We start from the raw sequence: 41,743 nt of genomic DNA, 5'->3' as shown, positions 1-41,743 counted from the left end.
GCACAAGATGCCGCTGTTCGTGTGGTCGATCCTGGTGACGGTGTTCCTGCTGCTGCTGTCGCTGCCGGTGCTCGCCGGCGCGATCACGATGCTGCTCACCGACCGCAATTTCGGCACCACCTTCTTCGCGCCCGACGGCGGCGGCGATCCGGTGCTGTTCCAGCATCTGTTCTGGTTCTTCGGTCACCCCGAGGTGTACATCCTGATCCTGCCGGGCTTCGGCATGATCAGCCAGATCGTCTCGACCTTCTCGCGCAAGCCCGTGTTCGGCTATCTCGGCATGGCCTACGCCATGGTCGCGATCGGCGGCATCGGCTTCGTGGTGTGGGCGCACCACATGTACACGGTCGGCATGTCGTCGGCGACGCAGGCCTATTTCGTCGCCGCCACGATGGTGATCGCGGTTCCGACCGGCGTGAAGATCTTCTCCTGGATCGCCACGATGTGGGGCGGCTCGATCGAATTCCGGGCGCCGATGATCTGGGCGGTGGGCTTCATCTTCCTGTTCACGGTCGGTGGCGTCACCGGCGTCGTGCTGGCGAACGCGGGCGTCGACCGCGTGCTGCAGGAGACCTATTACGTCGTCGCCCACTTCCACTACGTGCTGTCGCTCGGCGCGGTGTTCGCGATCTTCGCCGGCTGGTACTACTGGTTCCCGAAGATGTCGGGCTACATGTACAACGAGACGCTGGCGAAGGCGCACTTCTGGGTCACCTTCATCGGCGTGAACCTGGTGTTCTTCCCGCAGCACTTCCTCGGCCTGTCGGGCATGCCGCGCCGCTACGTCGATTATCCCGACGCGTTCGCGGGCTGGAACCTGATCTCGTCGGTCGGCTCCTACATCTCCGGCTTCGGCGTGCTGATCTTCCTCTACTGCGTGATCGATGCCTTCGCCCGCAAGGTGCCGGCGGGTGACAATCCCTGGGGCGCGGGTGCGACCACGCTGGAGTGGACGCTGTCCTCGCCGCCGCCGTTCCACCAGTTCGAAGTTCTGCCCCGCGTGCAGTAAGTAAACTCCCGCGGCGCCCGTGACGGGCGCCGCGGCTCGACAACGAAGCGAGTCAAATTAAGTGTCCGTCCTCGATCAGAACGCCATCGACATCAACCCGCGGATTTCCGAGGCGGAGGTCGGCGACTACGTGGCGTTGCTCAAGCCGCGCGTGATGTCGCTGGTGATCTTCACCGCGCTGGTCGGGATGGCGATGGCGCCCGGGCATTTCCATCCCGTGCTCGCGATCACCTCGCTGCTCTGCATCGCCGTCGGTGCCGGTGCCTCTGGTGCGCTCAACATGGCGCTCGAAGGCGACATCGACGCGAAGATGTCGCGCACCGCCAACCGGCCGATTCCGCGTGGCCGCGTCACCCGGCCCGAGGCGATGGCGTTCGGCATGACGCTCGCTTTCTTCTCGGTGATGACGCTCGGCATTCTCGTCAACTGGGTCGCGGGTGCGCTGCTCGCCTTCACGATCTTCTTCTACGTCGTGATCTACACGATGGGCCTGAAGCGCTGGACCGCGCAGAACATCGTGATCGGCGGTGCCGCGGGTGCGCTGCCGCCGGTGGTGGCCTGGGCCGCGGTGACCGGCACGGTCGACGTCGAGCCGCTGCTGCTGTTCGCGATCATCTTCTTCTGGACGCCTCCGCATTTCTGGGCGCTGGCGCTGTTCCGTTCCGACGACTACGCCCGCGCCGGCATTCCGATGCTGCCCAACGTTGCCGGGCCCGACGCGACCCGCCTCCAGATCCTGCTCTACACCATCGTCCTGATCGCGGTGGCCGCGGCGCCCTGGGCGCTCGGCTATTTCGACGCCATCTACGGCGTCGTCTCGCTGATCCTCGGCGCCGGCATGCTGGTGCTCGCGATCAACGTGTATATGCGCCGCGAGCGCAGCGAGTCGCTGCGCGCGACCCGCAAGCTGTTCGCTTTCTCGATCTTCTATCTGTTCGCGCTGTTTGCGACCCTGCTCGCCGAGGTCGTGTTCCATGCGCTTGCTCCGATGGCATGGGGCGCATGAGGCGAGTATGGCCGACAGACCCGAGCCAGATGGAATCGTCCTCACCGAGGCGCAGAAGAAGAGCCGCCGCCAGCGCTCGATCGCGATCGCACTCGCGCTCGGCGTGCTCGTCGTGCTGTTCTTCGCCGTCACCATGGTCAAGGGACCGGCAGTGCTAGTCAGGCCGATGTAGGGAAGATGGATCAGAAGCCGACCATAGCGAAGGACGATAGCCGGACGGCCACGACGGGTCGCCGCTCCAACGGTCTTGGCCGCGACGCGATGGTCGCCTCGATCTGCGGCCTCGTCGTCGCGCTGATGGTGGGTGCGTCCTATGCGGCGGTGCCGTTCTACAACTGGTTCTGCCGCGCCACCGGCTTCAACGGCACCACCCAGGTCGCGACGTCGGCGCCGGCCACGGGGCCGATCGCGCGGAAGGTCGCGGTGCGCTTCGACGCAAACGTCGCCCCCGGCCTGCCCTGGAAGTTCGAGCCGGAGCAGACCGAGATCGAGGTCAATATCGGCCAGGTCACCACGATCTACTACACCGTGACCAACCAGGCCGCGCGCACCACCGCAGGCCAGGCCGCCTACAACGTCGCGCCGCTGACGGTCGGCTCGTATTTCCAGAAGATCAACTGCTTCTGTTTCACCGAGCAGACCATGGCGCCCGGCGAGAAGCGGGAGATGCCGGTCGTGTTCTATGTCGATCCGTCGATCGTCGACGATCACGAGAACGACGGGCTGAGCACGATCACGCTGTCCTATACGTTCTATCCGGTGCGCGATCCGGTGGTGAAGCCGCTCGCGTCGGGTGAAGACGACAAACGCAAGGGAAATCTCTGATCGCGGAGCTCACGGCTCGAGGGTCGGATCCAGGGGATAAGTGCCGGACAGGCACGGGATTGAGGAGAGAGACGGCAATGGCTACGGCGCAAGGCAAGCATCACGACTACCATCTGGTCGATCCGTCTCCGTGGCCGGCCGTCGGCTCCGTCTCGGCCTTCATCATGGCGCTCGGTGCGATCGGCTGGATGCACCACATGTTCTCGGCTGCGCCCATCGTCTTCGGCGTCGGCACCGTCGGCGTGCTCTACACCATGGCGAGCTGGTGGGGCGACGTGATCAAGGAAGCGCAATACAAGGGTGACCACACCCGCGTTGTGCAGCTCCATCACCGCTACGGCATGATCCTGTTCATCGCCTCCGAGGTGATGTTCTTCGTCGCCTGGTTCTGGGCCTATTTCAACGCCGCTCTGTTCCCGGCGGACGCCGTGCACGCGACCCGCGACGCGGTGTTCGGCTGCGGCCTCGGCACTCAGGCCGGCGCCTGCAGCGTGCCGGGCACCTGGCCTCCGCACGGCATCGAGACTTTCGATCCCTGGCATCTGCCGCTGCTCAATACGCTGATCCTGCTCACCTCCGGCACCACCGTGACCTGGGCCCATCACGCGCTGCTCGAGAACGACCGCCAGGGCCTGAAGTACGGCCTGATCCTCACCATCCTGCTCGGCGCGACCTTCACCTGCGTCCAGGCGTTCGAGTACAGCCATGCGGCCTTCTCGTTCGCCGGCAACGTCTACGGCGCGACCTTCTTCATGGCGACAGGCTTCCACGGCTTCCACGTGCTGGTCGGCACCATCTTCCTGATCGTGTGCCTGGCGCGTGCCTATGCCGGCCATTTCACGCCGAAGCAGCACCTCGGCTTCGAATTCGCCGCCTGGTACTGGCACTTCGTCGACGTGGTCTGGCTGTTCCTGTTCCTCTGCATCTATGTCTGGGGACGTGGCGCGGAGACCATGGCTCACGGCGCGCACTGAGCGGGCCCGGACCGGATCGGACAAGGGCGGCCCTCGGGGCCGCCCTTTTTCATGGGCGGTTCGCTGGCCTCGGCAGCAGCGACGAATGCTGGTGTGCGATCATCCAGGCACCGTTGCGCCTCGTCAGCACGAAACTGTAACGCGCGGGGATAGGCTGCGTTTTGCCATCCGCAGTGCGCGAGAATTCGTAATGGCCGGCAATGATCGCCAAATCGTCCGAAGCCGGCGATATGACGTAAGTCTGCAGCTTCACCCGGAGGCCCGCCCGTGCGGCTTCCGCGAAGTACGTGGTAATCTCTGCCGGCGATGTGGTGAGCTGTTGCCCGAGCGTGCCCCACAGCACCGCGCCCTCGGCATAGAGCGCCGCGATGGCGTCTGCCTCTCCCGCGTTGAACGCTTCCGCCCAACGCTGCACCACGTCATATGCCTCGCTCATCGCGGTCCTCCCTGAACTCGCTCTGTTAGAATAGCGTCCGGTCTGTGCTAGACTCCCGTTATCATGAACGAAAATGCCGGCACATCCGAGTCCCCGACCACCGTCCTGCAGAGCGCGCTGCGAGGGCTTGCCTGCAAATGTCCGCGCTGCGGCCAGGGCAAGCTCTATGCGGGCTTCCTGACTCTGGCGCCTTCCTGCGACCATTGCGGACTGGACTATTCCTTCATCGATGCCGGCGACGGCCCCGCAATCTTCATCATCATGCTGGCCGGCGCGATCGTGGTCGGCTGCGCGCTCGTCGTCGAGGTCAAATACCAGCCGCCGTTCTGGCTGCATGCGGTGCTCTGGCTGCCGCTGATCCTCGCGACCACGCTGCTGCCGCTGCGCGCGATGAAGTCGTTGCTGATCGCGCTGCAATTCCACCACAAGGCGGCCCCGGGCCGGCTGGTCGACCGCGCGAAATGAACGCAACCGAACGCAAGCCCCGCGTGGCCGGCTTCGCGCTGTTCACGCTTGCCCTGACAGCGGCCTTCGTCGCGCTCGGCGTCTGGCAATTGCAGCGGCGCCTCGCCAAGCACGAGCTGATCGCGGCGCTCACGGAACGCCTTGCCGAGACACCGGTCGCGCTGCCGCCGCCGGCGGAATGGGCGGCGCTGAACGCAGCGCGCGATGAATTCCGTCGTGTCAGCTTCACCGCGACCTACCTGCCGCTGCCCGATGCGATGGTCTATTCGTCCGGTTCGGCGGTGCGCAAGGATGCCTCGGGTCCGGGCACCTGGGCCTTCCTGCCGGCGCGCCTTGCAGGCGGCGAAGTGGTCGTGATCGACGCCGGCTTCGTCGAAAACACGATGCAGGATCGCAACGTCGAGGATCGTGCGGTGAAGAAGCTCGTCACCGGCGAGCCGATCGCGCTCACCGGCTATCTGCGCTTCCCCGAAGAGCCGGGCCTGCTGACGCCGGCGCAGAACGTCGAGAAGCGACTGTGGTTCGTGCGCGATCATCAGGCGATTGCCGGGACGCTCGGCTGGGGCGCGGTGGCGCCGTTCTATGTCGACCTTGAGCAGCCGGCGCCCGCGAACGGCATTCCGCGCCCGGGCCCGCTCGACGTGCATCTGAAGGACGATCACCTGCAATACGCCGTCACCTGGTTCGCGCTCGCGGGTGCGGTGCTGATCGCATTCGGCGTCTGGGCGAGGGGACGGCGACAGGGTTGAGGGCAGGGCAGGTTACCCGGGAGAAACCGGTATCGCCCGGGGGTTTACCGCTCGGTCCGCTTTCACGAGGGTGAACGAGATCGCCCTGATGCTGGGCGGTGGTGAGGATTCGGCGTGCGCGATTTTGATCAGATGGGGATCGTCATCGATTGGGTGGACGCCTGCCGGACCGGCGACCTGGCGATGCTGCTCGACCTGTACGCCGACGACGCGCAGCTCGAATGCAGTTGCAACGGGACGAACCATTATCGCGGGCGGAGCGAGCTCGAAACCTATTGGCAGCCGCGGCTGAACGCCTATTCGACGGCGGGCTTCGGCCTCGAGGAGATCAGCCCCGTTCCGAACGGCGTCGATGTCGAATACTCCGTCGCGGGCTCGCTGCGCATTCACGCGACTTTTCGTTTCAGCCCGGAAGGCAAGATCTACAGCACGGTCTGCGAACCCGCACGGCAGAACCCGCCGGACCGCAGCTGCTGTTAGCGACATAACGTTCGCGGGCGCGCGCGTCCGACAAGGCAGTGGTGCGGCCTACCGCCGCTGGCGGCCGCGGCGACATTAGGCTAATTCTAGCCGGGGTTCGCCTTTTCGTGCTTTCCATTTGTTCCCGTTCGCTTATCTGTTCGGGGAGCGAGCAAGAACAATGCAAGACATCGTCAAACCGGCAACCCGCATATTGATCGTCGACGACCATCCGGTCGTGCTGTCCGGCTGTCGATCGCTGTTCGCATCGGATCACTCGGTCCGGATCGACGAAGCCAGCGACGCCAAGTCCGGTCATCGTGCCTTCGTCAGCAAACGTCCCGACGTCACCGTCATCGACATCAGCCTGCCCGACGTGTCCGGATTCGAGTTGATGCGTCGCATCCGCAAGGACGACCCCGACGCCAAGATCATCATGTTCAGCGTGAATGACGATCCGGCCATGGTCGTGCGGGCGGTGGAAATGGGCGCGCAGGGCTATGTGTCCAAGGGCGACGATCCCAAGATCCTGGTGAAGGCGGTGCGCAAGGTCGCTGCCGGCGACAATTTCATCTCTCCGCAGCTCGCCGAAGCCGTGACGTTTTCCGGCGCGGCGATCAAGGCCAATCCGGCCTCGCAGATGACGCCGCGCGAGCTCGAGATTCTTCGCCTGCTCGGACGCGGCAACAAGATCGTCGAGGTCGCCGAGGCGCTCGGCATTTCCTACAAGACCGTCGCCAACACCACCTCCCTGCTGAAGCAGAAGCTCGGCGCCAAGAATCATTCCGATCTGATCCGGATCGCGGTCGAAATCGGGATGAACTGAGCAGGAACATTCGGCAACGTGCGCCGTTTTCGCCCTTGACGGGCTGCTGGCGTGCAATGAAAGCTCGGACGAACGGATTTCGCGGGGTGAGCGACCCGCAATAGGCAAAACCGGTCTGCACCATTCAACGACAGACCTTCCAAGAGGGGCTGCGGCATCACCGCAGCCCTTTTTCGTCGCAAGCGCCTGGCCGGGAAGCGGTTTCCCGATCCTGCAAAACACTCTATGGTGCCGCCCAGGCGCCTGGCCATGGGCCAGGAATATCATGAAATCAAAGGCTTACGGACTGGGCTCAGGCTCGGTCGGCCTTTGGAGGGCAGTTTGACTCGTTATATCTCGACCCGGGGCGAGGCCCCCGAACTCGGCTTCTGCGACGTGATGCTGACCGGGCTTGCCCGCGACGGCGGTCTCTATGTGCCGCTCACCTGGCCGCAGCTCTCGGCGGAGACGATCGCGGGCTTCTTCGGCCGGCCTTATTGGGAGGTCGCGGTCGAGGTGATCCGTCCCTTCGTCGGCGGCGAGATCTCCGATGCCGAGCTCGGCCGCATGGCCAACGAGGCCTACGCGACCTTCCGCCATCCGGCGGTCGTTCCGCTGCGCCAGATGGCGCCGCATCAATTCGTGCTGGAGCTGTTCCACGGTCCGACGCTCGCCTTCAAGGACGTGGCTATGCAGCTCATCTCTCGGCTGATGGATCATGTCCTGGCCAAGCGCGGCCAGCGCACCACCATCGTGGTCGCGACCTCCGGCGACACCGGCGGTGCCGCCGTCGAGGCGTTCGCGGGCCTGGAGAATGTCGACCTCATCGTACTGTTTCCGCACAAGCGCATCTCCGAGGTGCAGCAGCGGATGATGACGACGACGGGTGCGGCCAACGTCCATGCGCTCGCCATCGAAGGCACGTTCGACGATTGCCAGGCGCTCGTGAAGGGGATGTTCAACAACCATCGCTTCCGCGATGCGACGTCGCTCTCCGGCGTCAATTCCATCAACTGGGCGCGTATCGTCGCGCAGGTGGTCTACTATTTCACGTCGGCTGCGGCCGTCGGCGCGCCGGCGCGTGCGGTGGATTTCGTCGTGCCGACCGGCAATTTCGGCGACATCTTCGCCGGCTACGTCGCCAAGCGCATGGGCCTGCCGGTGCGGACGCTGCGCATCGCCGCCAACGTCAACGACATCCTCGCGCGCACGCTGAAGACCGGGATCTACGAGGTGCGCGAGGTGCACGCCACGGCCTCGCCGTCGATGGACATCCAGATTTCCTCGAATTTCGAACGGCTGCTGTTCGAGGCGGGCCGGCGCGATGCTACCGGCGTGCGCCGGCTGATGGATTCGCTGAAGCAGTCGGGGCGCTTCGTGCTGCCCGATGCGACGCTGGCGGCGATCCGGGAAGAGTTCGACGCCGGACGCGCCGACGAGACCGAGACCGCGGCCGCGATCCGTGCGGGCTGGCGCGAGGCGGGCGAACTCGTCGATCCGCACACGGCGGTGGCCCTGGCGGTCGCCGATCGCGACACCACGGATACGACGGTGCCCAGCATCGTGCTGTCCACCGCCCATCCGGCGAAATTCCCCGATGCGGTCGAGGCGGCCTGTGGCCAGCGACCGCAACTTCCGGCCTGGCTCGACGGGCTGATGACCAAATCCGAACACATGAAGGTGATGAAGAACGATCAGGCCGAGATCGAGCGGTTCGTGCAGTCGGTCAGCCGCGCCGCGAAACAGGGAGTTGCCGGATGAGCGTCGAGATCTCCAAGCTTGCCTCCGGCCTGACCGTCGTCACGGACAAGATGCCTCACGTCGAGACTGCGGCGCTCGGCGTCTGGGCCGGCGTCGGCGGCCGTGACGAGAAACCGAACGAGCACGGCATCTCGCACCTGCTCGAGCATATGGCGTTCAAGGGAACGACGCGGCGCTCCTCGCGCGAGATCGTCGAGGAGATCGAGGCGGTCGGCGGTGATCTCAACGCCGGCACCTCGACCGAGACGACGTCCTATTACGCGCGTGTGCTGAAGGCCGACGTGCCGCTCGCGCTCGACGTGCTCTCCGACATCCTGGCCAATCCCGCCTTCGAGCCGGAGGAGCTGGAGCGCGAGAAGAACGTCATCGTGCAGGAGATCGGGGCCGCGCAGGACACGCCGGACGACGTCGTGTTCGAGCACCTCAACGAGCTCTGCTATCCCGACCAGCCGATGGGACGCTCGCTGCTGGGAACGGCGAAGACCCTGCGCAGCTTCAATCGCGATTCGCTGCGCGACTATCTGTCGACCCATTATCGCGGGCCCGACATGGTGGTGGCCGCCGCGGGCGCGGTCGATCACAAGCAGGTGGTTGCCGAGGTCGAGAAGCGCTTTGCGAGCTTCGAGGGAACGCCGGGCCCGAAGCCGCAGGCGGCCATGTTCGGCAAGGGCGGCACCAAGGTGGTGCACCGCGAACTCGAGCAGGCGCATCTGACGCTGGCGCTGGAAGGCGTGCCGCAGAGCGACGCGTCGCTGTTTTCGCTCCAGGTCTTCACCAACATCCTCGGCGGCGGGATGTCGTCGCGACTGTTCCAGGAGGTGCGCGAGAAGCGCGGCCTCTGCTATTCGATCTACAGCTTCCACGCGCCCTATACCGACACCGGTTTCTTCGGCCTCTACACCGGCACCGACCCTGCGGACGCGCCGGAGATGATGGAAGTCGTCGTCGATATCATGAATGATTCGGTGGAGACGCTGACCGAGGCGGAGATCGCGCGCGCCAAGGCGCAGATGAAGGCAGGCCTGCTGATGGCGCTGGAGAGCTGCTCGTCCCGGGCCGAGCAGCTGGCCCGCCACGTGCTGGCCTATGGGCGGCCGCAGACGGTCGAGGAACTGGTGGCACGGATCGACGCCGTCAGCGTCGAATCGACCCGCGACGCGGCGCGTGCGCTGCTTTCGCGGAGCCGACCTGCAGTGGTTGCATTGGGCAGCGGCAGGGGTCTGGACACGGCGGTGTCTTTTGCGGAAGGATTGACGAAGGCGCGCGCCAAGGCGCGGCTGCATTAGGAGCCGCGCAAGGGCCGCCCGCCCCCGGGAAGCATCACCATGGCCCTCTTTCGCCTGCCATCCAGTGGACCCGCCGCCCTCGCGCCGCGAGGCAATGGGCTTTTGCTGCGCGCACCGCAGATGTCGGACTTTCTCCAATGGGCCCATCTGCGCGAGACCAGCCGCGACTACCTCACGCCCTGGGAGCCGATCTGGCCGTCGGACGATCTCACGCGATCCGGCTTCCGGCGCCGCCTGCGCCGCTATTCCGAGGACATCGCCGCGGATCGCTCCTATCCCTTCCTGATCTTTCGGGAACTGGACGGCGCCATGGTCGGCGGCATCACGCTGGCCAATGTCCGGCGGGGCATCGTTCAGGCCGGGACCATCGGCTATTGGGTCGGCCGACCCCACGCCCATCGCGGCTACATGACGGCGGCGCTCCGGGTGCTGCTGCCGTCGCTGTTCGGTGAGCTCAATCTGCACCGGGTCGAGGCCGCCTGCATCCCCACCAACGCACCCTCGATCCGGGTGCTCGAGAAATGCGGCTTCTCCCGCGAGGGGCTGGCGCGCCGCTATCTCTGCATCAACGGGATCTGGCAGGATCACCTCCTGTTCGGTCTCCTGCATGAGGATTTCCGCGGCTGAGCCGGGCGTCCCGGAGGCCGGATCCGCGCTTTCCCGCCTTCTGGTTTCCTGCCTTGGGATCGCCGATTTTGACGATATAACGCGCACCAGCCGGCAAATGGGCCGGGACGGTGTCATGGAGTACAGGCGTTGATGAAGAAGCTTCGGTCATTGCGGAAGACGCTGTGGCGAGGTCCGGTGATCGCGCTGGCGCTGTCGGTTTCGTGCGCCGCAGTCTCGCCGGTCGCAGCTCAGTCGCTGACGGATCGCTTCAAGAGCCTGTTCGGCGGCAAGTCCGACGATTCGACCCAGGCCAAGCCGGCGCCCGCGCCGGGGCAGCCGGCGGCCGACGACGATGTCGATTGTCCCCAGGTGACGGTGCGCGCCGGGGCCTCCACCTTCGCGGTCGCCGCGCAAGGCAAGCAGGCCGTCGGCAACGACGTACGCTACCAGGCCTCCATCACCAAGATGGCGCGTGAATGTACCCGCACCGGCGGTGGCGAGATCACTGCGCGCATCGGTATCCAAGGGCGCGTCATCGCGGGCCCCGCGGGCGCGCCGACCTCGGTCGAGGTCCCCTTGCGCGTCGCCGTGGTGCAGGGTGGCGTCGGCGAGAAGGTGATCGCGTCGAAGGCCTACCGGACCACGGTCGAGATGCCCGAGGGCGGCAGCGTGCCCTTCACCTTCGTTGCCGAGGATTTGACCTATCCGATGCCGTCGGCCTCAGCCGCCGATTCCTACGTTTTCTACGTCGGCTTCGATCCGCAGGCGCTCGCGCCCGAGCCGAAGGCGCGGGGCAAGAGGAAGTAGCAGGTCGCCGCAGTTTCAGCTGTCATTGCCCGCGAAGGCGGGCAATCCATTGTTCTGACACAGCGAGGCTGGACCCGACAGTCCGCAGCGTACTGGATGCCCGGCCTTCACGGGGCATGACACCCAGCTACAAACAAAAAAGCCGGCGCTCATCGCGCCGGCTTTTTGATTGATGAGGCGTCTGCCCTCAGTTCAGCTTCTGCCGAACCTCGGTGATGCCCTTGGCGAGCAGGTCGTCGGCAACCTGGCCCTTGACCGACTGCGACAGGATCGTGGAGGCAGCCTGGACGGCGGCTTCCGCGGCTGCGGCGCGGACATCGGCGAGTGCCTGGGCCTCGGCGAGCGCGATCTTGCCCTCCGCGGTCTTGGTGCGGCGAGCGACGAAGTCTTCCATCTTCGCCTTGGCGTCGGCTGCGATGCGCTCGGCTTCGGCCTTGGCGTTGGCGACGATGTCGGCGGCCTCACGCTCGGCCTGGGCACTGCGCGCCTTGTAGTCGGCGAGCACCTTGGCCGCCTCCTGCTTGAGGCGCGTCGCATCGTCGAGCTCGGCCTTGATGCGGTCGGCGCGATGATCGAGCGCGTCCATCGCTTTCTTGAAGACCCCGAGATAGCCGAACACGACCATCAGGATCACGAAGGCGACGGCGACCCAAGTTTCAGGATCGAAGAACATATCGACTAACCCTTCAAGGACGCATCGACGGCGGCATTGACCGACGCCGGATCCGGAACGACGCCGGTGAGCTGCTGCACGATGGAGCCGGCCGCATCGGCCGCGATGCCGCGGACGTTGCTCATGGCAGTCGTGCGGGTCGAGGCGATGGTCTTCTCCGCCTCGGCGAGCTTCGCCGCCAGCTGCTCTTCGAGGGTCTTGCGCTCGGCTTCCGCCTGCGCATTCGCCTTGTCGCGGGACTCGTTGCCGATCGCCTGCGCACGCGAGCGCGCCGAGGCGAGCTCGCTTTCATAGGCCTTCAGCGCTGCGTCGGACTGGTCCTTCAGCTTCTGCGCTTCGGCGAGGTCGCCCTCGATCTTGTTCTGACGCGCTTCGATCGCACCGCCGACGCGCGGCAGGGCGAGCTTGGACACGATCACGTAAAGCACGACGAAGAAAATCGCGAGCGACACTAGCTGCGAAGCGAAGGTGCTGCTCTCGAACGGCGGAAAACCACCACCGTGACCGCCTTCGGCCTCGGTATGGGCGCCCGCCGCCGGACCTTTCGCCCCGCCATGACTCTCAGCCATGGAGTTCTCCTGTTGCTGTCACGCGCGCCGTCCCAACAAATTGGAACGGCGCGAAAAACGTCGTCCTCAGAGCGGAACGAACAGCAGCAGCAGCGCGATCAGCAGCGAGAAAATGCCGAGCGCTTCGGTCACGGCGAAGCCGAAGATCAGGTTGCCGAACTGGCCCTGAGCTGCCGACGGATTGCGAACGGCTGCGGCGAGGTAGTTGCCGAAGATCACGCCCACGCCGACGCCCGCGCCGCCCATGCCGATGCATGCGATGCCCGCGCCGATAAGTTTTGCTGCTGCCGGATCCATTTTAGACTCCTTGGAAGAAAGATTGGGTTGTGGGTGGAAATTCCCCGGACCGCTCAGTGTCCCGGATGAATGGCGTCGTTGAGGTAGATGCAGGTCAGGATCGCAAACACATAGGCTTGCAGGAACGCGACCAGGATCTCGAGAGCGTACAGCGCGATGGTGAGCGCCAGCGGCAGCACGCCGCCGACCCAGCCGATGGCGCCGAGCGAGAAGCCGAGCATGGCGACGAAGCCCGCGAACACCTTCAGCGCGATGTGGCCGGCCAGCATGTTGGCGAACAGACGGACGCTGTGGGAGACCGGCCGCAGGAAGAACGACAGGATCTCGATGAACATCACCAGCGGCAGGATGTAGCCGGGGACGCCGTGGGGCACGAAGATCGAGAAGAATTTCAGTCCGTTCTTGGCGACGCCGTAGATCAGGACGGTGAAGAAGACCAGGAGCGCAAGCGCCGCGGTCACGATCAGGTGGCTGGAGATCGTGAACGTATAGGGAATGATGCCGACCAGGTTCGAAACGCAGAGGAACATGAACAGCGAGAAGATCAGCGGGAAGAACTTCATGCCTTCCGAGCCGGCCGTCGAGCGGATGGTCGAGGCCACGAACTCGTAGGAGATCTCGGCGACCGACTGGAGGCGCCCGGGGACGAGCTGCGTCCCGCTGGCGAGCATCAGGAGCGAGATGATCGCGACCGCCACCAGCATGTACAGCGACGAATTGGTGAAGGCGATCGTCTGATTGCCGATATGGCCGATCGTAAAGAGAGGCTCGATGTTGAACTGGTGGATCGGATCGATTTTCATCGGCGCGGCATCTCTTATCTGCCGGACGAGCCGGCTGGTCTCGGTCTGCCGGCCGGGCCGGCCCGCACCGGCGACGCCGGCGCGAAATTCCTCTCCTCTCGTCGGATCGGCTACGAACCGCCGCGCCTGTTCTGACCCGCGCCCGCCGTTCTCACCACATTCACGACGCCGGCCACGAAGCCCAGCAGGGTGAACGCGATAAATCCGAAAGGCGACGTCGACAGCAAGCGGTCGAAACCCCAGCCAATCCCCGCTCCGACGACGACACCGGCGATCAACTCGGAGGATAACCGGAAACCAAGCGCCATCGCCGAGGCTCTGGCCGCTCCGTCTCCACCGTCACCTGCGGGTTGCTCGGTCTTGATCCTGCGGCCGCGAAATTCGGACAACCGCTGATTAAGACTTCCGAGCCGTTCGGAAAGCGCAGCTTCCTCGGGCGATCTATCGCGATCTCCATTCTCGCCGTGTCGCGTGTCTTGAGCCATGCCACGAAGACCCGAAACGTCGCGGTTGAATGGAAATTGCGCCCGCCACCCTTAAAAGCCGCGCGGACCATACTGACCGCTCATAATCAAGTCAAGCCAAGTCACGATTGCGTCGTGTTCTGTTATGTCATTGATTTGTATTGAGATATCGTTGCGCGCAGAGATGCTCTACACAGCGTGACGCCGCACCGCAGCAGGTCGTCCCGCGATCTGCCGATGTGGCCGCCATTTCGCCGTGCTGCCGGGATCAAAGCACCCGTCGCGGCCGTTGATGCCGCGGACACGTTTTGGGCGGCGGATTCGATGCGCGGGCGATGCGTCTTCATCCGTCAGGGTGTAGAATCGCAGATGTGCCATCCATGCGGCGTCGTGGCGGAGAGCGCGATGAGACCAGCAACGTCATCCACAACATCATGGTCGGCCGCGGCGGCGATGGCCGCGGTGATGGCCATCGGCGGCGGTGCCGCTGCCGCCCAGTCCCTGCCCGACGGCGAAAACGGCCGTTACAGCATGACCCCGATCGCGGAGGGCGTGCTGCGGCTGGACACCCGGACCGGCACGGTGTCGACCTGCACGAAGAACGCGGCCGGCTGGGCCTGCTATGCGGTGCCCGACGAGCGCTCCGCGCTCGATGCGGAGATCGGCAGGCTCCAGGCCGAAGTGGAAAAGCTGAAGGCGCAGATTGCGGCCGGGCCGACGGTGTCCGGGAAGGTCGACGAGGCGCTGCCGAAGTCGGACCCGTTGAAGAAGGCCGAGCCGAAGGTCTCCGAGGGGGACCGCGGGATCGAGATCCCGCTCCCGAGCGACCAGGACGTCGATCGCGTGATGTCATTCCTCGAAAAGGCCTGGCGGCGGCTGATCGACATGGCCAACCGCGTGCAGAAGGACGTGTCGGGGAAGATTTGAGGCCCGAGCTCTCGTGTCGTCCCCTCGAAAGCCGCGAGCGCACGCCGCTTTCCTTCGGCTTTTCGCGATGCGCGTTGCCACCTTTCGCCGTCACGCGCATTCGGGGTAATGGGTCCCGGCTTTCGCCGGGACGAGGTGACGAGAGACCTTGATGACATCAGCCAGATCCGTGACACGCTCGGCGCCGTCGATCGTGCAGGCCGACACCATCGCCACGTCGTTGCTTACCGTGCAGACGCCGGGACGCGGCTTCACCGATCTCACCAGCGAGATCTCGAAGTTCGTCGGCGAGGCCCGCGCAGGCGACGGCGCGCTCTCGCTGTTCATCCGCCACACGTCCGCCTCGCTCACCATCCAGGAGAATGCCGATCCATCCGTGCTGGTCGATCTGACCACGGCATTGTCGCGGCTCGCGCCGGAGAATGCGCCCTGGACCCACGACACCGAGGGGCCGGACGACATGCCGGCCCACGTCAAGACCATGCTGACGCAGACCTCGCTGCACGTGCCGGTGCTGAACGGCAGGCTCGCGCTCGGTACATGGCAGGCGATCTATCTGGTCGAGCACCGCAGCCGCCCGCACCGCCGCGAGGTGGTGCTGCAATTCATCGGCGGCAATCACTAGGCTCTCGAAAGCAAACCGGCCGCGGATCGCTCCGCGGCCGGTTTTCGTTTCCGTCGTGCGACCTGATCAGGTCTTGGTGATGTCGACGTCCTTTGTCTCCGGCACGAAGATCATGCCGATGATGAACGTCATCGCCGCGATCACGATCGGGTACCACAGGCCCGCGTAGATATTGCCTGTTGCCGCGACCAGGGCGACCGCGATCGGCGGCAGCAGGCCGCCGAACCAGCCGTTGCCGATATGATAGGGCAGCGACATCGAGGTGTAGCGGATGCGGGTCGGGAACAATTCGACCAGAGCCGCCGCGATCGGGCCGTAGACCATCGTGACCAGGATCGCGAGGTAGGTCAGCACGGCGATCAACATCGGCATGTTGATGGCCGCGGGATCGGCGCCCTTGACCGGATAACCGGCTTCGCCCACCGCGGCGGTCACCGCGCTGGTGAAGGCGGTACGCGCGGCTGCGAAGGTCTTCGGATCGGCGCCGGCGCCGTTCACGGAGTCGAACGACTTGGTGCCGACCACGACCTTGGCGAGGCTGCCGGGTGCGCCGGGCTCCAGCTTGAAGTTCACCGAGGATGCGATCAGCGCGTTGCGGGCGACGTCGCAGGAGCTCGTGAACACCCGGCCGCCGACCGGGTCGAACAGCACGTTGCAGTCCTTCGGATCAGCGACGACCGTCACCGGCGCATTCGCCAGAGCCTTCTCGAGCGCGGGGTTGGCGGCCGAGGTCAACAGGCCGAAGGCGGTGTGATACGTCAGTGCGCCGAGCAGGCAGCCGCCCATGATGATCGGCTTGCGGCCCACCTTGTCCGACAGCCAGCCGAAGAACAGGAAGCCGACCGTCGCGATCGCCAATGCGATGATGAGCGCGATGTCAGCCGAGTTCGCCGGGACCTTGAGCGTATTGACGAGGAAGATACGTGCGTAGAACTGCCCGCCGTACCAGATCACGGCCTGTCCGGCGGTGAGGCCGAGCAGCGCGATCAGCGCGACCTTTCCGTTCTGCCAGTTGCCGAAGGCTTCCGACAGCGGAGCCTTGGAGCCCTTGCCTTCGTCCTTCATCTTCTGGAACAGCGGCGATTCCGAAAGCTGCATGCGGATCCAGATCGAGATGCCGAGCAGCAGGATCGAGAGCAGGTAGGGAATACGCCAGCCGCCCGACAGGCCCGGGTCGCCGAACGCATCGGCGCTCATGCTGTTGCGAACGATGTAGACGACGAGCAGCGAGAGGAAGAGGCCGATCGTCGCCGTGGTCTGAATCCACGAGGTGTAGAAGCCGCGGCGTCCCAGCGGGGCGTGCTCCGCGACATAGGTCGCGGCTCCGCCGTACTCGCCGCCGAGCGCGAGGCCCTGCAGCAGACGGAGGACGATGAGGATCGTGGGCGCGAGCCAGCCGATCTTCGAATAGTCCGGCGTCAGGCCGACCAGGAAGGTCGACAGACCCATGATCGTGATGGTGACGAGGAAGGTGTACTTGCGGCCGACGAGGTCGCCGATGCGACCGAACACGAGCGCGCCGAGCGGGCGAACGAGGAAGCCCGCCGAGAACGTCAGCAGGGCGAAGATGAACTGCGTGTTGGCGTCAAACGCCGAATAGAACGCCTTGCCGATCTGCGCGGCGGTCCATCCATAGAGATAGAAATCGTACCATTCGAACACGGTGCCGAGTGAAGATGCGAAGATGACCTTCTTCTCTTCACCTGTCATTCCCCGTGCTGCGACGCCGCCGGTGGCCGCTGCCATTGCCATAGTCTTCGCTCCCCGAATTCGTTTCCTCGCGTCCCGGGTGTCCGGACGTGCCGGATCAACCTGAGTCTTCCGGCAGAGGGTAACATCGGCGTGAAACCGGCCCCAATACGACTTTTGGCCTTGCGCACTGACACGCTGCTGACGAGCGGCGATCGACTGAGGCGCGGCAGCACGGGCCGCCGATTAACCCCCTTGCGACAAAGGAATAATGCGGGCTTGCATGCCACGGCCGACCGGGGAAGAATTGACCGGGCGCCGAGTCAGGCTTACTGGCCCGGTGCGAACGACAGCAAGAGATCGATGAACGCTTCCTCGACCCATCTCATCATCGCCGATGACCATCCCCTGTTTCGCGATGCGCTGCGGCAGGCGGTGGCGGGTGTGCTGACCTCGGCCAGGATCGACGAAGCCGGATCGTTCGAGGATCTGACCGGGCTGCTGGAACAGGCGTCGGATGTCGACCTGGTCCTGCTCGACCTTTCGATGCCCGGGATCTCGGGTTTTTCCGGCCTGATCTATCTGCGCGCGCAATATCCGGCGATCCCGGTTGTCATCGTCTCGGCCTCGGATGACAGCGCCACGATCCGCCGGTCCCTCGATTTCGGCGCTTCGGGCTTCATTCCCAAGCGTTTCGGCGTCGAGACGTTGCGCGATGCCATCCTCAAGGTCATGGAGGGCGACGTCTGGGTTCCCGCCGACACCGATCTGTCGGCGGCCTCAGACCCCGACATGACACGCCTGCGTGATCGCCTGGTCACGCTGACCCCGCAGCAGGTGCGGGTCCTGATGATGCTGTCGGAAGGGCTCCTCAACAAGCAGATCGCCTATGAGCTTGGCGTCTCCGAGGCGACCATCAAGGCGCATGTTTCGGCGATCCTGCAGAAGCTCGGCGTCGAGAGCCGTACCCAGGCGGTGATCGCCGCGGCCAAGATCGCCGGCGGCCAGTGGAAGCAGGGCACCCCGACGGGCTGAGCCGCGCGCACGCTCGCCTCTGCTGAGGCGGGCCTACTCCGCCGCCACCATCTGCTGCGTGCGCCACTGACCGAGCAGGGCGCGGAGCGAGGCCGGTTTCACCGGCTTGTTCAGCACCGCGACCTTCTCCTCGCGCGCGGCCATCTGCACGGCGGGGCTGCGGTCGGCGGTGATCAGGATCGCGGGAATGGCGTTGCCGAAGCGGCGGCGGATGTCGCGGATGGCGGCGATGCCGTTGCCGCGATCGAGATGATAGTCGACGAGCAGGCCGGTGACGCTGCGGCCGGCCGCCTCGATGGCGGCGATGGCGCCCTCGGGATCGGCGACCGCGATCACCTCGGCGTTCCAGGCCTTCAGCAGCGTGCGCATGCCGTCGAGGATCGCCGCGTCGTTCTCGATGCAGACGATCAGCGCGCCGGAGATCGGGGTACGGACGAGCGGCGTCGCGCTGGTCACGGCGGCGGTGTGGGTGATCGCCTTGGCGGTCGGCACCGTGACCGAGAAGACCGAGCCGCCGCCGGCATTGGCGTCGATGGCGATGCCGTGGTTGAGCACGCGCGCGAGCCGCTCGACGATCGACAGACCGAGGCCCAGACCGCGCGCGATCCGCGCGCCCTGCTCGAGGCGGTGGAATTCCTTGAAGATCTCGCCGCGTTTGACCGGCGGAATGCCGACGCCGGTGTCGTAGACGCAGATCTTGAGCGAGGCGCCGCGGCGACGGCAACCGACCAGCACGCGTCCGCGCGGGGTGTATTTGATCGCGTTGGAGATCAGGTTCTGCAGCAGCCGCCGCAGCAGCAGCCGGTCCGATTGAACCGGCAGCGAGCAGGGCACGAAGGCCAGCTCCAGGCCCTTGGCGCGCGCGATCGGGGCGAACTCGATCTCCAGCGAGCGCATCAGGTCGGCCATCTTGAAGCTCGAGATCGAGGTCGTCATCGCCCCGGCATCGAGCCGCGAGATGTCGAGCAGCGCGCCGAGGATTTCCTCGATCGCCTGCAGCGATTCGTCGATGTTCTCGACCAGCCGGGTTTCCTCGCCGCTGTGCTGGCGTTCGACGAGACTGGTCACGTAGAGCCGTGCCGCGTTCAGCGGCTGCAGGATGTCGTGGCTCGCGGCCGCCAGGAAGCGCGTCTTGGAGATGTTGGCGTCTTCCGCGGTGCTCTTGGCCTGCGCCAGCTCCGAATTCAGCCGGGTCAGTTCCTCGGTGCGGTCGCGCACGCGCTTCTCCAGCGTCGCGTTGGCGCGCTCCAGCGCCTCGGCGGCCTCGAATGACGGCGTGACGTCAGTGAAGGTGATGACGAAGCCGCTGCCGGGCATGCGGTTGGTCAACACCTCGATCACCATGTGGCGTTCCGGCAGGCGCTCGAGATAGGGCTCGCCGTCGGTGGTGTAGGCCGAAAGCCGCCGCTCCAGCATCGCCTCCCGCTCGATCGGACCGCCGGGATCGCTCACGCCCATGAATTCCAGGATCTCGCGCAAGGGCGTGCCGAACTGGATGAAATGCGGCGGTACGTTGAGCAGATCGCCGAACTGGCGGTTGGAGCAGATCAGTTGCAGGTCGGCGTCGAACACCGCGATGCCCTGGCGCACATGGTTGAGCGCGGTCTGCAGGATCTCGCGGTTGAAATGCAGCGCCGCGTGGGAGTCGTCGAGCAGCTTCAGCGCGGCCTTTGCGGACACGGTGCGCTTGCGCAGCAGGAGCGACATCACCAGGCGCGAGGACGCGGCCCCGATCGAGGAGGCGATCAGGTGCTCGGCATGCTGCAGCAGTTCGAAATCGGCGGGCGCCCCGGATTCGAGCCGCACATTGCGCCGCGCGGAGAACGCCTCGAACGAATGCTGCGCGCGGTCGGGCCCGAGATATTGCGCGACCGTGGTCTGGATGTCCTGCACCGTGACGGTGGTGCGCCAGCGGCGGAAACCCGGCGAGATCGGAGCGAGCGTGTTCGGCACGAACAGGTCGGCCTGCACGAGCTCGATCGAGGCCGGCTGGCGCGCCAGCGACAGCAGCACATAGGTGAGGATGTTGAGTGAGAGCGACCAGACGACGCCGTGCATCAGCGGCGGCAGGTCGGCTCCGAACAGCGCCTGCGGCCGCAGCGCCTCGATGCCGAACGGGCCGTGCTGGAGCAGCAGGATGCCCGCCGTCGAGGTGTCCATGAAGCTCGGGATGAACAGCGTGTAGAGCCACACCGCGAAGCCGACCAGCATGCCGCCGATCGCGCCGCGCGCGGTGGCGCGGCGCCACAACAGACCGCCGAAGAAGGCCGGGGCGAGCTGGGCGATCGCGGCAAAGGACAACAGGCCGATCGCCGCGAGCTGGGTGTTGCCGAGCGCGCGATAGTAGAAATAGGCCATCACCATGATGGCGAAGATCGCGAGCCGCCGCGAGCGCAGCAGGAAGTCGCTGAAATCGCTGCCGCCGGCGCGGCCCTCCGGCCGCCGCTGCAGCACCAGCGGCATCACGAGGTCGTTGGAGACCATGATGGAGAGCGCCACGCATTCGACGATCACCATCGCGGTCGCCGCCGACAGGCCCCCGACGAAGACGGCGACGCTGAGCAGCCCCGCGCCGCCCTCCATCGGCAGCGCCAGCACGTACATGTCCGGATCGACGGCGCCGAACGGGAAGGTGACGAGGCCGGCGAGCGCGATCGGGATCACGAACAGGTTGATGACGACGAGATAGAGCGGAAACAGCCAGCGCGCGCGTCCGACCTCTGCGTCGGACGAGTTCTCGACCACGCTGACATGGAACTGGCGCGGCAGCAGCATGATCGCGCAGAGCGACAGCAGCGTCATGGTGAGGAAGTTGCCGATCGACGGCGAATAGTCGATCGCGCGCACCGCCTCCGGGGTCTTCATCGCGCGATCGATCAATTCGTGCGGCGAGAACATCCAGAAGGTGACGAAGATGCCGGCGGCGAGGAAGGCGACCAGCTTGACGATGGATTCGGTCGCGACCGCCAGCATCAGGCCGTGCTGGTGCTCGGTGGCATCCGTCTGCCGCGTGCCGAACAGCACGGCGAAAGCGGCCATGGCCAGCGTCACCATCAGCGCCATGTCGCCGAGGATCGGGATGTGGGAGAACGCCTGGTCCTCGCTCAGGATGGTTCCGAGCGAGGAGGCGACCGCCTTGAGCTGCAGCGCGATGTACGGCACCGAGCCGATGATCGCGATCAGCGCCACGGTTGCCGCCACCGCTTGGCTCTTGCCGTAGCGCGCGCCGATGAAGTCGGCGATCGAGGTGATGTTGTGGGCCTTCGCGAGCTGGATCACCCGGCGCAGCACGCCGGCGCCGAGCCCGATCATCAGGATGGGGCCGACATAGATCGCGAGGAAGTCGGTCGAGGTGCGGGTGGCGAAGCCGACCGAGCCGAAGAAGGTCCAGGAGGTGCAGTAGATCGCCAGCGACAGCGGATAGATCAGCCCGGAGGCGCGCCCGGGGCCGGCCGGCGAACGGCGGTCGCCGTGGCTCGCCACCAGGAACAGAAAGCCGATATAGCCGAATGCGGCGGCGATCACGCCCCAGTCGTGCAGCATGGCGAGCGCGCGCTCCCTGGGCGCGACGGGCGCCCGATCTTATTTTCCCTGCAAATCTAGCGCGTTGCACGGCTGCAAGCGACAGCGAAATGTCTCGCGCGGGCGGGAACTGGGTGTTGTCGTTAAGGTCCGGGCTCGTACGTCGTCCTGGCGAAAGCCGGGACCCCATCGCCACAGGACACGGCGATGGGCAGGCCGCTGGCCGCAGCAATTCCCGTCGGGGTAATGGGTCCTGGCTCGGCTTCCGCCAGGACGACCGCGGCGGCCTATTCGGCCGCCAGCGACTTCGCCCGCAGGGGCAGGCCGAGGCGATCCCAGACCTGCAGCAGGGCTTCGGCGAGCTGATCGATCAGGCCATCGTCGTGATAGGGCGAGGGCGTGATGCGCAGGCGCTCGGTGCCCTTGGCGACCGTCGGATAGTTGATCGGCTGGATGTAGATGCCGTGCTCCTCGAGCAGCATGTCCGAGGCCTGCTTGCACTTCTCGGGATCGCCGACGAACAGCGGCACGATGTGGGTGTCGCTCGACATCACCGGCAGGCCGGCGGCGTTGAGGATCGCCTTGACCCGGGCGGCGCGGTCCTGATGGCGCTCGCGCTCCCAGTTCGAGGTCTTCAAATGCTTGATGGCGGCGGTCGCGGCCGAGCAGATCGCCGGCGGCAGCGCGGTAGTGAAGATGAAGCCCGGCGCGTAGGAGCGCACGGCGTCGATGATCCGGCCGTTGGCGGCGATGTAGCCGCCGAGGCAGCCGAACGCCTTCGCCAAGGTGCCTTCGAGGATGTCGATGCGGTGCATGACGCCGTCGCGCTCGGCGATGCCGCCGCCGCGCGGGCCGTACATGCCGACCGCATGAACCTCGTCGACATAGGTCATCGCGCCGTATTTCTCGGCGAGGTCGCAGATCCGGGCGAGCGGGGCGATGTCGCCGTCCATGGAATAGAGGCTCTCGCACGCGATCAGCTTCGGCCGGGCGGGGCCTGCGGCCTTCAACAGCTCCTCGAGATGGCCGAGGTCGTTGTGGCGGAACACGAGCCGCTCGCAGCCGGACTGCCGGATGCCCTCGATCATCGAGTTGTGGTTGAGCTCGTCCGACAGGATCAGGCAGTTCGGAATGAGCTTGGCGATGGTCGCGATGCCGGTCTGGTTCGAGACGTAGCCCGACGTGAACAGCAGGGAGGCTTCCTTGCCGTGAAGATCGGCGAGCTCGGCCTCGAGCTGGACCAGCGGATGGTGCGTGCCGGCGATGTTGCGGGTGCCGCCTGCGCCGGTGCCGACGCGGGTCGCGGTCTCCACCATGGCGCCGACCACCTTCGGGTGCTGGCCCATGCCCAGATAGTCGTTGGAGCACCAGATCACGACGTCGCGCTTGCCCTGGGGGGCGTGCCATATCGCGTGCGGGAACCGGCCGGCCATCCGCTCGAGATCGGCGAAAACGCGGTAACGCCGCTCATGATGGAGACGATCGAGGGCGGAACTGAAGAACTGGCTGTAATCCATCGGCAAACCTGCAACGGAACCTGACCAAACGGCCGCATCTTCTTAGAGCTTTTCCAGCTCTAATGTCCATGCGGTATCCCACGTTTGGGACGGTGGGGCATTTGGGCAAAATGCCCTATCGGGCGTGTTGCCACTTGATCCCGATCAAGTTCGTGCGACGGCTATGTTGCTCCGCACCATAGGCTCAAGCGCGGCCTATCCGGCCTTGGCTTTCCTGCGCGGCTCGGCGCGCGCTTCCTTGACCGCGGCCGCCGGCTTCAACCAGTCCGAATTGCGCAAGGCATGGGTCACGCAATCGTGGATGTGGGTGTGCAGCACCTTGCAGGCACCGGCCGCGTCGCGCTTCAGCGCCAGCTCCTTCAAGTCGCGATGCTCGGCCGCCGCCATCTCGCCGCGGAACACCACCGCGATCATCTGGTAGCGCAGATAGCGGTCATAGACCGCGGCGTGGGCATCGAGCAGCACTTTCGATCCACAGGCCGCGACGAGCGCGCGGTGAAACTGGAAGTCGCACTGCTTCCAGCTCTCGGCGTCGGACCTTTCGCCCGACAGCAGCATCCGCTCCATCGCCGCGAGCTTGTGATGCGCCGAGACGATATGAGCCTCCCAGTCGAGATCCCCGGCCGCGAACGACTTCTCGATCATGTGGCCTTCCAGCAGCTCGCGCAGCTCGGCGATCTCCTGGAATTCGGTCGCCGAGATCGGCGCGACCTCGAAGCCGCGCTGGCCTTCGGCCACCACGAAGCCCTCCGAGCACAGCCGGTTCAGCGTCTCGCGCAGCGTCGAGATGCTGGTGCCGTAGGCGCTGCTCATCCGCTCGAGCTTCAACTTCTGGCCGGGCGTCAGCTTGCCGAAGATCAAATCGGTGCGGATGCGTCGGTAAGCGCTGTCGCCCACCGTCTCGGCGGGCGTGTCGGGAAGAATGTCCATGCCCCATCCTAGCGTCTCGGGCGCGCGTTTTGACAAATTTCGTACTCCTATCAAGCGTTTCATATAATATCATACAAAATAGAAAATATAGGTTGATTTATATTTCGTCATATAGGATGGTACGCCCCAAGAACGAGATCAACAGGGGAGGGGGCGATGCCCGTCGGGTTCAAAAGTCTGGTCTGGGTGGCTGCGATCGGCGCGATCGCGTTCGGCGCTTCGGGAACGGCGTCGGCGCAAAACATCCAGGAGCGCACCATCCGCTGGGGCCACCTGAACAACACCGACCATCCCGTCAGCAAAGGCGTGCAGAAATTCGCCGAGATCGTCGCGGCCAAGAGCGGCGGCAAACTCAAGGTGCGGGAATATCCGGCCAATCAGCTCGGCAGCGAGATGCAGCAGCAATCGGCGCTGCGCGCGGGCACGCAGGAGATGCAGTCGCCGGCGACGACCTCGCTGGTCGGCATCGTCAAGGATTTCGGCCTGATCGACTTCCCCTTCATCGTGTCGACGCCGCAGCAGGCCGACGCCTTGCTGGATGGCCCGCTCGGCGCGGCGCTGCTGGCGAAACTGCCGGAGAAGGGGCTGGTCGGTCTCGCCTATTGGGATCTCGGCTTCCGCAACGTCACCAACAGCCGCCGTCCGATCACCAAGGGCGAGGATCTCGACGGCATCAAGATCCGCGTGATCCCGAACCCGGTCTATCTGGAGACCTTCAAGGCGTTCAACGCCAACCCGGTGCCGATGAGCTTCTCCGAGCTCTACAGCGCGCTGGAGACCCGCACCGTCGATGGCCAGGAGAATCCGTTCTCGGTGATCCTGTCGAACAAGTTCTTCGAGGTGCAGAAATATCTCAGCGTCACCAACCACACCTACTCGACCAACATCATCCTGATCAGCAAGAAGTTCTGGGACCAGCTTTCGCCCGACGAGCAGAAGATCCTGCAGGATGCGGCGATCGAGGCCCGCGACTATCAGCGCAAGGTCAGCCGCGAGCAGGCCAGCGCCGCGATCGATGAGCTGAAGGCCAAGGGCATGGAGGTCAACGAGATCGCGCCGGCCGAGCTCGACCGCATGCGCGCGAAGACCAAGCCGATCGCGGAAAAGTTCTCCGCCGATTACGACGGCGCGATCGTCAAGCTGTTCAACAGCGAGCTCGACCGCGTTCATGCGCTGAAGCCGTGAGCCGTCGCGCCGGAGCGGGCCAGAAATCATGAAGACGATCGTCGATGCTTATTTCTGGCTGCTCCGCGCGGTGATCGCCGTGCTGCTCGCCGCCATGGTGGTGCTGGTGTTCGGCAATGTCGTGCTGCGCTACGGCTTCAACTCCGGCATCGCCATCTCGGAGGAGCTGTCGCGCTGGCTGTTCGTCTGGATGGTGTTCCTGGGCGCGATCATCGGCATGAGGGAGCATGCTCATCTCGGTGTCGACAGCCTGGTCAAGGCGCTGCCGCCGTTCGGGCGCAAGCTTTGCTACGGGCTGAGCCATGCGCTCATGCTCTACGCCTCGGTGCTGCTGACCGAGGGATCGTGGAAGCAGACGTTGCTGAACTGGGACACCGTGGCGCCGGCCTCGGGACTTTCCGTCGGGCTGTTCTATGCAGCCGGCATCGTGTTCGGCGCCTCCTCCTGCGTCATCATCGTCCATGAGCTGTACCGGCTCGTGACGGGACAGATCGCCGATGCCGATCTCGTCGCGGTGAGCGAGTCCGAGGATCTGCCCCATTCTCCAGATGCGGCCAGCGGAAAGCAGCAGGCATGACCGTTACCGTCTTCACCCTCTCGCTGCTCGGGGCCATGGCGATCGGCATGCCGATCGCGTTCGCGCTGATCATCTGCGGCGTCGCGCTGATGGCGTACCTGGCCATGTTCGACTCCCAGATCATCGCGCAGAACGTCATCAACGGCGTCGATTCCTTTCCGCTGATGGCGGTGCCGTTCTTCATCCTCGCCGGCGAGGTCATGAACACCGGCGGGCTGGCGCGGCGCATCCTCAACTTCGCGATCGCGCTGGTCGGGCATTTCCGCGGCGGCCTCGGCTATGTCGCGATCCTCACCTCCTGCATCCTGGCCTCGCTCTCGGGCTCGGCGGTCGCGGATGCCGCGGCGCTCGGCGCGCTGCTGGTGCCGATGATGGCCGCCGCCGGCCACAACCGCGCCAGCGCGGCCGGCCTCGTCGCGGCCGGCGGCATCATCGCGCCGGTGATCCCGCCGTCGATCGGCTTCGTCATCTTCGGCGTCGCTGCCAATGTGTCGATTTCAAAGCTGTTCCTGGCCGGAATCGTGCCGGGCCTCCTGCTCGGCGTCGGCCTCTGCTTCGCCTGGTGGTGGGTGGTGCGCAAGGAGAACCCGGCGCGCCTGCCGCGCAAGAGCATCGCCGAGATCTGGCGCGCGCTGATCGACGGCTTCTGGGCGCTGATGCTGCCCATGATCATCATCTTCGGCCTGCGCTTCGGCATCTTCACCCCGACCGAGGCCGCCGTCGTCGTCGCAGTCTATTCGCTGGTGGTGGCGATGGGCGTCTACCGCGAGCTCAAGCCGTCGCAATTGCCGGGGCTGCTGGTCTCGACGGCGCAGATGACCGCCGTGGTGATGTTCCTGGTCGCCGCCGCGCTGGTCTCCTCCTGGCTGATCACGGTCGCTGAGATCTCCGACCAGATCGTGGCGCTGGTGAAACCGTTCGCTGGCAACCAGACGCTCCTCACCATCGTGCTGATGATCATCGTGGTGATCGTCGGCACCGCGCTCGACATGACGCCGACGATCCTGATCCTGACGCCGATCCTGATGCCGATCGTGAAGCAGGCCGGCATCGATCCCGTCTATTTCGGCGTGCTCTTCATCATCAACAACGCGATCGGCCTGATCACGCCGCCTGTCGGGGTCGTGCTCAACGTGGTCTGCGGTGTCTCGCGGGTCTCGATGGACGACCTGATCCGCGGCGTATGGCCGTTCATGATCGCCCAGCTGGTCGTGCTGGCCTTGCTGACGCTGTTCCCCGTTCTGGTCACCGGCCCGGCGAAGTGGTTCGGCGGATAATTTCGAAAGGACCTTCCATGAAGCGCGTGACGATCCTCAACGGTCCCAACCTCAACATGCTCGGAATCCGCGAGCCGCATATCTACGGCACGACGACGCTCGACCAGATCAATGCGAGCTGCGAGGCAGCCGCTGCGAGCCTCGGGCTCAAGCTCGCCTTCCACCAGTCCAACCATGAGGGCGTCATCGTCGATCTGATCCAGTCGGCGCGGCAGGACGCCGACGCCGTCATCATCAACCCGGCCGGCTTCTCGTTCACCTCGGTCGCGATCATGGACGCGATCAAGACATTCGAGGGCCCGGTGCTGGAGGTGCACATCTCCAACATCCACGCCCGCGACGAATATCACCGGCACTCCCGGATCTCGTTCGTGGCAACCGGCGTGATCTGCGGCCTCGGGCCGTACGGTTACATCGCGGCGATGCACGCGATCGCGAACATGAAGTGAGGCGTTGCCAATGACTTGGTGAGCTCCCTCGCCCCGCTTGCGGGGAGAGGGTTGGGGCGAGGGGGAGTACTCACGGGTGTGAGAACTGGGCTCGCCGAGAGCCCGCCATCACCCGGAATGCGCGCCGTGCGAGAACTCCGGCCTCTCCCCGCAAGCGGGGCGAGGTAAGGGATTCTCAGGTCGTCCTGAACTGCAGCACGCCGTCCTTGGTCTCGGCCGTCAGCCGTCCCTCGACCAGCATGTAGTTGACGTGCGCGACCAGCTCGCCGGCGGCAAAGCCCATCTGGTGCTCGTCGAGCACGTGCTTGTTGAACACCACGGGCACCAGCTCCCGCGAGGTCTTCGGTTGCTCGCGGCAGGCTTCGGCGATCAGCCGGCAGCGCTCCTCGTGGTGGTCCGCGAGCTGCTTGATGCGGGTCTTCAGCCCGTAGAAGGGCACGCCATGGCCGGGCAGCACCAGCACGTCATAGGGCAGCGTCGTGGTGAGGCTTGCGAGCGAGGCCAGATATTCGCCGAGCGAATTCTGGTCGGGCTCGACCGCCCAGACGCTGACATTCGGGGAAATCCTGCTCAGCACCTGGTCGGCGGAGAGGAAAAGCTTGTCGTCGGCGCAATACAGCATCACCTGGTCGAGCGCGTGCCCGCCGCCGGTGATCACCTTGAAGCGGCGCGTACCGATCACGACGTCTTCGCCATGGGAGATGCGCCGGTAGGACGGCGGCAGCACCGAGACCTGCTTGAGATAGTCCTGGCCGCGGCCGAGCAGCTTTTCGGTCAGCGTCTCGTCCATGCCGTGGCGGCGGAAGAACAGCCGCTGCGCGTTGCGACGCTCCTCGGTGCCGCGGTTCTGGTGATAGACCGATTGCAGATACTCGACCTGCGACATCACCAGCGGGCAGTTGAACCGCTCGACGATCCACCCCGCGAGGCCGACATGGTCGGGATGCGAATGGGTGACGATCAGGCGCGTGATGTTGACGCCTTTCAGCGGTCCCTCGAACAGCGTGGTCCAGGCCTCGATCGTCTCTTCGTTGCCGAAGCCGGCGTCGATCATGGCGTAGCCGTCGCGATCGGCGAGAAGGTAGATGTTCACGTGGTTGAGGCGGAACGGCAGTTTCAGCCGGACCCACAAGACGCCGGGCCGCACTTCCACGACCTGATCGGGGCCGGGATGCTGTTCCCAGGGATAGCGCAGGGCTTCGGCGGAGGATTGCACGGTGTCGGTCTTTGAATTCATGCTACCGGCTTAAACCCACTGGCAGCGAGGCGCCAGCCGAAAAAGGGTTGGCGGCCGCCGTCGCATGGCCGTCATACCGGCCGGATTTTCCGTAGCCCGGACGGAGCCGCCGGGCTGCGGCCCCCCTCCTAGGCCGCCCGCATGTTGTTCAGGAACGAGTCGATCTCCCCGCGCAGCATGTCGGCCTCGCGGCGCAGCGCGTCGGAGGCCGTCAGCACCTCGGTGGCGGCGGCGCCGGCTTCGGCGGAGGCGGTGGAGACGCCGACGATGTTGCTGGAGACCTCGCTGGTGCCGCCGGCGGCATGCTGGATGTTGCGGGCGATCTCGCGGGTCGCCGCGCCTTGTTCCTCGACCGCGGCGGCAATCGTCGTGGTGACGTCGTTGATCTCGCCGATGATCCGGCCGATGCCCTGGATCGCGCCGACCGCCGAAGTCGTGACTGACTGCATGCTGGCGATCTGGGTGCGGATCTCCTCCGTCGCCTTGGCGGTCTGGCTCGCGAGGCTCTTGACCTCGGAGGCCACCACCGCGAAGCCGCGGCCGGCCTCGCCCGCGCGCGCCGCCTCGATGGTGGCGTTGAGCGCGAGCAGATTGGTCTGCGAGGCGATGGTCTGGATCAGGTCGACCACCACGCTGATGCGGCTCGCGCTGTCGGCGAGGCCCTGCACCGTGGCGTCGGTCGCGCCGGCCTCGTCGACCGCCTTCCTGGCGATCTCGGCCGACGTGACGACCTGGCGGCTGATCTCCTCGATCGAGGACGACAATTGCTCGGTGCCGGCCGAGACCGTCTGCACGTTGACCGAGGTTTCCTCGGCGGCGGAGGCGACCGCGTTGACCAGCGCATTCGACTGGTCGGCGGTGCTCGACATGCTCTGCGCGGTCGTCTGCATCGAATTGGCCGATTGCGCGAGATTGTCCAGCGCGTTGCGCACCGTGCCCTCGAAATCGGCGATCCTCGCCTCCATGCGCGCGGCACGTTCGGCCTTCGCCACGCGGTCCTTGTCCTGCTCGCTCGTCAGCGCGCGGGCCTCGATCATGCTCTCGCGGAACACCTGCAGCGTGTTCGCCATCACCGAGATCTCGTCATTGTGGTGGCGCGAGCGGTAGATCTCGGTTTCGAGGTCGCCGCCGGACAGCAGCTGCATCGAATGATGCAGGGCTCCGATCCGGCGCAGGATGCTGCGTCCGACATACAGCCAGACGAACAAGGCCGAGCCCACCAGCATCAGCGCGCCCAGCGCCAGCATGGCCGACGTGGCGAACGAGATCTCCTGGCGCGCCTGGGACGTCGCGGCGTTGGTCTCCTTCTGCACGCCGTCGACGAGCTGCTGCACGCTGATGCCGAGGCCGACATTGAGCTTGCGCGTCTCGTCCAGGATGGTCTGGCCGTAGTCGATGGAGTCGAGCTCCTTCTGGCGGATCTTGAACACGCCGGTCTTGCCCTCGCCGAAGACGAGCAGCTTCTGCACGGCGTCGCGCACCGCCTGCATCGAAGGCAGGTTCGGAAGGTCATCGAGGTTCGACTTGACGCGGTCGCGGGTGGCCTTGAACTCCTTCTCGATCGCCTCCAGCGTGTCGCTGCTGCTGGCCGAGAGCGCCGCCATCATGTCGGCGGCCATCAGGTTGCCGTTGGCCGAGATCGTCGACACCTGGCCGACGGTACGGGCGGCTTCGGTGGCATCGTCGGCGGAGACGTCCGCCGCGGCGAGGATCGCGTTCAGGCGCGTCTGCGCATCCAGCATCGCCGGGCCCGCCGCGCCGACGAAAGCGAGCTGCCCCTTGCGCAGCGCCTCGTATTGCTTGTCGTGCAGCGCGCCCGTCTCCAGGCGCTCGCGCGCGGCCGAGACCAGGCTCTGCGTCGCCTCGTCGATGTTCTTGGCGGTGTCGCGCAGCGCGGTTGCGGTCTGCTTGTCGGCGCCGAGCTCGATGATCTCGGCGAGCTTGGCCATGGCGAGCTGCTGGATGTCACGCACGCTCTTGGTGCGTTCGTTCAGCGCCTCGTCGGTCGGAGATGCGAGCAGGCCGGGGCCTTGTGCGGCGAGGGTTGCGCTCTGCGAGGCGAGCTGGAGGCTCGCGGACAGGCGCGGAATGTCGCGCCCGCTGAGATCCATCATGGTCGCGCCGAGATGGTTGAACACGAAGCCGGCGCCTGCGGCGATCACCAGACCCATGCCGGCGATCAGCGCGAAGGCTGCGAACAGGCTGCCGCGCAGGCCCCATTTCGGCATCTTGAAACGAGGCCGGAAGCGGCCAAGAACATGGCCACGGCCCAGACGGATCGCCATCGAAATTCCCCCACACCCGTGTTCTCTTTTATTTTCGCGGCGGAGTATCCTTGGGGCGGGTTAAAAAATCGCAAGTTGCACAAATGGTTGCGTTGGCCGGGCCGATTCCGCAGGACGAAAAAAGAAAGGGCCGGCAACGTGGCCGGCCCTTCGTCGCAAGGAGATTTCGGTTGGCGCTCAGTAGCGCGCCACGGCCGGGCTGGCCCAGTTGAAGCGGTAGTTGAGGCCGACCTTGAAAGTGTGGTCGTCGGTGGTGAAGTTGCCGGTGCCGACCAGAGGGCCCGCGGTGAAGCGCGCGTCGCCGAAATTGTAGTACTGGTACTCGGCCTTGGCCGACCAGTTCGGGGCGAACATGTATTCGAGGCCGGCACCGATGGTGTAGCCGTTGCGGTGATCGCCGCTGATGATGAAGCCGGTCGGCACGCCGCCAACGGTCACCTTCTCGTTGTTGTCCGAATAGGCGTAACCGCCCTTCACGTATAGCAGGCCCGGACCCCAGGTGTAGCCGACGCGGCCGGTGATCGAGCCGAGGCCACGCTGGTCGTTGGTGTAGGCGACGTTGCCCGGGAATACCGCGCCGACATTGCCGGAGAGCCAGGAGTACTGGCCTTCGAGACCGACGACGAAGCTCGGGTTGAGCTGCCAGTCGGCGCCGGCCTGCACGCCGCCGAGGAAACGGCCGTTGCCGTTGTTGCCGGTGGAGAGGCCGTTGAAATTGTTGTCGCTGGAGAACGCGCCGCCGACATGGGCGCCGATGTAGAAGCCGGTCCAGTTGTAGATCGGCGCGGCGTAAGCCGGTGCCGGCGCCTTGTAATAGTTGCGCGAACCGAGATCGGCACCGACGGCTGGAACAGCCGCGCCCGCCACGAGCAGCGCCACGGTCGCAAACAGAATCTTCTTCATCGTCTTGAACTCCAACACTTGTTCCCCGGCAGGCGCGTTGTCCGCGCCGGCGTTGGTTTTGCAGATAGCTCGCTTTTTACGAAAATGCTGTCACATGCATGGCACAGCGGCACCTAACCTAACTTATTGGGCCGCAAATGATTTTCGTGCTTAATGGCAGCTTAAGAAATGCTGAAGGAAGGCTTAATTCGGCAGCCCTTCGGTAACCTGCGCGCGCGTCTCGTTAACCAAGACGGCGCCGCACCTCGTCGCGCATCTGTTCGCGGAAGGCGGCGCGCCGCGCCGGCCGATCCTCTTCGCGCACGTCGTGCCGATCGAAGATGTTGAAGTTCTCCAGGATCGGATGGCGTTCGCTCGCCATCGCGAGCACGCGGAGCACCTTGGTCGCGGCCGGCGTCGGGCCGCTCACCTCCCAGCGCCGGACCGTGTCGGCACCGCCCTTGTCCGGCAATCCGCACAGCCTTGCCATGTCGGCCGCCGTCAGCTTCCGGTCGAGGGCGTCGGAAAGGTCGTTGCGGAGCTGCTTCAGTTCGGGGCCGGTCATGTCGATTGCGTCCAGGATGTCATCGGGTGCTGCAGTAGCGCTGATTCGGGTCCATCCGAAGGCGGGCGCGCTCGTGATAGTGTTTCCACGCCGGTCACGCATCGTTGAGGGGAAATCGCATGCCTGTGTTCAAGCTGCCCCTGTCGGGGGATGTGGTCCAGTCCATCTATCCGTCGTTCTTCAGTCCGGCCGGCGGCCAGTTCGGCCTCGTCAACATCACGGTCGGGCAGTCCTCGGCCCCTGACGTCGAGAAGGACGTGCTGTCGGATGTCGGCAGCTACGGCAAGCAGATCGGCCAGATCGCGGATGCGCTGCTCGTGGTCATCGAGCATCTGGAAGCACTTGGCGACCGCGCGCTGGGCGACGACAAGGCCGTCACGGCCTTCAAGCAGCTGATGAATTCGGTTGCGACCGTGAAGGAGCGCCACGATCGCAAGGCCCGCCGTCCGAAGCGGCCTTGATGGCGCGGTGTCTGCGGCACATTTGGGTAGGTCAGGCGTTGTCTATTCGGCCCGAACGGCCGCACCTATGAAAGGATCAGCCATGATCAGCACCAGAGCTGCGTTCGCCGCGCTCATCATTGCCGGATTAGCATTAGCCCCCTTCGCGGCCGAAGCCAAGCGGCAGCGGACCGTCAGGCACCACAGCGCATATGCAATGTCGCCGACCACCGGCACCGCCGGTGTAACGGCAGCGCAACCCCGCTCATCCTACGGGACGTCAGGGCAAACGGTCGGCACCGTCACGGCGCCATCGGTCGGCACGTATAATTGGCCGTCGGTCGGCGTAACCAACTCCGTTCCGACCTGGAACAACACGACCAGATAAAGGGTGCGATCGGGCGGCGTCTGCATGGTCAGCCTGCGGACGCGTCAGCTCAATCCCGCCCGCCGGAAGCCCTCGAGATAATGTTCGCGGTCGGCCTCGCTCGCCCACGGCAATTGAGTCGCGATCCAGTGCAGGGAGATGCCGGGCTGGGTGCGGCGGAGCTCCCGCAGCGCCATTCCCGCAAGCGCGCGGTCGCCGGTCATGCCGGCCGAGACGGCGAGCACGCGATAGGCGCCGGTGAGATCGCCGCGATGGCGGATCGCCTCGCGGGCCAGCGCGATGGCCTCGTCATAGTGTCGTTCGGTGAAGCGCGCATAGCCGGCGATCCCGTAGTAGACGGCCAACGACGGATCGCGCGGTGAGAGCCGGATCGCCTTCTGCGCCGCCTCGAACGAATCCCTCGATCGTCCCGCATAGGACAGCGCCAGCGCGTAATAGCTCTGCGCCAGTGAAAAGTTCGGATTGAGCGCGAGCGCCTGCTCGAACTCGGACAGTGCCTCCGCGAGCCGCCGGGTCGAGAAGAAGACGCTGCCGAGTGCGGCATGCGCCCAGCCGTCCTCGTGATCGCAACGCATCGCGGCGAGTGCGGCGGCTTCCGCGACCGGCGCCGTCGCGGCGAGATCGGCCCAGCCGAGATGCACGCCGAACATCAGGCTCGCCGCCAGCACCGATTGTGCCTGGCCGTATTCCGGATCGATCTCGATCGCGCGCTCGAGCAGCGTGCGCGCCGCGACGTGGTCGTCGCGCGTCACGCGCCAAACATGCGACAGGGCGCGCATCACCAGATCCCAGGCATCCAGGCTCGACGGCGGCTTGCGATGAGCGCGGAAACTCTCGGCCGCGTGGATCTGCGGCTCGATCGCCGCGACGATCGCGTTGGTGATCTCGTCCTGCACCGCGAAAACGTCGACCAGCTCGCGGTCGTAGCGCTCGGCCCAGAGATGGCTGCCGGTGGTGGCATCGTTGAGCTGGGCGGTGATGCGCACGCGGTTGTCGGCCTTGCGCACGCTGCCCTCGACGACGTAGCGGACGCCGAGCTCCTCGGCGATCTGCCGGATGTGGACCGCGCGCCCCTTGTAGGTGAAGGACGAATTGCGGGCGATCACCATGAACCAGCGCTGCTTCGACAGCGCGGTGAGGATGTCCTCGGTCATGCCGTCGCCGAAATAATCCTGCGCGGGATCGCCGCTCATGTTCTCGAACGCCAGCACCGCGATCGCCGGGCGGTCCGGCGCCGGGCGCGCGGGGACCTGGCCGGGGCCTGCCGGTGCGAGCGCGGCCTCCGATTTCTCCCGGACTTCGCCGACGAAGCGAAAACCCTTGCGCGGGATCGTCTTGATCAGGCGCTGGGTCGCGCCGTCGTCGCCGAGCGCCTTGCGCGCGGCGTTGATCCGGCTGTTCAGCGCGGAGTCCGAGATGATGCGGTCGCTCCAGATGCGGCTGATCAGGTCATCCTTGCTGACCACACGGGTGCGCTCGGCCACGAGGTAGAGCAGCAGATCGAACACCTGGGGCTGCAGCGGCACGGCCACGCCGTTGCAGGTCAACTCGCGCAGGGAGCCGTCGAGCACGTTGTTTTCGAAGTGAAATCGCACGTTTCTGTCATCTCAAGCAAAAATCAAAGTTGTCTCAGGCGAAAATCAATCATCCGCGAAAGTCTTGCCCCGTCCGAAACGGCATGAAGCCGGGACCAAGGAGTGTCGATGCACCCGGCACAGCGGAGTTATCCATGGCCCAGCTTGATCACCAGCTTCGTTCCATCAGCCCGGAGGATACGGGCTCACGCGGTTTCAAGGTCATCGCCTTCCTGTACGGAGTTGCGGTATATCTCGTGTTCTCCGTCACCATTCTCTACGCCATCGGCTTCGTCACAGGGCTGGTGGTGCCGAAAACCATCGACACCGGCGCGGAGTCGCCCATGGTCGAAGCTGTCATTGTCGACCTCCTCCTGATGACGCTGTTCGCCCTTCAGCACAGCGTGATGGCGCGACCGGGTTTCAAGGCGTGGTGGACGCAGTACGTGCCCCAGCCTGTCGAGCGCAGCACCTATGTGCTGCTGGCGAGCCTGTCTCTTCTCCTCCTGTTCTGGCAGTGGCGTCCGCTGCCCGCCCTCATATGGAAGATCGAGAATCCGGATCTTGCCGTGACGCTGGTCACGGTGTCGCTGCTGGGTTGGGTGCTCGTCTTCACCAGCACGTTCATCATCAACCACTTCGAATTGTTCGGATTGCATCAGGTCACCATCCATCTCGCCGGCAAGGAGGCCGCACCGCCGCGCTTCAAGACGCCGCTGCTCTACAAATTCGTCCGCCACCCGATCTATCTCGGCTTCATCATCGCGTTCTGGGTGACGCCGGTCATGACCGCGGGCCATCTGCTGTTTGCGGGCGTGACGACCCTCTACATTCTCGTCGGCATTGCGCTGGAGGAACGCGACCTCGTCGCGCTCTTCGGTGACGAGTACCGGCAATACAAGCAGCGTGTGTCGATGCTCATTCCCTGGCGCAGGTCGGCCTAAGCTGTACCTGCCTGCCGATCCGCTCGCTTCCTCCGATCGGAGGACATCGAGGACAACGACGTCATCAACGGAGAAGATCAAAATGAAACATGTCGGAAACTGCTTCTGCGGCGCGGTCACGCTCGAGGTCACGGGCGAACCGGAAGCGATGGGCTATTGCCATTGCCGCTCCTGCCGGTCCTGGTCGGGCGGCCCCGTGAATGCCTTCAGCCTGTGGAAGCCCGAAGCGGTGCGCGTCACCGGCGGCGACGAGCATGTCGCGACCTATGCCAAGACGCCGCTCAGCCAGCGCCAGTTCTGCAGGAAGTGCGGCGGCCATCTCATGACCAACCACCCGCCGCTCGGGCTGATCGACGTGTTCACCGCAACGATTCCGACGCTCAGCTTCACGCCCGGTGTCCACGTCAACTACGCAGAGACCGTGCTGCCGATGCGCGACGGGCTGCCCAAGCTGAAGGATTTTCCGGCGGAGTTCGGCGGCAGCGGCGAGATGATGCAGGAGTAGGGAGCGCCGGCGAAGCCCCTGTTCAACGAAAGCCGCGACAATTGCGCGCGTGCTGCAGGCGCTTAAGCCGCCACGACGTCATGGCCGGGCTCTTCCCGGTCATCCGCGCCCCGCAGCAAGCTGCGTTGGCTTCCTCGCGCCGAGAACGAAGATGCCCGGGACAAGCCCGGGCATGGCGGCCTTTCGCGAGGCGAGTGCACTTGTCGGCAAATGCCGATCGTGCGGCCGGTCGGCCCTGCCGGCTACGGGCAGGGATGACGCCTGCCGTCGTTGCCGAGATACAGACCCGTGTTCGGGTTGTAGGACTTGTAGCGCTGCATGCAGTAGGCGATGTCGCCGTCGGGCGGCGGTCCGTAGGCGGCGGGCGGCGGCGGGTAGCCCGGTCCATAATAATAAGGTGAGCCGTAATAGTAGGGCGCCGCGATGGCGCCGCCGATCAGCGCGCCGGCCGCGAGGCCGCCGACGAACGCGCCGCCGCCCCAGCCGCGATGTCCGTACCAGCGAACGTGTTCGATCTGTCCGGACGCAGGGCGTGTCATCGCCAGCGGCTGGCCGATCGGCGCCGCCGACGCCTCGGTCAGCGTCGTGGCCGACAGGCCCGCGAGCACACAAGCTCCGGCAATGAAGCGAAACGATTTCAACATTGTGGTCTCCTCGTCACGCGGCAGCTCCCGCCGCGCACGTCAGTGATAGTGCAACTCGGCAAGCGCGCTGAATTAAAATTTGGACAGGATGATCTCCTGGTTGTCGTCCTCGCGAAAGCCAGGACCCATTCCGCGGAATCCATCGGGTGTCGTCGGCAAGCGTGCCGAACGCCTGGTGTTCGCTTCGAGTCTCTCTGGGAGGAATGGGTCCCCGCTTTCGCCAGGACGATGCCGGCTGTGTGTCGAACTGTGAATGTTGATTGCTCGGCTCGCCATCCCGCGTAAGCTATTCCCCACACGAAGCACCAACCACGAAGAAGCGCCCATGCCAGCCTTTCCCGCCGCCACCACCGTGCTCGATTCCATCCTGTTTCGCGATGCCTTCGGGACGCCGAAGATGCGGGAGGTGTTCTCCGACGTGGCGCTCGTCGCGCGCTATGCGGAGGTCGAGGTGGCGCTGGCGAAGGCGGAAGCCAGGTGCGGCGTAATTCCGCAAGCCGCGGCCGAAGCGATCGCGGCGCGGACGAATGTCTCCGCGCTCGACTTCGACCTGCTGCGGCAGGAGACCGACATCGTCGGCTATCCGATCCTGCCGCTGGTGCATCAGATGGTGAAGCAATGCGGTGATGCCGGCCGCTACGTGCATTGGGGCGCGACCACGCAGGACATCATGGACACCGCCGTGGTCCTGCAACTGCGCGCGGCCTTCGAGATCATCGAGGCCGACATCGCCGAGCTTCGCCGCATCCTCGCCAATCTGTCGCGACGCTATCGCGACACGCCGATGGCGGGCCGCACTCATCTGCAGCAGGCGCTGCCGGTGACTTTCGGCTACAAGACCGCGATCTGGCTCGCGATGTTCGATCGTCACGCCGAACGGCTCGCGCAATTGAAACCGCGCGTCCTGGTCGGCCAGTTCGCCGGTGCGGCCGGAACGCTGGCCTCGCTCGGCGACAAGGGCTTCGAGGTGCAGGAAGCGCTCTGCGCCGAGTTGGCGCTCGGCGTGCCCGCCTCGACCTGGCACGTCGCGCGCGACGGCTTCGCCGAGGCGGTCAATTTCCTCGCGCTGGTCACAGGCTCGCTCGGCAAGATCGCGCTCGATATCATGATCATGGCTTCGACCGAATTTGCCGAGGTCTATGAGCCCTTCGTCAAGGGACGCGGTGCCTCATCGACCATGCCGCAGAAGCGCAACCCGATCTCTTCGGAACTGATGCTCGCGGCGTCCAAGGCGGTGCGCCAGCACGCCGGCCTGATGCTCGATGCCATGGTGCAGGATTTCGAGCGCGCCACTGGCCCCTGGCACGCCGAATGGATGGCGATCCCGGAAAGCTTCGTGCTGACCGCGGGCGCTCTGCATCAGGCGAAGTTCGCGCTCGCGGGCCTCATCGTGGACGAAAGCAGGATGAGCGACAATCTCGCGATCAGCCGCGGATTGATCGTGGCGGAAGCTGTCATGATGGGGCTTGCGCCCCAGATCGGCCGGCAGGAGGCGCATGACGTGGTCTATGATGCCTGCCGGCTCGCCAACGAGAAGGGTCTCGCGCTGGCCGATGCGCTGTCGGCGGATCCGCGCATTTCCGCCCGAATCGATCGCGCCACGATTGAGGCGCTGACCTCACCGAAAAATTACCTCGGGCTTGCGCCGGCGATGGTGGATCGCGTGCTGAAATCGGCAACGCGTTGAAAACCAAAACGCACGAAACCTCGTATCTTCCGCGTGGCGCAGGATGCTCGCGCTATTGCGCCGTGAAATGATAGACTTAAATGAGATCGAGACTTTCCGCAGAGGACCTGGCATGACCGAGCAGCGCAATTCTTCCACTCCCATCGATCCCGTGAAACTCGACCGGCTGGCCGAGGTGGCGGTGAAGGTGGGCCTGGGCTTGCGGCCGGGACAGGACCTTCTTCTCACGGCGCCCGCCATCGCGCTGCCCCTGGTGCGGCGGATCGCCGTACATGCCTACAAGGCCGGTGCCGGAATCGTGACGCCGATCCTGTCGGACGAGGAGATGACGCTGGCGCGCTACCGCCACGGCCGCGACGACAGCTTCGATCGTGCGGCCGGCTGGCTATACGAGGGCATGGCAAAGGCATTCTCGGACAACACCGCGCGGCTCGCCATCGTCGGCGACAATCCGATGCTGCTGTCGAACGAAGATCCGTCGAAGGTGGCGCGCGCCAGCAAGGCCAATTCCATGGCCTATCAGCCCGCGCTGGAGAAAATCGTCAATTTCGACACCAACTGGAACATCATCGCCTATCCGAGCCTGTCCTGGGCGAAGCAGGTGTTCCCCAACGATTCCGAAGACGTCGCGGTCGGCAAGCTCGCCGACGCGATCTTTGCGGCCTCGCGCGTCGATCGCGAGGACCCGACCGGCAACTGGGCGGCCCACAATGCGGTGCTGCGTGAGCGCACCAACTGGCTCAACGGCCAGCGCTTCCGCGCGCTGCAATATTCCGGGCCGGGCACCGATCTCACCATCGGGCTTGCCGACGGCCATGAGTGGGAGGGCGGCGCCTCGCTCTCGAAGAACGGCATCAGCTGCAACGCCAACATTCCGACCGAGGAGGTCTTCACCACGCCGCATTGCCGCCGCGTCTACGGCCATGTCGTGAGCTCGAAGCCGCTATCCTACCAGGGCACGCTGATCGACAACATCGCTGTGCGCTTCGAGGACGGCAAGATCGTCGATGCCAAGGCCTCGCGCGGCGCGGAGGTGCTGAACAAGGTGCTCGACACCGACGAGGGCGCGCGCCGGCTCGGCGAAGTGGCCCTGGTGCCGCATTCCTCGCCGATCTCGCAGAGCGGGCTGTTGTTCTTCAACACGCTGTTCGACGAGAACGCGGCGTCGCACATCGCGCTCGGCCAGTGCTATTCGAAGTGCTTCGTCAACGGCGCGCAGCTCACGCCGCAGCAGATCGCCGCGCAAGGCGGCAACCAGAGCCTGATCCACATCGACTGGATGATCGGTTCGTCCGAGACCGACATCGACGGCATTCTCGCCGACGGCAGCAAGGTGCCGGTGTTCCGCAAGGGCGAGTGGGCGAAGTAAGTCCACGGCCTTCTCTGCGGCCCATCCTTCGAGACGCCCGCCGCCGGCGGGCTCCTCAGGATGAGGTCTCGCGTGTCACGGTGAGATTTCAGAGCTTCATGCCGCCGCGTGACGCAGCGTCGGATTCTTGTCGATGCTGAAGCGGTTGAACAGAGTGGTGAACGGGCTGCCGTCCGTCGCCCGCACGATGGTGGCGGATGTAGCGACCGCGTCATAGAGTGCGCCGACGGGATCGTCGGGTTCGGACAGCTCCAGTGCGAGGCGGATTTCCTCGCGGGCCTCGTTGATCTCGTCCTCGTTATCGAGCGTCGCTTCCAGCGCGGCGGCCGCGCGCCGCATCTCCGCGAGGTCACCGCCGACGGAGAATTCGAGAATGTCCAGCCAATAGGGACAGGCGATGACGAGCTGGATGAACGCCTCGAAGCTGTCCGCGATGACCCCGGCGCGGCCGCCAGACGAGACGTAAAGGATCGTCTGCGCCGGCAGCAGCACGAACGTGCCGCCGGATCCGTCGCCGCCGATCTGTTGGGGATCATCGATGCCGTCGATGCGGAACCAAAGTTCCTCGTCCGGCTCGAAGGAGATGCGGAAGCTGCCGAACCACGCGGCGACCTCGCGGTCGGCAGCGAGAACCTCGGGGTTCAGGGACATCGGCGCGGTTCCTTCCAGCTCGTTTCGCGCATTTTGTCGCACCCGGCTGAAGGCGGGTTCACAGGCGCGAATTTCTCGGAAAAATCGCCACGGCAGTCGCTCCGCACGTGCAACTTGCGGCTGATTGTCGAGACTCGCGTAACAAAGAATTAAAAGCCGGCGACTAGCGTTCGGCGCATCTATTTCGAAGTCCGGGACTCAAACCCGGCCAATTATATTCCGTTCCTGGGGTTGCAGATGTCGCGCGCATTGATTGAAACCGGAAATTGCAACGTGGATCTTGAGCTGCGGCCGATCGAGCCGTCCTGGATCATCGAAGGCAACCCGGTGGCTCACTCGCACATTCTGTCGACCAGCGCCGACGGCACTGCCTCGACCATCATCTGGTCCTGCACCGAGGGACGCTTCAACTGGTACTATGATTTCGACGAGACGATCATGATCCTGGAAGGGTCGATCGTGCTCGAGAGCGACGGCATGCCGCCGAAGCGCTACGGCGTCGGCGACGTGATCTTCTTCCGCGACGGCGCCCATGCCAAATGGCACGTCGAGGGTCACGTCAAGAAGATCGCCTTCTGCCGCAAGACCAATCCCGCGATGATCGGCTTCATGGTGCGCGTCGTCAACAAGCTGAAGCGGATGTTCCTCTCGCCCGGCGAGCGCCGGCCCGCAACGCTCATGGGTGCCGGCTAGAGCATGTCCGGATCGGCCCGCAGCGGCGTTCCGGATTGATCTCGCCGAGGCAATAGAGTTTTCCAGGACGCTTCCCAGCGACCACGACGGAAGAGGGGGCGGGATCACAATCCCGGCCCCTTTTTCGCGTCACGACGGTAGTTCGAGCC

45 protein-coding genes (1 of these 45 running past the window's edge) are annotated in these 41,743 nt (G+C 65.3%); 27 read left to right on the top strand and 18 right to left on the bottom strand.

Annotated features, from left to right (window positions below):
* From QM712_RS18155 to QM712_RS18135, 5 genes are all read left to right on the top strand, one after another.
* Positions 1-1,009 (top strand): cbb3-type cytochrome c oxidase subunit I (locus QM712_RS18155; protein ID WP_415024494.1); only part of this gene is annotated, 1,009 nt, incomplete at its 5' end.
* A 61-nt stretch (positions 1,010-1,070) separates the two neighbouring features.
* Positions 1,071-2,015 carry a heme o synthase gene (locus QM712_RS18150; RefSeq protein ID WP_415024493.1) on the top strand — a complete coding sequence of 315 codons (945 nt, stop codon included), beginning with the start codon at positions 1,071-1,073 and terminating at the stop codon, positions 2,013-2,015.
* 7 nt (positions 2,016-2,022) lie between these two features.
* Positions 2,023-2,187 carry a CoxF protein gene (locus QM712_RS18145; protein WP_415024492.1) on the top strand — a complete coding sequence of 55 codons (165 nt, stop codon included), beginning with the start codon at positions 2,023-2,025 and terminating at the stop codon, positions 2,185-2,187.
* A 5-nt stretch (positions 2,188-2,192) separates the two neighbouring features.
* Positions 2,193-2,840 (top strand): cytochrome c oxidase assembly protein, encoded by a 648-nt coding sequence (locus tag QM712_RS18140; protein ID WP_415024491.1) that lies wholly within the window; start codon positions 2,193-2,195, stop codon positions 2,838-2,840.
* A gap of 77 nt (positions 2,841-2,917) precedes the next feature.
* The gene (locus tag QM712_RS18135; RefSeq protein WP_415024490.1) at positions 2,918-3,814 is read left to right on the top strand and encodes a cytochrome c oxidase subunit 3; all 897 of its coding nucleotides are present in this window, start codon (positions 2,918-2,920) and stop codon (positions 3,812-3,814) included.
* A 49-nt stretch (positions 3,815-3,863) separates the two neighbouring features.
* Here QM712_RS18135 and QM712_RS18130 read toward each other — a convergent pair whose 3' ends face one another.
* Positions 3,864-4,250: an SgcJ/EcaC family oxidoreductase gene (locus QM712_RS18130; RefSeq protein ID WP_415024489.1), complete on the bottom strand. Its 387-nt coding sequence runs from the start codon at positions 4,248-4,250 to the stop codon at positions 3,864-3,866.
* A gap of 63 nt (positions 4,251-4,313) precedes the next feature.
* Here QM712_RS18130 and QM712_RS18125 point away from each other — a divergent pair, with 63 nt between their 5' ends.
* From QM712_RS18125 to QM712_RS18090, 8 genes are all read left to right on the top strand, one after another.
* Positions 4,314-4,715: a DUF983 domain-containing protein gene (locus QM712_RS18125; RefSeq protein ID WP_415024488.1), complete on the top strand. Its 402-nt coding sequence runs from the start codon at positions 4,314-4,316 to the stop codon at positions 4,713-4,715.
* Positions 4,712-5,464, top strand: a complete 753-nt coding sequence (locus tag QM712_RS18120) for an SURF1 family protein (RefSeq protein ID WP_415024487.1) — start codon at positions 4,712-4,714, stop codon at positions 5,462-5,464. The genes QM712_RS18125 and QM712_RS18120 overlap by 4 nt, the downstream gene beginning before the upstream one ends.
* 114 nt (positions 5,465-5,578) lie before the next feature.
* Positions 5,579-5,944 carry a nuclear transport factor 2 family protein gene (locus tag QM712_RS18115; protein ID WP_415024486.1) on the top strand — a complete coding sequence of 122 codons (366 nt, stop codon included), beginning with the start codon at positions 5,579-5,581 and terminating at the stop codon, positions 5,942-5,944.
* Positions 5,945-6,104: 160 nt separating this feature from the next.
* Entirely contained in the window at positions 6,105-6,749 is a 645-nt protein-coding gene (locus tag QM712_RS18110; protein ID WP_415024485.1) for a response regulator transcription factor, read from the top strand.
* A 321-nt stretch (positions 6,750-7,070) separates the two neighbouring features.
* Positions 7,071-8,489 carry a threonine synthase gene (gene thrC, locus QM712_RS18105; protein WP_415024484.1) on the top strand — a complete coding sequence of 473 codons (1,419 nt, stop codon included), beginning with the start codon at positions 7,071-7,073 and terminating at the stop codon, positions 8,487-8,489.
* The gene (locus tag QM712_RS18100; protein WP_415024483.1) at positions 8,486-9,775 is read left to right on the top strand and encodes a M16 family metallopeptidase; all 1,290 of its coding nucleotides are present in this window, start codon (positions 8,486-8,488) and stop codon (positions 9,773-9,775) included. The genes thrC and QM712_RS18100 overlap by 4 nt, the downstream gene beginning before the upstream one ends.
* A gap of 39 nt (positions 9,776-9,814) precedes the next feature.
* Positions 9,815-10,402, top strand: coding sequence for a GNAT family N-acetyltransferase (locus QM712_RS18095; RefSeq protein WP_415024482.1), 588 nt, complete (start codon positions 9,815-9,817; stop codon positions 10,400-10,402).
* 129 nt (positions 10,403-10,531) lie between these two features.
* Positions 10,532-11,191 carry a hypothetical protein gene (locus QM712_RS18090; protein ID WP_415024481.1) on the top strand — a complete coding sequence of 220 codons (660 nt, stop codon included), beginning with the start codon at positions 10,532-10,534 and terminating at the stop codon, positions 11,189-11,191.
* A gap of 187 nt (positions 11,192-11,378) precedes the next feature.
* Here QM712_RS18090 and QM712_RS18085 read toward each other — a convergent pair whose 3' ends face one another.
* From QM712_RS18085 to QM712_RS18065, 5 genes are all read right to left on the bottom strand, one after another.
* Positions 11,379-11,864, bottom strand: a complete 486-nt coding sequence (locus QM712_RS18085) for an ATP F0F1 synthase subunit B (protein WP_415024480.1) — start codon at positions 11,862-11,864, stop codon at positions 11,379-11,381.
* A 5-nt stretch (positions 11,865-11,869) separates the two neighbouring features.
* Positions 11,870-12,433, bottom strand: coding sequence for a F0F1 ATP synthase subunit B (locus tag QM712_RS18080; RefSeq protein WP_415024479.1), 564 nt, complete (start codon positions 12,431-12,433; stop codon positions 11,870-11,872).
* 66 nt (positions 12,434-12,499) lie between these two features.
* The gene (locus QM712_RS18075) at positions 12,500-12,730 is read right to left on the bottom strand and encodes a F0F1 ATP synthase subunit C (protein WP_007599451.1); all 231 of its coding nucleotides are present in this window, start codon (positions 12,728-12,730) and stop codon (positions 12,500-12,502) included.
* A gap of 53 nt (positions 12,731-12,783) precedes the next feature.
* Positions 12,784-13,533, bottom strand: a complete 750-nt coding sequence (locus QM712_RS18070) for a F0F1 ATP synthase subunit A (RefSeq protein ID WP_415024478.1) — start codon at positions 13,531-13,533, stop codon at positions 12,784-12,786.
* Between the two features lie 110 nt (positions 13,534-13,643).
* A complete protein-coding gene (locus QM712_RS18065) occupies positions 13,644-14,018 on the bottom strand; it encodes an AtpZ/AtpI family protein (protein WP_415024477.1) in 375 nt (124 codons plus the stop codon).
* A 384-nt stretch (positions 14,019-14,402) separates the two neighbouring features.
* Here QM712_RS18065 and QM712_RS18060 point away from each other — a divergent pair, with 384 nt between their 5' ends.
* Positions 14,403-14,924, top strand: a complete 522-nt coding sequence (locus QM712_RS18060; protein ID WP_415024499.1) for a hypothetical protein — start codon at positions 14,403-14,405, stop codon at positions 14,922-14,924.
* 151 nt (positions 14,925-15,075) lie between these two features.
* On the top strand, positions 15,076-15,549 hold the full coding sequence (locus QM712_RS18055; RefSeq protein ID WP_415024476.1) for a secondary thiamine-phosphate synthase enzyme YjbQ: 474 nt from the start codon (positions 15,076-15,078) through the stop codon (positions 15,547-15,549).
* A 66-nt stretch (positions 15,550-15,615) separates the two neighbouring features.
* Here QM712_RS18055 and QM712_RS18050 read toward each other — a convergent pair whose 3' ends face one another.
* Positions 15,616-17,301, bottom strand: coding sequence for an MFS transporter (locus QM712_RS18050; RefSeq protein ID WP_415024475.1), 1,686 nt, complete (start codon positions 17,299-17,301; stop codon positions 15,616-15,618).
* A gap of 300 nt (positions 17,302-17,601) precedes the next feature.
* Between QM712_RS18050 and QM712_RS18045 the strand changes: the two genes are divergently transcribed.
* Entirely contained in the window at positions 17,602-18,273 is a 672-nt protein-coding gene (locus QM712_RS18045; protein WP_415024474.1) for a response regulator, read from the top strand.
* A 33-nt stretch (positions 18,274-18,306) separates the two neighbouring features.
* Here QM712_RS18045 and QM712_RS18040 read toward each other — a convergent pair whose 3' ends face one another.
* From QM712_RS18040 to QM712_RS18030, 3 genes are all read right to left on the bottom strand, one after another.
* Positions 18,307-21,816 carry a NahK/ErcS family hybrid sensor histidine kinase/response regulator gene (locus tag QM712_RS18040; RefSeq protein WP_415024473.1) on the bottom strand — a complete coding sequence of 1,170 codons (3,510 nt, stop codon included), beginning with the start codon at positions 21,814-21,816 and terminating at the stop codon, positions 18,307-18,309.
* A gap of 266 nt (positions 21,817-22,082) precedes the next feature.
* Positions 22,083-23,312, bottom strand: coding sequence for a 5-aminolevulinate synthase (hemA, locus tag QM712_RS18035; protein ID WP_415024472.1), 1,230 nt, complete (start codon positions 23,310-23,312; stop codon positions 22,083-22,085).
* Positions 23,313-23,507: 195 nt separating this feature from the next.
* The gene (locus tag QM712_RS18030) at positions 23,508-24,236 is read right to left on the bottom strand and encodes a GntR family transcriptional regulator (protein ID WP_415024498.1); all 729 of its coding nucleotides are present in this window, start codon (positions 24,234-24,236) and stop codon (positions 23,508-23,510) included.
* 162 nt (positions 24,237-24,398) lie between these two features.
* Here QM712_RS18030 and QM712_RS18025 point away from each other — a divergent pair, with 162 nt between their 5' ends.
* From QM712_RS18025 to aroQ, 4 genes are read left to right on the top strand one after another with little or no spacing between them, the layout of a single operon-like run.
* Entirely contained in the window at positions 24,399-25,427 is a 1,029-nt protein-coding gene (locus QM712_RS18025; protein ID WP_415024471.1) for a TRAP transporter substrate-binding protein, read from the top strand.
* A gap of 28 nt (positions 25,428-25,455) precedes the next feature.
* Positions 25,456-26,004, top strand: coding sequence for a TRAP transporter small permease (locus QM712_RS18020; RefSeq protein WP_415024470.1), 549 nt, complete (start codon positions 25,456-25,458; stop codon positions 26,002-26,004).
* Positions 26,001-27,281, top strand: coding sequence for a TRAP transporter large permease (locus QM712_RS18015; protein ID WP_415024469.1), 1,281 nt, complete (start codon positions 26,001-26,003; stop codon positions 27,279-27,281). The genes QM712_RS18020 and QM712_RS18015 overlap by 4 nt, the downstream gene beginning before the upstream one ends.
* Positions 27,282-27,298: 17 nt before the next feature.
* Positions 27,299-27,730 (top strand): type II 3-dehydroquinate dehydratase, encoded by a 432-nt coding sequence (gene aroQ / locus QM712_RS18010; RefSeq protein ID WP_415024468.1) that lies wholly within the window; start codon positions 27,299-27,301, stop codon positions 27,728-27,730.
* A 175-nt stretch (positions 27,731-27,905) separates the two neighbouring features.
* On the opposite strand, the gene QM712_RS18005 is transcribed toward aroQ, so the two are convergent.
* The 4 genes from QM712_RS18005 to QM712_RS17990 form a co-directional block, all read right to left on the bottom strand.
* A complete protein-coding gene (locus tag QM712_RS18005) occupies positions 27,906-28,967 on the bottom strand; it encodes an MBL fold metallo-hydrolase (RefSeq protein ID WP_415024467.1) in 1,062 nt (353 codons plus the stop codon).
* A 128-nt stretch (positions 28,968-29,095) separates the two neighbouring features.
* A complete protein-coding gene (locus tag QM712_RS18000; RefSeq protein WP_415024466.1) occupies positions 29,096-31,252 on the bottom strand; it encodes a methyl-accepting chemotaxis protein in 2,157 nt (718 codons plus the stop codon).
* A gap of 177 nt (positions 31,253-31,429) precedes the next feature.
* Positions 31,430-32,155: an outer membrane protein gene (locus QM712_RS17995; protein WP_415024465.1), complete on the bottom strand. Its 726-nt coding sequence runs from the start codon at positions 32,153-32,155 to the stop codon at positions 31,430-31,432.
* Positions 32,156-32,378: 223 nt separating this feature from the next.
* A complete protein-coding gene (locus QM712_RS17990) occupies positions 32,379-32,699 on the bottom strand; it encodes a hypothetical protein (RefSeq protein ID WP_415024464.1) in 321 nt (106 codons plus the stop codon).
* 119 nt (positions 32,700-32,818) lie between these two features.
* Here QM712_RS17990 and QM712_RS17985 point away from each other — a divergent pair, with 119 nt between their 5' ends.
* Both QM712_RS17985 and QM712_RS17980 read left to right on the top strand, forming a co-directional pair.
* Positions 32,819-33,160 carry a hypothetical protein gene (locus tag QM712_RS17985; protein WP_415024463.1) on the top strand — a complete coding sequence of 114 codons (342 nt, stop codon included), beginning with the start codon at positions 32,819-32,821 and terminating at the stop codon, positions 33,158-33,160.
* Positions 33,161-33,242: 82 nt separating this feature from the next.
* Positions 33,243-33,527 (top strand): hypothetical protein, encoded by a 285-nt coding sequence (locus QM712_RS17980; protein ID WP_415024462.1) that lies wholly within the window; start codon positions 33,243-33,245, stop codon positions 33,525-33,527.
* 44 nt (positions 33,528-33,571) lie between these two features.
* On the opposite strand, the gene QM712_RS17975 is transcribed toward QM712_RS17980, so the two are convergent.
* Positions 33,572-35,122: a winged helix-turn-helix domain-containing protein gene (locus QM712_RS17975; RefSeq protein ID WP_415024461.1), complete on the bottom strand. Its 1,551-nt coding sequence runs from the start codon at positions 35,120-35,122 to the stop codon at positions 33,572-33,574.
* 134 nt (positions 35,123-35,256) lie between these two features.
* Between QM712_RS17975 and mddA the strand changes: the two genes are divergently transcribed.
* Positions 35,257-36,045: a methanethiol S-methyltransferase gene (gene mddA / locus QM712_RS17970; RefSeq protein WP_415024460.1), complete on the top strand. Its 789-nt coding sequence runs from the start codon at positions 35,257-35,259 to the stop codon at positions 36,043-36,045.
* A gap of 82 nt (positions 36,046-36,127) precedes the next feature.
* Positions 36,128-36,550, top strand: coding sequence for a GFA family protein (locus QM712_RS17965; protein WP_415024459.1), 423 nt, complete (start codon positions 36,128-36,130; stop codon positions 36,548-36,550).
* Positions 36,551-36,792: 242 nt separating this feature from the next.
* Here the strand turns inward: QM712_RS17965 and QM712_RS17960 are convergent, their stop codons facing one another.
* Complete coding sequence (locus QM712_RS17960; protein ID WP_415024458.1) at positions 36,793-37,194, bottom strand: BA14K family protein; 402 nt, start codon at positions 37,192-37,194, stop codon at positions 36,793-36,795.
* Positions 37,195-37,519: 325 nt separating this feature from the next.
* Between QM712_RS17960 and pcaB the strand changes: the two genes are divergently transcribed.
* Together pcaB and QM712_RS17950 are read left to right on the top strand one after the other, a co-directional pair.
* A complete protein-coding gene (pcaB, locus tag QM712_RS17955; RefSeq protein ID WP_415024457.1) occupies positions 37,520-38,881 on the top strand; it encodes a 3-carboxy-cis,cis-muconate cycloisomerase in 1,362 nt (453 codons plus the stop codon).
* 112 nt (positions 38,882-38,993) lie between these two features.
* Entirely contained in the window at positions 38,994-40,250 is a 1,257-nt protein-coding gene (locus tag QM712_RS17950; protein WP_415024456.1) for an aminopeptidase, read from the top strand.
* 96 nt (positions 40,251-40,346) lie between these two features.
* Here the strand turns inward: QM712_RS17950 and QM712_RS17945 are convergent, their stop codons facing one another.
* A complete protein-coding gene (locus QM712_RS17945; protein WP_415024455.1) occupies positions 40,347-40,901 on the bottom strand; it encodes a hypothetical protein in 555 nt (184 codons plus the stop codon).
* Positions 40,902-41,138: 237 nt separating this feature from the next.
* Between QM712_RS17945 and QM712_RS17940 the strand changes: the two genes are divergently transcribed.
* Entirely contained in the window at positions 41,139-41,594 is a 456-nt protein-coding gene (locus tag QM712_RS17940) for a cupin domain-containing protein (protein ID WP_415024454.1), read from the top strand.
* Between the two features lie 129 nt (positions 41,595-41,723).
* Here QM712_RS17940 and QM712_RS17935 read toward each other — a convergent pair whose 3' ends face one another.
* On the bottom strand, positions 41,724-41,743 hold the final stretch of the coding sequence (locus QM712_RS17935) for an amidohydrolase family protein (protein ID WP_415024453.1). 1,033 nt of this gene lie beyond the right edge of the window; 20 of the gene's 1,053 nt are visible here — the last part of the coding sequence; the start codon falls outside the window, past its right edge; it ends in the stop codon at positions 41,724-41,726.

The organism is Bradyrhizobium sp., assembly GCF_047605465.1.
Classification (GTDB): Bacteria; Pseudomonadota; Alphaproteobacteria; order Rhizobiales; family Xanthobacteraceae; genus Bradyrhizobium.
This window is presented reverse-complemented; position numbering and strand designations above follow the sequence as displayed.

Bases quoted from the DNA above. Each gene is read 5' to 3' on its own strand.
- QM712_RS18000 (WP_415024466.1), bottom strand. From the start codon at position 31,252: ATGGCGATCCGTCTGGGCCGTGGCCATGTTCTTGGCCGCTTCCGGCCT.
- QM712_RS18015 (WP_415024469.1), top strand. From the start codon at position 26,001: ATGACCGTTACCGTCTTCACCCTCTCGCTGCTCGGGGCCATGGCGATC.
- QM712_RS17960 (WP_415024458.1), bottom strand. From the start codon at position 37,194: ATGTTGAAATCGTTTCGCTTCATTGCCGGAGCTTGTGTGCTCGCGGGC.
- QM712_RS17995 (WP_415024465.1), bottom strand. From the start codon at position 32,155: ATGAAGAAGATTCTGTTTGCGACCGTGGCGCTGCTCGTGGCGGGCGCG.
- QM712_RS18025 (WP_415024471.1), top strand. From the start codon at position 24,399: ATGCCCGTCGGGTTCAAAAGTCTGGTCTGGGTGGCTGCGATCGGCGCG.
- QM712_RS17965 (WP_415024459.1), top strand. From the start codon at position 36,128: ATGAAACATGTCGGAAACTGCTTCTGCGGCGCGGTCACGCTCGAGGTC.
- QM712_RS18120 (WP_415024487.1), top strand. From the start codon at position 4,712: ATGAACGCAACCGAACGCAAGCCCCGCGTGGCCGGCTTCGCGCTGTTC.
- QM712_RS18045 (WP_415024474.1), top strand. From the start codon at position 17,602: ATGAACGCTTCCTCGACCCATCTCATCATCGCCGATGACCATCCCCTG.
- QM712_RS18050 (WP_415024475.1), bottom strand. From the start codon at position 17,301: ATGGCAATGGCAGCGGCCACCGGCGGCGTCGCAGCACGGGGAATGACA.
- QM712_RS18140 (WP_415024491.1), top strand. From the start codon at position 2,193: ATGGATCAGAAGCCGACCATAGCGAAGGACGATAGCCGGACGGCCACG.
- QM712_RS18080 (WP_415024479.1), bottom strand. From the start codon at position 12,433: ATGGCTGAGAGTCATGGCGGGGCGAAAGGTCCGGCGGCGGGCGCCCAT.
- QM712_RS18100 (WP_415024483.1), top strand. From the start codon at position 8,486: ATGAGCGTCGAGATCTCCAAGCTTGCCTCCGGCCTGACCGTCGTCACG.
- QM712_RS18070 (WP_415024478.1), bottom strand. From the start codon at position 13,533: ATGAAAATCGATCCGATCCACCAGTTCAACATCGAGCCTCTCTTTACG.
- QM712_RS17945 (WP_415024455.1), bottom strand. From the start codon at position 40,901: ATGTCCCTGAACCCCGAGGTTCTCGCTGCCGACCGCGAGGTCGCCGCG.
- QM712_RS17980 (WP_415024462.1), top strand. From the start codon at position 33,243: ATGATCAGCACCAGAGCTGCGTTCGCCGCGCTCATCATTGCCGGATTA.
- mddA (WP_415024460.1), top strand. From the start codon at position 35,257: ATGGCCCAGCTTGATCACCAGCTTCGTTCCATCAGCCCGGAGGATACG.
- QM712_RS17990 (WP_415024464.1), bottom strand. From the start codon at position 32,699: ATGACCGGCCCCGAACTGAAGCAGCTCCGCAACGACCTTTCCGACGCC.
- QM712_RS17950 (WP_415024456.1), top strand. From the start codon at position 38,994: ATGACCGAGCAGCGCAATTCTTCCACTCCCATCGATCCCGTGAAACTC.
- QM712_RS18060 (WP_415024499.1), top strand. From the start codon at position 14,403: ATGAGACCAGCAACGTCATCCACAACATCATGGTCGGCCGCGGCGGCG.
- QM712_RS18130 (WP_415024489.1), bottom strand. From the start codon at position 4,250: ATGAGCGAGGCATATGACGTGGTGCAGCGTTGGGCGGAAGCGTTCAAC.
- QM712_RS18065 (WP_415024477.1), bottom strand. From the start codon at position 14,018: ATGGCTCAAGACACGCGACACGGCGAGAATGGAGATCGCGATAGATCG.
- QM712_RS18095 (WP_415024482.1), top strand. From the start codon at position 9,815: ATGGCCCTCTTTCGCCTGCCATCCAGTGGACCCGCCGCCCTCGCGCCG.
- QM712_RS18135 (WP_415024490.1), top strand. From the start codon at position 2,918: ATGGCTACGGCGCAAGGCAAGCATCACGACTACCATCTGGTCGATCCG.
- pcaB (WP_415024457.1), top strand. From the start codon at position 37,520: ATGCCAGCCTTTCCCGCCGCCACCACCGTGCTCGATTCCATCCTGTTT.
- QM712_RS17985 (WP_415024463.1), top strand. From the start codon at position 32,819: ATGCCTGTGTTCAAGCTGCCCCTGTCGGGGGATGTGGTCCAGTCCATC.
- QM712_RS18005 (WP_415024467.1), bottom strand. From the start codon at position 28,967: ATGAATTCAAAGACCGACACCGTGCAATCCTCCGCCGAAGCCCTGCGC.
- QM712_RS18125 (WP_415024488.1), top strand. From the start codon at position 4,314: ATGAACGAAAATGCCGGCACATCCGAGTCCCCGACCACCGTCCTGCAG.
- QM712_RS18040 (WP_415024473.1), bottom strand. From the start codon at position 21,816: ATGCTGCACGACTGGGGCGTGATCGCCGCCGCATTCGGCTATATCGGC.
- QM712_RS18145 (WP_415024492.1), top strand. From the start codon at position 2,023: ATGGCCGACAGACCCGAGCCAGATGGAATCGTCCTCACCGAGGCGCAG.
- QM712_RS18055 (WP_415024476.1), top strand. From the start codon at position 15,076: ATGACATCAGCCAGATCCGTGACACGCTCGGCGCCGTCGATCGTGCAG.
- QM712_RS18110 (WP_415024485.1), top strand. From the start codon at position 6,105: ATGCAAGACATCGTCAAACCGGCAACCCGCATATTGATCGTCGACGAC.
- QM712_RS18075 (WP_007599451.1), bottom strand. From the start codon at position 12,730: ATGGATCCGGCAGCAGCAAAACTTATCGGCGCGGGCATCGCATGCATC.
- QM712_RS18085 (WP_415024480.1), bottom strand. From the start codon at position 11,864: ATGTTCTTCGATCCTGAAACTTGGGTCGCCGTCGCCTTCGTGATCCTG.
- QM712_RS17940 (WP_415024454.1), top strand. From the start codon at position 41,139: ATGTCGCGCGCATTGATTGAAACCGGAAATTGCAACGTGGATCTTGAG.
- hemA (WP_415024472.1), bottom strand. From the start codon at position 23,312: ATGGATTACAGCCAGTTCTTCAGTTCCGCCCTCGATCGTCTCCATCAT.
- QM712_RS18020 (WP_415024470.1), top strand. From the start codon at position 25,456: ATGAAGACGATCGTCGATGCTTATTTCTGGCTGCTCCGCGCGGTGATC.
- aroQ (WP_415024468.1), top strand. From the start codon at position 27,299: ATGAAGCGCGTGACGATCCTCAACGGTCCCAACCTCAACATGCTCGGA.